Consider the following 55,642-nt stretch of genomic DNA (forward strand, 5'->3'; position numbering starts at 1 on the left):
GGGCGGCCCGGCTGGGGCGGACGGCCGCCCTGCGGAGGACGCCCGTTCGGCGGGGGAACAGGGCGGCGCGGCGGCTGGGGGCCGCGTGGTTCGCCGGGGACGGGACGGCCACCGGAGGGCGGGACGGGACGGGCGCCGGGGGGTGGGCCGGGACGGGGATTCTGGTACGGGTTGGGACTTGGACGTGAACTCTGCGGAGGACGACCGCCATGTGGCTCATCGCCGTAGGGCTCGTAGGGCGAATTCACTGACAAGATCTCCATAACTCGTAGCGGTCCAGGTGGCAATCAGCGGTAGTCGTCACCGTGGCGGGCGCATGCCGGCTCCGCGAGTCACCCGCCGGGGACGACCCAGGCATTTCATTCGGCGGCGGTGCGCCGGTTCGCGCGTGTCCCGGTGCGGCGGCGCGGCGGTGCCGGCGCGGAACCGAGGACATAGGACTGCACCAGATGATTCCAGCTGCAGGTCCGGCATACCTCGACGACATGAACCGAGAATTCTTCGCGCGTCTCGGCGAGTCGCGCAAGCTCCTCGGGTGTGCGAGCCGATCCGGCGACCGGCCCGAGGCCGTCACCGAAGACCCAGGATACGAGGGTCAGCTGTTCCTTCCGGCAGATGGGGCATGTGACCTCGCTCCCCCGGCCGTGGAACTTCGCCGCACGCAAGAGATAAGGATTCGCATCACACACCTCGGCGACATCGACCCGGCCCGCATAGACGTCAGCCAGCAGCGACTTGCGCCGCAGGGCGTAGTCGACAACTTGCCGCTGAATTCGCACGAGAACCAGAGTAGCGGTGTTGGAAACCGGCCGCCCCGGGCTGTTGCGGATTGACCGGTCCCGACCGGGCCGATCCAGCGCGTCACGCCGCCGCCCGGACTACGATCCGTCTGTGTCCACCGCAGCATCAGGGCGCACGCGAGCGCGTGATCTCGACCGCGCCGCCGCGTCCGGTCTTCTCGATGCCGCCTATGCCGAGGGCCAGCTCGGCGCCGACGAGTACCACGACCGGATCGCGCAGGCCGCGGCGGCGAAGACACTCGGCGACCTGGCCGCGCTCACCGCCGATCTGCAAACCACGGCCGCCGCGCGCGGCTTCGCCGGGCAGCGCCCGTCGGCCACGCGAAAAGTGTTGCGCCGCTCCGGATCCGGCGGAAGTTACTCCGGTCACACCAGGGCGCGCGATGCCGATCGCGCCACTACGCGCGAATTGCTCGACCTGGCCCGCGCCGACGGCCAGTTGTCGGCGGAAGAGCACGAGGCCCTGACCGAACTCGCCGCGGAAGCCAGCACCCTGGGGGATCTGGACGACCTGGTCGCCGATCTCCAGCGGCCCCCCGACATCGCCGCAGCGCCGCGACCGCCGCGTTCGCATCGGCGTGAGTGGTATCGGGCCGCGGTCGCCGTGACCGCGGTGCTGGCCGCCTGTGGCGGATTTCTCGCGGTCACCAGGGAAGCGGAACCACGATCCGCGGCACAAGCCCCGCCGGTGGCGGACCTGGGGACGGTGCAGCCCGTGGTGGTCGCGACGCCGAGTCTGGTCACCACCGAGGGAATCGCCACATTCCTGCGTAACTACCAGCGGAAATTCGGTGATCTCCAGGTCGATGAGCTGACCATGCACGACGACCTCGCCTCGCTCGCCCGCGCGGTGCCAGGTCAGCCGAACCGGAAGATCGAGTACGACTACCGCGGGGGCTTCCGGCAGTCCCGTGACATCACGACGCGCAAGGTCGACACCCCGGCGGTCGATCTGGGCGCGTTGAACGTCGAGGCGATCGGCCGCGCCCTCGCCGATGCTCCCGCCGCCACCCGGGTCCCTGGTGGCGCCGTGTCGCATTTCCAGGTCAGCGTGAACGACGTCAGTTCGTACGCGGCGTACGGCATTCCCGCAGGTCAGCCGATCATCGAGGTCCACGTGAGCAACTCCGTCCAAGAGAGCGGCCATTTCGTGATGACCTCGGCGGGCGAGGTGCGCCACGTGTGGCCGTTCAAGGGATGAGGCGATGGTGACAACCCGATACAGCGACATCCGCGCCCGCGACACCGACCGCGCCGACGTCTGCGGGTTGCTCGATGCCGCGCTGGCAGACGGACAGCTGACCGCCGACGAGCACGCCGCGCGGACCGCCGACGCGATGCGCGCGAAGTCCTTCGGCCAACTCGATGCGTTGATCGGTGACCTGCAGATTCCGGATGAGCTGGCGAACGCCCCCGTTGTCCGGGTGGACCGGCGGCGTCCGCGCCGCTGGCTGGCGCCGTTGTCGGTGGTCGTCACCGCCTTGGTGGCCGGTGCCATGGTCGGGGGCATCAGCCGTTGCGGCGTCGATCTACCCGGGTTCGCGGAGGACATCCCGGACTTGACCACCGGCGCGGGGCTGGCCTATTTCCTCGCCGAGTACCGGGCCGAATTCGGTGATATGAGCGCCGACCAGGTCACATTGCACCCGCGGCACGCCGGTGTGGACAGGCAGAAGCCCGGCAGCGCGTCCGAGACCGCCGACTACTACTACAACGGTGACTTCCGAACCTCGCGGACATCGGAACGTCAAGCACGGGCGCGCAGCTTCGATCTCGGCGCGATCGACGTGCCTGCCATCGCCGGCCTGTTGGCCGGTGCGCCACAGACGATGCGCGCCCCGGACGGTGCGGTCACCCACATCATCGTGAATTTCGGCTCCAACGGTCCGGTCGACCTGGGGCCGGTACTGCAGATCTACGTCAAGGGCAAAGGTGGCTCGTCCGGATACCTGACGGCCACTTTCGCGGGCGAGCCGCTCGCGGTCTTCCCACCCTCCTGACCCCGCCCGTCGCCCGAACAAGGCCGACGACTGTGCACAGATGTATCGCTCCGATATAGTGGATAGTCGCATCCATCGGTTAGGTCTGAACACAGTCAGGGGGTGAAGCCCGGTGCTCGAGTTGGCAATCCTCGGGCTGCTCCTGGAAGCGCCCATGCACGGGTACGAGCTGCGCAAGCGGTTGACCGGCCTGCTCGGGGCGTTTCGTGCCTTCTCCTACGGATCGCTCTACCCGACGCTGCGCCGCATGCAGGCGGACGGGTTGATCGCCGAGGAGCTTCCCGCGGGCGCGACGACACGCCGTGCTCGGCGGGTCTACCAACTGACACCGGCCGGGCGGGAGCGGTTCAGCGAGCTGCTCGCCGACACCGGACCGCAGAACTACACCGACGACGGCTTCGGCGTTCATCTGGCCTTCTTCAGCCGCACCCCCGCGGAAGCGCGGATGCGGATCCTGGAGGGCAGGCGGCGTCAGGTCGAGGAGCGCCGAGAGGGGCTCCGGGAGGCGATCAAGAGGGCCAGCGGGTCGCTGGATCGCTACACCCGGCAGCTCCATCAACTCGGACTCGAATCAAGCGAGCGCGAAGTGCGCTGGCTCAACGAGTTGATTGCGGCGGAGCAATCGACGAAGGCGGCACCACAGAAAGAGGGAAATATCGGCCATGAGTGACGTCAAGAAGGCTGACAACGCCACAGAGGTTCGCGTCGCCATCGTGGGTGTGGGCAACTGCGCCTCCTCGCTGGTCCAGGGCGTGCAGTACTACAAGGACGCGGACGAGTCCTCGACCGTTCCCGGCCTGATGCATGTGCGGTTCGGCCCGTACCACGTTCGCGACGTCAAGTTCGTCGCCGCGTTCGACGTGGACGCGAAGAAGGTCGGCTTCGACCTGGCCGAGGCGATCTTCGCCAGCGAGAACAACACGATCAAGATCTCCGACGTGCCGCCGAGCGACGTCGTCGTGCAGCGCGGACCGACCCTCGACGGCATCGGCAAGTACTACGCGCAGACCATCGAGCTGTCCGAGGCCGAGCCGGTCGACGTGGTGCGGGTGCTGAAGGACAACAAGGTCGACGTGCTGGTGTCCTACCTGCCGGTGGGCTCGGAGGAGGCCGACAAGTTCTACGCGCAGTGCGCGATCGACGCGGGTGTCGCGTTCGTCAACGCGTTGCCGGTGTTCATCGCCTCCGACCCGGTCTGGGCGGAGAAGTTCACCAAGGCCGGTGTCCCGATCGTCGGTGACGACATCAAGAGCCAGGTCGGCGCCACCATCACCCACCGCGTGATGGCCAAGCTGTTCGAGGATCGCGGCGTGCAGCTCGACCGCACCATGCAGCTCAACGTCGGCGGCAACATGGACTTCAAGAACATGCTCGAGCGCGAGCGCCTGGAGTCGAAGAAGATCTCCAAGACCCAGGCCGTCACCAGCAACCTGAAGAAGGAGCTCGGCGCCAACGACGTGCACATCGGCCCGTCCGACCACGTGGGCTGGCTCGACGACCGCAAGTGGGCCTACGTCCGCCTGGAGGGCCGCGCCTTCGGCGACGTGCCGCTGAACCTGGAGTACAAGCTCGAGGTGTGGGACTCGCCGAACTCCGCGGGCATCATCATCGACGCGGTGCGCGCGGCGAAGATCGCCAAGGACCGCGGCATCGGCGGACCGGTCATCCCGGCCTCGGCCTACCTGATGAAGTCCCCGCCGCAGCAGCTCGCCGACGACATCGCGCGCGCCCAGCTGGAAGCCTTCATCATCGGCGCCGAGTGATTCGGTGACACCGACGCAAGCCGGCCGGAGGCGGAAGCCTCCGGCCGGCTGCGTTGTACGCCGTCCGCGTCAGTCCAGCGAGACGTAGACCTCCACCGACGCCGGGCCGGTGTAGCGCTCCACCTCGGCGGTGTGGGAGCGGGTGATGGTTCCCGCGTTCTCGGCCTTCGCCACCTGCGCCCAAGCGGTGCGCAGCAGGTCGTAGGGCTTGTCGGCGACGACGAACTTGGCGTAGCGGCCCTGCGGGATGATGGTGAGCACGTCGCCGGGGTCCAGCTGGTCCATCCCGCCGATCTCGTAGCCGAGCACGGCGACGGCGTGATCGTTCTGGCCGATGTAGGCCGCCACGCGCGGCACGTTCTTCTCCCTGGCCAGATAGCGATCCCAGGTGAAGTTCACCAGGTCGAGGTCACGCGCGGTCACCTCGCGGCCGGCCAGCGGGACGGTCAGGCCGGCGACCATGCTCTGGGGCAGAGTGACGATCTCGAAGTCCACTGTCTCGTTCCTACCCGTTGCCCTGATCGTCTGCCACCGCCACGAAAACTTCCACCGTCCGTGCGTCCGGATAGTGCTCCCAGTCGCCGGTATACGCGCGTACGAGCCGCCCCGCGGCCTCCGCGTCCCACACCGCTCGCCAGATGCTCACGATGGTGTCGCCGAGATCGTCCCCGCTGGCGATGAACCGAGCGAAACGCCCGGCGGGCACCCGGGCCAGCACGTCTCCTGGTTCCAGGTCGGCCAAGCTGTGGCAGCGGTAGCCGACGATGTGGGTCAGGTACGAATTGATCTCCGGCGCGTGGTCGACATATGCCGTGGTCGGCGGCCCGGGCAGCTTGCGGGCCAGGTTGCGCTTCCACGCCTCTTCGACTTTCGCGCGGCGCGGTCCTTCGACCGCGAGCGCGGGGCTGCGAAGCACTGTTCCCGCCACCAGCGTCTCAGGTTGGTCAACGACATTGAAATCCACCGGCGTAGCCCCTATGTCTCGTCTGTCCTCAATCGGCGTCGGTCCCGGTGCCCTCCGTGGTGACGCAGGCTACCGCCTCCGGGCCCGTCGCTCGCGCCGCGCTGTCGTCGCTCGGGCGCATATCCTTCCGCATCGTTTTCGCGGTTTCGGCGTCGGCCCGTTCCGACGCACTCGCTGTTCGCTCTCACTCTGGCAAACGATGCTGCCATGTCATGCGTTCCGCCGGGCCACGGAAGGTCACAGCATCATCGCTATCCAGGAACCGGAATGCTCAGGCCCGGGAAAATCTCGACCTCCCTGGGCGGTTGCGGGCTGGGCGGGATGATGACGACCGGTTCGCGCTGTGATGACGGCTGCGGTGGATTCAGGATGTCATAGGGACCACCGGAGGGCGGCTTGCCCGGATTCGGCCGGGCCGGGGCTCGCGTTCCGGGGAACTGCTCGATGGGTGTGCCGTCGAGTGCGTCGTCCATGACCTGTTTCCAGATGTCGGCGGGCAGGCCGGAGCCGTAGATGTCGGCTCCGCGCGCGGTGCGGATCGGTTGGGGCTGATCGGTGCCGATCCACACCGCCGTCGACAGCGACGGGGTGAAACCGATCATCCACGCGTCCTTGTTCCGGTCGCTGCCGAACTGGGTGGTGCCGGTCTTGGCGGCCGAGGGACGGTTGTCCTTCAGCGCGTGCCCGTTGGAGTAGGCCGCGATCGGCAGCATCGCCTCGATGGTGTTCTCCGCGATCGTCTTGGCGATGCGCTGCTGACCCGATGGCTGCTGCTTGCCTGCCTTCCGCTCGCCGCGGTCGAGCAGCACCCGCCCGTCGCCGGTCACCACTCGCTGCACGAAATACGGCTGGTGGTAGACGCCCGACGCACCGATCGTGGCATACGCCGAGGCCATATCGATCGGCCGAACCGAATACTGCCCCAAGACGATCCCGTTCAGCGGTTTCCCGCCGTCCTCGGTGAGGGTCTTGCCCGCCACGCCGGGAAGCTCCTCCGGGATGCCCGCCGCGTGCGCCGCGTCCGCGATGGCCTGAGGACCGTCGGACATCGTCATGGTCAGCCGGTAGAAGCTGGTGTTCAGCGAGCGTTTGAGCGCCTCGGCGATGGTGCACTTGCCGCACGACTCGCCGTCCACGTTGGTGATAAGGGTGCCGCGGTCGGCCACCGGGGAACTGTCCAGCACCCGGGTCAGCGGGATGGCCTGCTGTTGCGCGGCGATCGCCGCGAAGACCTTGAACGCCGAGCCGGTCTGCAACGGCGCCTGGGCGAAATCGAAGCCGAGACCGTCGTAACCGCCGAAGTACGCGCGCACCGCGCCGGAGCGCGGGTCGATCGACACCACTGCGGCGCGCAGTTCCGGGGGCTGCCCGCCGAGCCGGTCCCGCACCGCGCCCAGCACCGCCTGCTGCGCTCTGGCGTCGATGGTGGTGGTGATCTGTAGCGCGCCCTTGTTCAGATCGCGTTCGCTGATGCCGGAGTCACGCAGCTCGCGCACCACCTGGTTGCGGATCAGGCCCTCCGGGCCGCGAGCCACGTTCTCGTCCGGGATCTGGGTGAGCGGGACGATCGGCGGAAAGACGGTCGCGTCCCGATCGCCCGGCGCGAGCGCGCCCATCTCCACCATTCCGTCGAGCACGTATCGCCAGCGCGCCTTCAGGTCGGCCAGGTGGGTCTCCGGGTCCAGGATCGATGGCGTCCGGATCAGCGCCGCGAGCACCGCGCCTTCGGCGAGGGTCAGCTGATTCACCTGCTTGTCGAAGTAGACCTTGGCCGCGGCGCCGATGCCGTACGAGCCGCGGCCGTAGTAGATGGTGTTGAGGTAGGCGGCGAGGATGTCGTCCTTGCTCCACTGCCGCGCCATCTTCGCCGCGATGATCAGCTCGCGCATCTTGCGGGTGACCGTGCGCTCGGAGCCGAGGAAGGCGTTCTTGACGTACTGCTGGGTGATCGTGGAGCCGCCGCCCGCGTTGTCCTTTCCGAGCAGGTTGTCCCGCGCGGCGCGCAGGAAGCCGGACGTCGAATAGCCGGGATTGGTGTAGAAATTGCGGTCCTCCGCGGAGAGCACCGCGTCGCGCACCGGCCGCGGCACGTCGGACAGCGGCACCGGCGTCCGATTGCCGTCCGGCGGGACGATTTTCGCGAGCACCGTGGTGCCGTCGGCGGCGAGCACGGTCGCGATCTGATTCGTCTGCACCGCATTCGGATCCGGGATCTCGGCGCTCCAGTACGCCAGAACGGACAGCAGCGCGGGCACCACGCCGAAGAGGATGAACAAAGCCAGCAGCAGGCGGCGGATACGCTCGGCCCGGCTGCGCGGCGGACGATCCGGCTCCGCAGGGCGAGGAGCGGGCGGTCGCGATTTCCGGCGGGCCGCCTCGCGTTCGCGTCGGGTCCGGGTGTTCGGCCGCTCCCGCCAGCCCGCGATCGAGGCGTACGGCGCGGTCGGAGGAGCCCCCTTGGCGCCACGCCTGCGTTCACGCGGTCTGCGGAACGAGCTCACGATCATCTCCTCCCGGAGCGTCGGACGAACTCACCTGCACGAACGTACGGAAAAGAGCGTCGAACGCAGAGTTTACCGCCTCCATCCCCAAGCGGCTTTCCACTTCCCGAGACAGTTGACACCCACACGGGTAGCTCGGGAACAGCCGAGAACGGGTCCGGGACGTGGTCGGGCAAAGGCCCGCTGGCCCACGCGTCGCAACCACTGGGGGCAGACGACAGAGCTGTCTATCCCCTAGCTATCCCCGCGACGCCACCACACCACCTCGACAACGTCTTTCGAGCGAAGCGAGACCGAGCCTGTTCCGTTCGCGGCCCGGCTCGCGTTTGCGTGGCCGCCGCGCAGGCGACGAAGGAGCAAGCGGCGGTCGCGCAAACGCGAGCCATAAAGGGGCCGCGAACACGCAGCGACGAAGTCGCTGCCAAAGACTCAGCTCTTGACGCCGCCCGCGGTGAGGCCGGAGATGATTCGGCGCTGGAAGATCAGGACCATGACGACCAGCGGGATGGTGACGATCGTGCCCGCCGCCATGATCGCCGCGTACGGCTGCACCAGCGGGTTGTTGCCGGAGAAGCGGGCGATGGCGACGGTGACCGGTTCGGTCTTGTCGCTGGAAAGCAAACGGGCGAGCAGATATTCGTTGACCGCCGCGATGAACGCGAGGATCGCGGTGGTGAACACGGCGGGAGCGGCCAGCGGCAGCATCACCAAGCGGAAGGCTTGCAACTTGGTGGCGCCGTCGATCCGCGCGGCTTCTTCGAGTTCCCACGGCAGTTCGGCGAAGAAGGACGCGAGAATGTATACCGTCATCGGCAGCACGAACGAGATGTTCGGAATGATCATCGCCTGGTACTCGCCGATCCAGCCGAGGTTGGTGAACAGCTGGAACAGCGGGGTCACCAGCACGACCACCGGGAACATCGACGCGCTGAGAATCAATCCGGACACCACGTACTTGCCGTGGAAGGTCAGCCGGGCGAGCGCGTACGCGGCCAGTACGCCGATCACCAACGCGATCGCGGTCGTGATGGAGCCGATGACGATGCTGTTGATCAGGGCCTTGCCGAAGTCGTTGCCGCGGCTGGTGTCGAACGCGTTGCGGAAGTTCTCGAGCGTGACGTGGGTAGGCCACGGGGTGTTGTCGAAGGTGTAGTCGGGGTCGCGGAACGCGGTGACCGCCATCCAGTAGAACGGCGCGAGACCCCAGACCAGCACGATCAGCGCGCCAAGGTACAGCCGCACCGAGCCGAGGCGCTTGGTCCACGGCACCTGCGCCACTGCGGGCTTCTCGGTCACGGCCTTCTCGACTGTCCGCACGGACATCAGTGCGCCTCCCGCTGCTCTTCCTGAGTGCGAACGGCGTTCGCGCCCAGAATCTTCACCAGCACGAACGCCACGGCGAAGATCAAAAGGAAGGTGATCGTCGACAACGCGGCCGCGCTGTTGGGGCCTTGCCTGACCTGATCGACCACCAGGATGGACACCGTGCGGGTGGACGGATTGCCCAGCGTCATGATCGCGGGCAGGTCGTACATCCGCAGCGCGTCCATGGTCCGGAACAGCACCGCGACCAGCAGGGCCGGTTTCAGCAGCGGCAACGTGATCTGGGTGAACCGCTGCCAGGCCGACGCGCCGTCGACCCGCGCCGCCTCGTACACGTCGGCCGGGATCACTTGCAGACCGGCCAGCAGCAGCAGCGCCATGAACGGCGTGGTCTTCCAGACGTCGGCCGCGATCACCGCGATCCGCGCGGGCCACGGGTCGGAGGTCCACAGGATGTGGGTGCCGAGCACGCGGTTGACCACGCCGTCGTACTGGAACATGAACTCCCACAACCGCGCGGTGACGGCGGTCGGGATGGCCCACGGAATCAGCACGGCGGCGCGCAGCAGCGCCCGGCCGCGGAAGGTCTTGCCCATCACCATGGCCATGCCGAGGCCGAGGGTGGCTTCCAGCGCGACGGTGACGACGGTGAAGAACAGGGTGACCCCGATGGCCAGCCAGAATTGCGAGCCGAGGTTGCCGGTCGGGCACGGCACCGTCTCGCCGGTCGCGACCTGGCACTGTTGCAGCAGCCAGTGCGTGTAGTTGGCGAACCCGGCGTTGCCGCCTTCGACGAACATGCCGGTCGCCGGGTCGAGCCCGGAGTCCTTCTGGAAGGACATCCACAGCGCCCGGATCACGGGATAGCCGATGACGACCGCGAGAGCGATCAGCACCGGGGTGACGAACAGCCAGGCTTTTCCGGAACGGCGCAGCTCCAGGGTCAGCCTGGCGGCCAAGCCGCGCTCGGCCGGAACGAAATCGTCTTTCGGCACGCTAGTCGCCGTTCCCGAAGGATCCGACACCGTTTCTCTCCTGCGGGTTCGTCGGGTCCGTTGCGTTCAACCGCTCACGATCCCGCGGTCTCGATGCCCTTTTGCATGCCGGTGATCGCGTCGTCGACGGACTTGGTTCCGTTCAACGCAGCATAGGCGTTGTCCTGGATGGCCTTGCTCACGGCGGGGTAGAACGGCGTCACCGGGCGCGGCACCGCGCTGGCGATGGAGTCCTTGAGCGCGGGCAGGTAAGGCATCTTCGCGATCAGCGCCGGGTCGTCGTACATGGACGCGCGCACCGACGGCAGCGCGCCCGCGGCGACGATGTGCTGCGCGTCCTCGCTGATCAGGAAGCGCAGGAAGTCCAGCGCGGTGGCCTTGTTCTTGGAGAACGCGCTGATCGCCGCGTTGTAACCGCCGAGGGTGGAGGCGCCGACGCCGTTCTCGCCCGGCAGCGGGGCGACCGCGAACTTGTCCTTCACCGCGGAGGCCTCGCCGCCGACGTCACCGAAGGTGGACGGCCACGAGCGCAGGAACATCAGCTTGCCCTGCGCGAAGGCGTTGCTGGACTCGGGCTCCTTGAAGGTGATGGCCTCTTTGGGGATGTCGCCGTTGTTGTAGGCGTCGACCAGGACCTTCAGTCCGGCGCGGGACTGCGGGCTGTTCACCGTCGGTGTCTTGCCGTCGGCGCCGACGAAGCTGCCGCCGTAGGCGTTGATCACCTCGGCCGCGTTCACGGTCAGTCCCTCGTAGGGCGCGAACTGACCCGCGTAGCAACCGATGTTCTGCTGGCGCGCGATCGGGCACTGGGCCAGCAGTTCGTTCCAGGTCTTGGGCGGGTTCGGCACCAGGTCCTTGCGGTAGAACAGCAGGCCGCCGTTGGTGTTGCGGGGCGCGGCGTAGAGCGTGTTGTTGTAGGTCGCGCTGGCGACCGGCGGGGACAGCAGCGCGCTGGTGTCGATGGCGAAGGAGTCCTTCAGCGGCTGGATCCAGCCCTTGGCGGCGAACTCGGCGGTCCAGGGCACGTCCAGGGCGACCACGTCGTAGTTGGACTGCTTGGAGCGCATGTGCTCGACCAGGTCGTCGTACTGCTGGGAGGCGTCGTTCGACTGCTCCTTGAACGTCACCGGCTCGTCCGGGTGCGCGGCGTTCCAGCGCTCGATGAGCTGCTTGACCGCGCCGGTCTCGGTGGTGTCCTTGCCCTCGACGTAGGTGATCGGGCCGCGTCCGGTGAGGTTCTGGCTGATCGGGCTGCCACCGCTGTCGCTGGAGCAGGCGCTGGTGAACGTCGCGGTCAGCAGCCCGACCGAGGCGAGGGCCACCGCGGCCCGCGGTACGAGCGACGAACGTAGGAACGTCACCTTCTTCACAGCCATCGCAAACACTCCAGGATCGTTCGTGAGCGGCAGCACACCCTGCCGGTGCACAAGGCAAGATACATGGTGTCGATCCGGTGTGCGGGACAGTGGCCGCAAGTCGCCCACTAGGCTGGGGCGCGATGTCTTCGCCGAACGCGGTTCCCGATCGGATGCTCACGCGCATCGGTGGGCTGCTGCGCAAGGCCGAGTCGACCGACAACGAGCACGAGGCCGAAGCGTTTCTCGCCGCGGCCCAGCGGCTGGCCACGAAGTCGTCCATCGATCTCACGGTGGCGCGGGCGCATATCGCGGGACGCGAGCGCAGGCCGACGCCGGTGCAGCGGATCATTCCGATCGGCGAGCCGGGCAAGCGCGGGTTGCGCACCTATGTCCAGCTGTTCGTCGCGATCGCGGCGGCGAACGACGTGCGCTGCGACGTCGCCCGCACTTCGACGCAGGTCTACGCCTACGGGTTCGACTCCGATATCGATACCTGCGAAGCGCTCTACGCCAGTCTGCTCGTGCAGATGGTGCGCGCGTCCGATCAGTACATCAAGTCGGGCGCTTACCGATCGGCCACCGTCGAGAAGATCGTGGTGGAGAAGCGGTGGGGTCGCCAGGTGCGGCGCAGGGTGCAGGCGCCGGTCGCGGGTGTGACGGCGCGGTTGAATTTCCAGATGGCCTTCGCCGCGCGGATCGGCAGGCGGCTGTCCGAGGTGAAGGCGGAGGTCGAAGCCGAGGTGTTGCCGGGCGACGCCGATGCGGCCGGGACGGCGCTGGCGCTGCGGAACAAAGAGATCGAGCTCACGGACTTCTACTCGAAGACGTCGGAGGCGCGCGGGACCTGGCGCGGGCCGCAGGCGTCGACCGGGCATTCGGCGGCGGCGCGGGCGGCCGGGGATCGCGCGGGTCGGGCCGCACGGATCGGCACCGCTCCCGAACTGCCCGCCGCCCGTAGGAAGCTGACCTCCTCAGAGGGTAGTTGACCAGCGTGAACGGTACGGGCTGCGCTGGGCGAGCGGCTGCGGCTGCCACGGTTCGGTCGGCCCGGCCCGGCGACAGGGCGAGGCGCACCGCGAGATCGGCCGCGCGGCGATGACCGTGCGCGACAGCCAGCGCGCCAAGGTCTACGACGCGGAGCAGTTGGTGCGCGGTGTGTTCGATCGCGCCGACGAGCACGGTGTGCGCACCGTCGAACTCTATGGTTCGCAGCTCACGCTGCCCATCGAGCGCCGCTTCGCCTCGGTGGAATCCGTGCGGAGTTATACGGACAAGGTGCTTGCGCTCAATTGGGTTCGCGCACGCTGGGAACGGGCCGCCGTGGCGGTGCGCGTCCGTGCGCGCGCCGGGACGACTGCCGCGCACTACGAGGCGGCCGATGCGGTCCTCGCGGTTCCGCTGCACACCGGCGGCACCGCCTGGGCGCTGCGGGAATTGGTGATCCTGCACGAACTGGCGCATCACCTGGAGTCCGCGCCGGGCTCCGTGGCCGCGCACGGCCCGGAATTCTGCGACCGCTATGTGGAATTGGTCGATGGCATCGTCGGACCCGAGGCGGCGTTGCTCTTGCGCACCACGATGCTCGGCTGCGGCGTCCGAATCGGGTGAGCTTGCCCCGGCGCTGTCAACAGCTGCGAGGCGCCGTCGGCCGGATCGGTCGCGTTCCGTGTGCGGCGATTGCGCTCGCGCGCGAGGTCTGATCGTATGCCTGACACTCATCGTGGGAGGGACAAAAAGCTGGGCACGCTACACCGACGGCAGCTGGGTCGGCTCGGTCGGCCCTCTTGGTCGCACGGTCACTCCGACCGCCACGGCAGGAGCCGACGAACCGCCTTTCGTCCCGAGGCGACGTGCGGAGGTTGCGACATCAGGAGATCCTTGCCCCGAATACACCACCCGAACGCCACCCACCGGTCGTCATCATCGGTGATCACATACTCTTCGGCGCCTCCGAGAATGATCGCTTCCACCGCCGCGGCCGCCTGGGACGGCTTGTCCTCGGATTGGATTTCGTAGTCGGCTATGGCGCGGATGCACCAGCCCGTTTCGATGCGCACCGCGGCGTCACCCATATTGACCAGTTTGATGTGTGGATTGACGCCGCGCGCTTCGGCTTCTGTAGACGAGGATCCGCTGGAGAGCACTAGGGTGCCGGGATTCGAAAACGTCTGGATGGCGTAACGCTCGGCGATGACCAACACCTCCGAGCAGAACATCTCCCATTCCGTCCCACTCACCCCGGCCTCCCAGCCCACTCGCAATCTTGCCCCGCCTGGCACTACTTACCGCACGGATTCACCACCGTCGAACGGAGGGAGGTAACCGCGTCGTCCGCGAGCGGACGGCGGCGAACTCTGGTGGGGCTCGCGCCGTTACGTGGGCGGGAGCAAAGCGGTGACGCGGGCCAAGCGGTCCTCCCACCATGCGGTGCGATCGGCGTCGGGGTGGCGATGGCTTTCCAGTAGTTCCGGTTCCGGCTCCGGCGGGGTGCGTAGGACAGGGAGGTAGCCGTCGACCGCCCGGAGCGAGCCGCGGGTCACGTCACCGGTGAGCAGGCTCAAAGTGCCGAGGCCGCAGGCGAAATCGAGTTCGGGCAGCGCACCCGCCAAGGCGAGTTGCGCGGACAGGCCGACGCTGGTTTCCAGAGCGGAGGAAACCACGCAGGGCAGCCCGGCCGCCTCGGCCACTTGCAGGGCGCGGTGGACTCCGCCGAGCGGAGTGCATTTGAGGACGGCGATGTCGGCGGCCCCGGCGACCGCGACGCGCATCGGGTCCTCGGCGCGGCGGATGGATTCGTCGGCGGCGATGCGCACGTCGACGCGGCGGCGCACCGCGGCGAGTTCCTCGATGGTCCGGCACGGCTGTTCGACGTACTCGAGTCCGCCCGCCGCCTTGTCGATCTGCTGGATGTGGCCCACCGCGGTGTCGACGTCCCAAACCGCATTGGCGTCTACCCGGATCGCGCCGTTGGGTCCGAGCGCGTCGCGCACCGCCTCCACCCTGGCCAGATCCTCGGCGAGCGAGGCCGGATGGTCGGCGACCTTCACCTTGGCGGTGCGGCAGCCGGAGCGGGCCACGATCGCGTGCGCCTGCTGCGGGTCGACGGCGGGCACCGTGCAATTGATCGGTATTCGGTCGCGTACCGGCTCCGGCCAACCTGTCGTCACCTGCTCCACGGCGGTGGCCAGCCAAGCGGCGGCCTCCCGGTCGTCGTACTCGGGGAACGGGCAGAATTCGCCCCAGCCGAGCGGCCCGTGGATCAGCATGCCCTCGCGCACCGTGATGCCACGGAAACGGGTGCGCATCGGAATGGCGTAGACGACGTTCTGCGCTGCGGAGTCGCTCATCGCCGATCAGCTTATGCGGCCGTCACGGCGGACCGGGGGATTGCGCATGCGGACTCGAGTAGTTTTCCGGAGCCTGCGCGGCGCACGAGACAGGATCGTTGACGTCATGATCCACACCGGAACCGCGCAACCTTGGCCACACGGCACGACGGCCACCGGACAGCGGCCGGTGCGGACCTGGGACGTCGTGCTCGCCGTCGTGCTGTACTGCGTCGCGGCGGTCCTCGGCCTGGCCGCCGCCTATTTCACCGTCTTCTTCGCCTTCGCCGCCGACCCGTGCGGTCAGGACAACTGCCGCACCGAATACCTCGGCTGGGCCTTCGCCGTGTCGTGGGGCGGGACGGCGATCGCGATCGCCGGCGTGACCGGGATGCTCATCCTGGCCGCGGTCAAGCGCTGGTACATGTGGTACTGGCCGGTGCTGGCGATGGTGCTGATCGTGCTGTCGTTCGCCGGTGGTCTCGCGCTGGCTTCCCAGGTCTACACCGGCGTTTGAGATGCCCCGAGCCCGTGGACCGGTCATGCTGAAGCAATGGCGTTGCACCTTCGGCGGCGAACGGCCGATGCCATGCGCGTCGTGCTGGGTTCGGTGATCGTCCTCGGATTCGGCTGGGTGATGGCCGCTTTCGTCCCGCTCTACGAAGTGCTGTTGCGTGACGGACCCGAGGGCCGTGGCGCGGGTTACCTGCCGTGGGCGCAGGTCGTCGCCTGGGCGGGCATCGCGGCGTCGGTGCTCGCGGCGGTCGTCTCGGCGCTGGAGAAGGTGCGCGACCGGAGGCCGATCGCCTGGACTCCGCTGATCGCTGTGCCGCTGATCCTCGAATCCTGGCTGGTCGGCTTCCTGATCGCGGTGGTGCTCGTCTCGTTCTAGTTCCGGGGGACGGGCCGCGCCACCGGCCTGCGTGCTCGCGTCGGAACCGTCACGAACACGCAGCGCCGGTGGCGAACCGGATCAACCCAGTCGCTCCACGATGGTCGCGTTCGCCAGACCGCCTGCCTCACACATGGTTTGCAGGCCGTAGCGGGCGCCGCGGTCCTGCATGGCGTGGACCAGCGTGGTCATCAACCGGGCGCCGGACGCGCCGAGCGGGTGACCGATCGCGATCGCCCCGCCGTTAACGTTGACCTTCGCCAGATCCGCGCCGGTGTCGTGCGCCCAGGCCAGCACCACCGGCGAGAACGCCTCGTTGATCTCGATCAGATCGATGTCGGACAGCTGTAAACCGGCCCGCCGCAACACCTTCCTGGTCGCCGGGATCACCGCGGTGAGCATCAGCAGCGGGTCGTCACCGGCCACCGCGAAGCTGTGCAACCGGGCCAGCGGCTTCAACCCGAGTTCCTTCGCGCGCTCGCTGGTCATGATGAGCACCGCCGCGCTGCCGTCGCTGACCTGGCTGGCGGTCGCCGCGGTGATCTCCCAGCCGATCTGCGGGAAGCGGGCGGCCATGGCCGGGTCGTAGTAGGCCGGGCGGAGGGCGGCCAGCGTCTCCAGCGTGCTGCCGACCCGGATGCCCTCGTCGGTGGCGAGGCCGTTGATCGGCGCGAGTTCCCGCGTGAACAGGCCGTTCTTGGTGGCGAGCGCGGCCTTCTCATGGCTGCCGAGCGCGAACTCGTCGAGCTGGGTGCGGGTGAGTCCCCACTTCGCCGCGATCAGCTCCGCGCTGATGCCCTGCGGGACGAGTCCTTCCGGGTACCGCTCGGCGAAGCCGACACCGGAGATGTCATCCGAGCCGACCAAGTTGGCGCCCATGGGAATCCGGCCCATCGACTCCACGCCCGCGGCGACCACGATGTCGTAGGCGCCCGCGATCACGCCTTGCGCGGCGAAGTGGATCGCCTGCTGGCTGCTGCCGCACTGCCGGTCGACGGTGGTGGCCGGGACGGATTCGGGGTATCCGGCGGCCAGCGCGGCCCGCCGGGTCATGTTCGCGCCCTGCTCGCCGACCTGGGTGACGATGCCGCCGATGACGTCATCGATCAGGGCGGGATCGATGACGCTGCGGTTCACCACCTCCCGCAGGCTGTGGGCCAGCAGATCAACCGCATTGACGTCGTGCAGTGCGCCGTTCGGCTTCCCTTTGCCGATCGGCGTGCGTACCGCTTCGACGATCACCGCGTCTCTCATGGTGCTTCCCTTCGGACCGAGAGCCGGGCCGCCATGCCTGGCTCTATCAACACATAGTCAGATTACACCTGGCAATAGTTGGCACAAGTCAGCTTGGGTATGATGTCGGTCATGGCAGCAGTGATGGAAGGACCGTTGGCCGATCTCAGCGCGTGGAAGGCCGACGAGTGCTCGATCGCGAAGGCGATGGACCTCATCGGCACGCGCTCGGCGGTGCTGATCCTGCGCGAGGCGTACTACGGGACCCGCCGGTTCGACGGGTTCGCCAGCCGGGTCGGCATCACCGACGCGGCGGCCGCGGCCCAGTTGCGCAAACTCACCGAGGCGGGCTTGCTGGCGAAACGGCCGTACCAGGAGGAAGGCAAGCGCACCAGGCACGAATACGTGCTCACCCGGATGGGCCGCGATCTGCTGCCCGCCGTGCTGGCGCTCATGCAGTGGGGCGACGCCTACTTGCAGCCAGGACCCGCTCCGCTGCTCTTGGTCGAGGAGGCGACCGGCGCTCCGGTGCGGGTGCAGGTGCGCAGCGAGTCCGGCCGCGAGATCGAGCTCGAGGAACTGGGCGTGCGGCTCAACGAGGACTACGCCAGGCAGCGGCGCGAACGCCGTCGATCGGCCGCGACGGACGGGCCGTCAACCGGCGGCGACGCGACCACGCGGTGATTTGCCTGGCCGCGCATCGAGCCGAGAGTCGCAGCCAGGCGACCCGCTCGCTCGCGAAGGGGCGACGAGCGGGCCACTCGGCGTGCTCAGTTCAGCCTGCGCCCGTCGGTGTCGAAGAAGTAGATGTGCTCCGGCGCGGTGGACAGCCGCAGCCGGGCGCCCTTCGCGGGGGGATTGCGCCAATCCGCCCGGGAGACGATGGTCTCCCCGGCTCCGTCGGTCCCGCCTTCGGCGACGGTGCGGCCGTAGATGTAGGCGTCGGAACCGAGTTCCTCCACCACGTCGACCTCCATCTCGATGCCGGAGCCGTTGCCGAGCTCGAAGTGCTCCGGGCGGATGCCGACCGTCACGGTGCCGCCCGCCTCGTCCGCCACAGTGCGCGGCAGCGCGATCGCGTGCCCGCCCAGTTCCACCCGGCCGTCGGCGACCGGAAGCGTGAACAGGTTCATGGCGGGCGAGCCCATGAACCCCGCGACGAACACGTTGGCCGGATCGCGGTAGAGGTCGCGCGGGGTCGCGCACTGCTGCAACAGGCCGTCCTTCAGCACGGCGACCCGATCGCCCATGGTCATCGCCTCGACCTGGTCGTGGGTGACGTACACCGTGGTGGTGCCGAGCCTGCGCTGCAACTGCGCGATCTGGGTGCGGGTCTGCACGCGCAGCTTGGCGTCCAGGTTCGACAGCGGCTCGTCCATCAGGAAGACCTGCGGCTGGCGCACGATCGCGCGGCCCATCGCCACCCGCTGACGCTGGCCGCCGGACAGCGCCTTCGGCTTGCGATCGAGGAATGGCTCCAGGTCCAGCAGCTTGGCCGCCTCCAGAACCCGCTTCTCCTTCTCCGCCTTGGCCACCTTGGCCAGCTTCAGCGCGAAGCCCATGTTCTCCGCCACGGTCATGTGCGGGTACAGCGCGTAGTTCTGGAACACCATGGCGATGTCGCGTTCCTTCGGCTCGGCGTTCGTGACGTCGTTGGCGCCGATCAGGATGCGTCCGCCGTCGACCTCCTCCAGCCCGGCGAGCATGCGCAACGAGGTCGACTTCCCGCAGCCGGAGGGGCCGACCAGGACGAGGAACTCGCCGTCCTCGATCTCCAGGTTCAGCCGGTCCACCGCGGGCTTGGTCGAGCCGGGGTAGAGCCGCGTCGCGTTGTCGAAGGTCACAGTGGCCATGACGAGTTCACATCCCATCCCGGCAGGAACGTGCCGGACGATCCGAGTAAGGGTCCGGCGATCCTATCGGGCGAGCCACGTCAGCGGGTGCGCGCCTCGAAGAACGCGCGCGGTACGTCGACGAGCATGGTGTCGATCTGCTCCTTGGTCACACCACGTTCGAGCACGTAGGGGAACACGTCCTCGAACAGATGGGTGTAATGCCACTGCGGCAGCGCGGCCATGGCGGCAGGCTCGATCCAGTCGATGTAGCAGCTCGCGTCCTGGGACAGCACCATCCGGTCGGTGTAGCCGCGCCGCACCATCTCGATCAGCGTGGCCGCGCGGGCTTCGAAAGTGGTGTCGAGATTGATGCCGAAACGGTCCATGCCGAGCACGAAGCCGGCGTCGGCGAGGTCGGCGAGGTGATCGCAGTCGGTGGTGTCGCCGCTGTGCCCGAGCACGATGCGGCCGGGATCGACGCCTTCCTCGTCGCACATCACGCGCTTCACGTCGAGCCCCGACCGCGTCTCCGGATGGGTGTGCACCGTGATCGGCACACCGGTCTCGAGATGGGCCTTGGCGACCGCGCGCATCACGCGTTCGACGCCCGGAGTCAGCCCTTGCTTGTCGATCGCGCACTTGAGCATGCCCGCCTTGACCCCCGTGCCCGCGATCCCGTCGCGGATGTCGCCGACGAACATGTCGACCATCGGATCGGGGACCTGCGCGCCGACGATGTCGTTCAACGCCGGGCCGCGGTAGTGGAAGAAGAAGGGGACATCGCCATAGGTGTAGATACCGGTGGCGACCACCAGGTTCAGCGGCACCTGCTCGGCGATCCGCTGAATCCTCGGGATGTAGCGGCCCAGCCCGACCACCGTCGGGTCGACGATCGTGCGTACTCCCGCGTCGTAGGCGACTCGCAACCGCCGGACGGCATCGGCGATGCGTTCGTCCTCGGAGCCCCATTCGGCCGGGTAGTTCTGCTGGACGTCTCCGGTGAGCACGAAGACGTGCTCGTGCATCAGCGTCACTCCGAGATCGGCGGCATCGATCGGTCCGCGCACGGTTTCCAGCGTTGACACAGCGGCTTCTCCTCATCTGAACTGCGCATTCGCGGAAATCGTACGAACCGGCATGTGATGTGGACCATATTCGCGGGTGCTGAAACTTCGTACAACTTTCGTGCCCACCGCACAAAGGGAAGCGTCAGGCCGGGCACGGTCGCAGCACCGCCGGTCCGAACCAGCGGGCAGCCTGCAACGCCAGGTGCAGGTGCAGCGTGCGGTCGTGATCATCGAAGGTGTGGCCGGTCAAGTCGAGCGCCTGCCGCACCCGGTATTGGACGGTGTTGCGGTGCACGGCCAGTTCCTCGGCGGCCGCGGCGTAGCTGCGGTTGTTGGCGAGGAAGACGCGCAGGGTTTCGCGCAGCCAGAGATTGCGCTGGTTGTCGGTGGCGAGCTCACCCAGGCAGTCGGCCACGTACTGGCGCAGTTCCTCGATGTCGGCGCCGAGCAGCGCGACGGCTGCCACCTGCTCGTGCGCCACCGCACGGGGCGCGCCGGGACCCGCCAGCAGCACGAGTTCGCGCACCCGGTCGGCTTGGCGCAGGCTGCGCCGGAATCCCGCGACACCGCTGCCGCAGCCGCCCACCGCCACGCGCACCGGCAAGGCCAGCGCCGACAAGGCCCGCTGGATGGCCTCGGCATCGATGGTCGTGTCCCGAGCGATCGAGAACCACAGCCGGACTTCGCGTTCGTCGGTCGGCACCAACAGCGCCCGGCGCGGGTGGCCGAGCAGCGGGACCAGCGCCGCGCGCACGGCATCGAGGACGTCCGCCGCGGCCCGCGCCGAAAGCTGGGGCTCGGTCCAGGCGTTCACCGCGACGTGTCGCCCCGACAAGGGATAACCCAGCACTTGCTCCGCTTGGGCGATGTCGTCGGCCGATCCGTCGAGCACCCGCGCGACCCATTCCTGGCGCAGACCGCCGCGACTGCCGACCCACCGGTCGCGTTCCTGCTCGTAGGCGATGCCGACCTGTTCGCACACCCGGTCGATGTACACCGAGGAGCGATGGACCATCCGGATGATGGCCGCCGCGCTGTCGGGGCCACCCAGCTCCACGGCGTAGCGCATCGCGATGTCGAGGAATCCGGCGTGCCCCACCCGGTACGCCCGGATCAGCGCCGACAGCGGGACGTCGCGCTGAGCGAGCGTGCGCGCGTACACCAGCGCCCGCGCCGGGGCATGCACATCGTGCTCGGCGGCGTCGTTCTGCACGAAGTCGAGGACGGACATCAAATTGTCGGTGGTGCCCGCCTCGAACAGCCCCCGCAGCCGGGTGTCCAAGTCGAGCGCCGCGACTTGCGCGCGCATCACTGCCGACAGCTCGGCGATCAACTGGTCGCGACCGCGCAGCATCGTCGAGACGACCGCGCGAACCACCTCGTTCTCGCCGTCGGCCACTGACGACACCTCCCTCCGCCGGGCTCGGCATCGCGTCCCAACCTAATGGTGCGGACGTAGTCCGTCTCCAGCTCGCGCATGGCTGGAGCGAAGGCGGAGGTACGCATAGTGGGCACAGCCGGACGTAGTCCGTCCTCGGCCGCGCATGGCCGGAGCGAAGGCGGAGGTGCGCCTGACGCGCGCGGGACGAGCCGGAAGCATCATGCGGCGGCTGCGGGAACCCCCACCGCGCCGGTAGCCTCGGGGCGGGGACGGGACCGATCGACGAGGAGAATGCCATGAGTCGTCCAGTTCGTATCGGAGTTCAGCTACAGCCGCAGCACGCGCCGGAGTACCGGCTCATTCGTGACGCGGTGTTGCGATGCGAGGACGCGGGCGTCGACATCGTGTTCAACTGGGACCACTTCTATCCGCTCACCGGCGATCCCGACGGCGCGCACTTCGAGTGCTGGACGATGCTCGGCGCGTTCGCCGAGCAGACGGAGCGGGTGGAGATCGGCGCGCTGGTCACCGGCGGCGGCTACCGCAATCCGGATCTGCTGGCCGACATGGCGCGCACCGTCGACCACATCAGCGGCGGGCGGCTCATCCTCGGTCTCGGCGCGGGCTGGTTCGAGAAGGACTACGACGAGTACGGCTACGACTTCGGCACCCCTGGCAGCAGGCTGGAACTGCTGAAGGAGACCCTCGCCAGGATCAGCGCCCGGCTGCCGAAGCTCAATCCGCGCCCGACCCGCGACCTGCCGATCCTGATCGGCGGCGGTGGCGAGAAGAAGACCTTGCGGCTCGTCGCGCAGTACGCCGACATGTGGCACACCTTCGCCGATCTGGACGTGATCGCGCACAAGAACAAGGTGCTCGCCGAGCACTGCGCCGCCGTCGGCACCGACCAGGCGCGCATCGAGCGTTCGGTGCAGTGGCCGGGGCTGGAGAAGGCTTCCGCTTTCGTCGAGGCGGGCGTGACCACCTTCACCATCGGGACGAGCGGTCCGGACTACGACCTGAGCGAGGTCGCGAAGGCCGTGCGCTGGCGCGACGAGGTCAACCCGGAACCGGTGAGCGGACTGGCCTGAGCGCCGACTGTTGCGCGGCGGCGGGGTGGAGTTCGAATCAGCGTGATCGAAACTCTCGACCGGTCACGGCGGCATGGCTTCCCGCGCTCCCGGTCTCGGGGTAGCTGCTGATTAGCAGATTTCCGTGGTTAAGGTTGTCCGTCATGGCTGTTCTGCCCGCTGTGCGGTCTCGTGCGTTGATCGCCGTGCTATTGCTTGCCGTCGGTCTCAGCGCGACGGCGTGCGGTTCCGGCTCCGACGACGCGGCCACCGAGCGCAACCTCTGCGCACCGCCGGGCCCGGCCGCCGCCTCCGCCGCGCCGACCAACCTGGCCTCATCGGCCGCAGCGGGTAGCGACCGCTACACCACCGCGACCACCGCGCCGCTGAGTTCGATCGATGTCTCGAAACTCGGCCTGATCACGCCGGGCAAGCTGAGCGTCGGCACGCTGTCGGACGCGCCGCCGAGCATCTGCGTCGACCGGCAGGGCACGTTCACCGGCTTCGACAACGAGCTGCTGAAGGCGATCGGCGCCAAGCTCGGCCTGCAGGTGGAGTTCTCCGGCACCGAGTTCGCCGGGCTGCTCGCCCAGGTGTCCGGCGGCCGTTTCGACGTGGGCTCGTCCAACATCACCACCACCGACGCGCGCCGCCAGCTGGTCGGCTTCACCAACGGATACGACTTCGGATACTTCTCGCTGGTGGTGCCGAGCGGCAGCGCGATCAAGGGGTTCGCCGACCTGAACCGTGGCACGCGGATCGCGGTGGTGCAGGGCACCGTGCAGGACGAGTTCGTGGTGAACCAGCTGCATCTGGACCCGGTGAAGTTCCCCGACTACAACACCGCCTACGCCAACCTGAAGTCCGGCCAGGTGGACGCCTGGGTGGCCCCGTCGGCCCAAGCCGAAGGAGCGATCAAGCCGGGTGACGGCACCTCGGTGTCGCAGAACACCTTCAGCCTGGACAATTTCGTCGGCTACGCGGTCGCCAAGAGCAATCAGCCGCTGATCGACGCGCTCAACAGCGGCTTGGACGCGGTGATCGCGGACGGCACCTACGCCAAGCTCTACACCGACTGGGTACCACGGGAGCTGCCGCCGGGGTGGAAGCCGGGGTCGCGGGCCGCGCCCGCGCCGCAGCTGCCGGATTTCGCCGCGCTCGCCGCGGGCAAGCAGAAGGACGAGACGGAACAGAACGCGCCGAAATCCACTGTGCGGCAGCTGAAGGACACGTTCTTCGACTGGTCGCTGTACCGCAAGGCGTTCCCCGACCTGTTCAAGACCGGGCTGCTCAATACGCTGATCCTGGCGGTGGTCTCCGGCGCGCTCGGCACCGTCATCGGCATGCTGCTCGCGGTCGCGGGGATTTCGCGGACCCGCTGGTTGCGCTGGCCCGCGCGGGTGTACACCGACATCTTCCGCGGCCTGCCCGCCGTGGTGATCATCCTGCTGATCGGTCTCGGCGTCGGTCCGGTGGTGCGTAACCTCACCGGCAACAACCCGTACTGGCTCGGTGCGGTCGCGCTGGCGTTGCTCGCCTCGGCCTACATCGGCGAGATCTTCCGCTCCGGCATCCAATCGGTCGAGGCCGGACAGTTGGAGGCGGCGCGCGCGATCGGCTTCGGTTACCGCCAGGCGATGACGCTGGTGGTGATCCCGCAGGGTGTGCGCCGGGTTCTGCCAGCTCTGATGAACCAGTTCATCGCCTTGATCAAGGATTCCTCGCTGATCTACTTCCTCGGCCTGCTCGCCACCCAGCGCGAGCTGTTCGCCGTCGGACGCGATCTCAACGCGCAGACCGGCAATCTGTCGCCGCTGGTGGCCGCCGGACTGGTCTATCTGCTGCTCACCATCCCGCTCACCCACCTGGTGAACTACATCGACCGCCGGATGCGGACCGGACGACCCGACCGGCCGATCGACCAGGTCGAGGCGGCCACGATCACGGAAGGGCGCGGATAGATGAGTGCCTCCCTCACCGGTACCGGACTGCATCTGACGCTGGGGCACAACCACGTGCTGCGCGGCATCGATATCCACGTCGACGCGGGCAAGACCGTCACCGTCATCGGGCCGTCCGGGTCGGGCAAGTCGACGCTGTTGCGGGTGCTGAACCGGTTGTACGAGCCGGACCAGGGCGACGTGCTGCTGGACGGCAAGTCCGTGCTCACCGAGAATCCGGACCGGTTGCGTCAGCGCATCGGCATGGTGTTCCAGCATTTCAACCTCTTTCCGCACAAGACCGTCGCGGACAACGTCGCGCTCGGCCCGCGCAAGCTGCGCGGCCTGTCCAAGGACGAGGCGCGCGCGGTGGCCGTAGAGCAGTTGGAGATCGTCGGTCTGGCCGACAAGGCCGATTCGCGTCCGGCGAACCTGTCCGGTGGGCAGCAGCAGCGCGTCGCGATCGCGCGGGCGCTGGCCATGCGGCCGGAGATCATGTTTTTCGACGAGGCCACCTCGGCGCTGGACCCCGAGCTGGTGAAGGGCGTGCTCGGCCTGATGGCCGACCTGGCCTCCGGCGGTATGTCGATGGTCGTGGTGACCCACGAGATGGGTTTCGCGCGCACGGTGTCCGACAGCGTGGTGTTCATGGATCAGGGGCAGGTGGTGGAGACCGGCACGCCCGACGCGCTGTTCGACGACGCGCAGACTCCGCGCCTGCGCAGGTTCCTTTCCCAGGTGCTCTGAGCCGAGCCAGCACGCGCAGGGCAATTTCATTGATGCGCATCTGCTAATGTATTTGTCATCACGATTCCAGCTATCCGCGCCAGGAAAGAGGGAAGTTCGATGACCACAGCACACGCTCAGCACACCGGCCACGATCATGTGCACGGCCCCGGCTGCGGGCACACGGCGTTCCAGCACGGCGATCACATCGACTACGCCCATGATGGTCATCTGCACCGCGAACACGAAGGTCACTACGACGAGTGCGAGCGGTCCGAGCACACCGAGTGCCGCGATCACCCGCACCAGCACGGCCCCAACTGCGGCCACGAGGCCGTCCAGCACGGCGACCATGTCGACTATGTGCACGAGGGCCACCGCCACGCCGCTCACGACGGACACTTCGACGAGCACTGACGCGCGTCGGTGCCCGGTTCTAGAGTCGGGCGGGTGATCGAAGAACACGAGATTCGCACTGAGGCCGGCACCTTCGACGTACTTGCCGCAGGCGATCCCGCCGGCCGGGAAGTGCTGTTGCTGCACGAATTCCCCGAAGGCGCGCGCGAGTGGGAGTCTCAGCTCCGCGTGCTCGGCGGCGGTGGGTGCCGCGTCGTCGCGCCCGACCAACGCGGTTACTCGCCGGGGGTGCGGCCCGAGCGAGCCGCCGACTATCGACTGGAGGAACTGGTCGGCGACGTGGTCGCGATAGCCGACGCGCTGGGCTGGGAGCGCTTCGACCTGATCGGCCACGGCTGCGGCGCGCGGGTCGGATGGACAATGGCGGCGGAACTGCCCGAGCGGGTCCGCACGTTCAGCGCGGTGTCGCATCCCCATCCCGCCGCACTCCAGCAGGCGATAGCCGAGGACGAGGATCAAGCGCAGCGGTCACATCATGTGATCGCCCTCCGGCAGCCGCGCACCGCGGAGCGGACTCTGCTCGCCGACGACGCCGCCGCGCTGCGCCGGATCTTCGAGTGGAAGATCCCGGAGGAAAACGTCGAGTATTACGTGCGCCGGTTGTCGCGGCCCGGCGCGCTCACCGCCGCGTTGAACTGGTATCGCGCCATGGACCTCGCCGGTCCGACCGGCCCGGCGTGCGTTCCCACCCTGTACGTCTGGGGCACCGAGGATGCGGCCTTCGGCTCCACCGCGGCGCTGGCCACCGAGAAATACGTCTCCGGCCCGTACCGATTCGAGATGCTCGAGGACGTCTCGCACTGGGTCCCGGAAGAGGCGCCGGAGGCGCTGACCCGGCTGCTGCTCCAGCACCTGCTCGCCCATCGCGGATGAATGCGCCGGTGCCGCCACCGATCCCGGCGTTTCCCGGACACGGTATGCGGCCGGAGGGAAAGCTGAGCCTCGTCCCCACAGGCAAGGGAGGTGAACCGTGGACGTCAAGGAAGTCAATCGGCGAGCCATCGCTCAGTTCCGAGCGGGCGGCGAGATCGATGGCATGCGGCGCGACCGTCTGATCCTGCTCACCACGATCGGCCGCAGAACCGGCGCCCCCTACACCACCCCGCTGATGTTCCATCGCGACGGCGACCGCCTGCTCATCGTCGCTTCCAACATCGGAGCGCCGAAACATCCCGACTGGTATGCGAACCTGCGGGCTGACTCGCGGGTCACCGTCGAGGCGGACGAGGAGAGCTTTCCGGCGCTGGCCACCCCGTTGACCGGTGACGATCGCGCCCGCACCTGGGCGATGCTCAAGCGGACCTATCCGTTCTTCGCCGAACACGAGATGAAGACGTCCCGGGTGATCCCGGTGGTCGCCCTCACGCGCGTGTGAAGCTAGCGGCGCGCGCCCGTGTCGGCGCGGGCGGCCGTCGCCTCGACTCGCCGCTCGGCGAACAGGTCGAGCAGAGCGGTCAGGCTGTCCGGGTCGGCGGGGTCTACTGCCCCGTCCGGTAGGGCCAGTTCGGTGAGCCGTTGCCCCCGATGGAAGGCGGTGGGGCGCAGCGGGGGTGCGTCGTCGGGTTGTCCGAGGATGGTGGCGAGGTTTCCGTCGTTGTCGTAGACGGCGTAGTAACGCATTGGTGGGCTCCTCAGCGGCCGGTCGAGGCGGTCATCCGACTGGTGTAACTGCTTCTCCTGATCGCGAATCGTGGTGGGTGACGGCGTTCGAGCTTATCCACACGTTCGATGCTGAGTGTCGGTTTGCGCAGTAGTTGCGTTACCCATTTTTCAGCCACCCACGCGGAATAACCGCACGTAGACCGGTATATGGAGACCGCGCGGCATGGTTTGCCCGAGTCAGGCGCACACGGTGGCGAAGGCCGCCCAGAGCACCGGGGAATGCTCGATCCGGCCGGTCTCGCGCCACGCGGTGAGGCGGTCGCGCTGCCATGCGGCGATGGCGGTCACCGGGTCGGGCCGCTCGTGTGCCGCGTCGATGGCACAGACGGCCTCCTGGAGCGGCTGGGCCCGCGCCGGTGCGCCCGCGATGCGCTGGAAGGCGAAATCGGTGGGCAGGGGCCACCGGCTGGCGGTGACCAGTTCCGCGCCGCCGGTGATCATCGCGGCGGTCAGGCCGAGCGCCTCGCTGAACCGCAGATCGCCGCCGCTCTCACAGGCGATCAGCGCGACCCGGCTCGGCATCGGCCACAGCCGCGCTCCGGCAACCGGTTCCGTGGCGATGGTGTGCGTGCCGAGCAGCAGGTCTTTGGCCGAGAGCGGCCGGTGGGTGCGGGATGGTTCGGCGAAGCCGACGGCATCGGCGGCGCAGGCGAGGTGCAGTTCGGCGTCCTCGCTGCGGCCGGATTCGGGCGCGGCGGCCGTGACGTGCCCGACGTAGAGCAAGCGGCTCGCGCCCGCGCGCAGGACGGAGCCGAGCCAGTCGCGATCGACATCCGTGCGCCGGAACGCCTCGACCGGGTTCGATACCGCGGGCCGCAAGCGGTCGTTCGCGGCGTAACTCGCGATTCGTCGCGCTAGCGGGGCTTCGGCGGTCATCCGGCCCAGCACCGAGCCGAGCGTCGAATCGGCGCGGAAACCGGGAATGCGCGGGTCGAGCACCGCGACGACCGGATGCCCTTCGGTCTCGGTCCAGGTGCGCGCGACCCGTCCTGGCGCTTGCCCGACGCTCGCCGGGGCCAGCAGGCTCACGTCGGCGATGTCGATCAGCCGGACATCGCGATCCGGCGCGATGAGTTCCCACGGAACCTGGGCGACGCGTGGTGACGGTTGCAGCCGGATATGCGGGCGCACACCGCGCTGCCACAGGTCGTAGAGTTGCGCGGCCAACCCGTAGGGCAACAGCGCTCGGGAAAGTTCCTGTGCCACGTCGTATTCCCGCTCGTAATCGGCGAACGCGCCGGTGGTGAGCGCCCGCTCGAGACCGCCCGGCTCGGCGGGACGCGGCAGCGCGCCGGTGAGCAGTTCCACCGCCCGCATCGCCGCGTCCTGCGGAAGCATGCCCGCGCCGCGCGGGGAGCTTTCCTCGACCCATCGCCACGACACGTAGATGTCGCCCGCGTCCGCCATGCGGACCAGCACCGTCGGTCGCGTCATACCGTCAGCACCCGCTCGTCGCGGATCACCCGGCCGTAGCGCTGCTCGGCGGCGGCGATGAACGGCGCGAGCGCGATCCGCCCTTCCGCGGCCAGTGCCAGGCGCGGCGGCGGCGCGACCGGCAGACCCGCACCGGCCGCGACCTCGGCCAGGGCGGCGCCCAGTTGCAGAGCGGCGCTGCCGGGATGATCGGCGAAGTCCTCCGGTGGGTCCAACAGATCGAGTGGGAGCCGAGCTGGAGTTTCCGGTTCGGTGCGATCGAGAGCGAGGGTGGTTCCAGCGCATTGTGTTTCGATCAGATCGGTCACGAGCACGCCGTTGCCGGAAAGGTAGGCGAAGCGGAACGCCAACCGCATCGCGGGGGCGGCGATCTGCCGGTTCCACTGCTCTCGCTGCGTGCCGTTCGGCAAGGTGTGGCGCACCGCGTCGATGGCAAGGGCAGCGGGCACGGCGATGCCGACGGCGCGCGCGAGCAGCTCCGCCTGCGGCGGCTCGGTCGCGTCGATCGCGGCTTCCAGCAGCGTCGCGTGCCAGAAATCCAGCTGGGCGCAGTGCAGGCCGAGGCCGCGTTCGGCATAGATCGCGAACGCCGCGGCCAGCAATTGCTCGCCCTGCGCGGCCTGTCCGGACTTGAACGCCACGGTGGCGGAGCGAATGCGCAGGTCGGCCGCATCGAGGACGGCTCCGGACGCGCCGAAATACGTCAGGCTCCGCTGATAGAGGTCCTGCGCGCCCGCCAGATCGCCGCGGCCCTCGGCGAGAAAGCCCATGGTCTTGAGGCCGACTCCGGCCCGGTGGCCCAATCCGGCCTGCTCGAAATACGCCTGACTGGAGCGCAGCGGGGCCTCGGCCTCGTCATACCGCTCGAGGCGGACGAGCATGATGGCGAGATTCTGTTCGGTCTCGGCGACCGCGTTGCGATCCCCCGCGGACTCGAACGCGGCCAGCGCCTGCCGCGCGAAATCCACGGCCAGATCGCGGCGTCCGGTCTCGAAGTACGCGGCGGCGAGATTCATCAGCGGATGGCCGGCCAGTTGCGGTGCGAATCGCCGTGCTGCGTCCAGTGATTCGGTGGCCAGTTCGACGGCGTAGGCCCAGTTCTGCCGGTGCAACGCGACGGCGGTGAGCGAGAGCAGGCAGGCCACGCGCAGCACGCCGAGATCGGTGTCGGTGTTGTCGGCGAGCAAGGCTCGCGCCTGCTCCAGCGCCGCCTGCGCCGCGTCGAGGTCGCCGAGATGCTGAAGCGCCTGCGACATGTTGACCAGGGCGTTCGGGCGCAATCGCGGTGCGTGCTCCGGCATCTCGGCCAGCGCGGAACGGTAGAGGGCGAGTGCGGCGGCGTGGTCGCCGAGTTCGTCGGCCATGCTCGCGGCGTTGATGAGCGCGCCGAGTCTGATGTCGCCGGTGGTTCGTTCGGCGGCGTCCTCGAACCGGCGCTTCGCCTCGGCTGGGTCCCCGCTGGTGTAGGCGGCGGCGCCCGCTGCGAGCAGTTCCCGGCCGTCGTCCGGAGTCTCCTCGGCCATGTCAGAAATCCGAATCCATCGCGGCAGCGGCGATTTCCGCCAGCAGGAGCGAGTCGGCGGGGTTGCCGGACGCGTCGTCGGCGCGGTGCAGCCGTGCCGTGACCAGGTCGCGAATCCGCGCGCGCCTGCTCGCCGCGTCCGGCTCCGGTTCGTCCACGCCGACGCCGGGAACGTAGACGCGCACGGTCACGCCCGCTTCCGCACCGGCCGGGGCCGCGGTCTCCGCCCGCCAGAGTTCGCCGTCGCGGATCAGCGGCACGTCGGCGGCGTCGGCGGGGGTGCGAATTCCGGCGCGGGGATGCAGGTGCGCCGGGATGTCCGCCGGAGAGAGCGGGGCGGCGACAGCGCTCACCCGCACGATCGTCGACCCGTCCTCGCGCACCACTTCCCAGGACACGGCGCTTTCCGAGGCGTCGAGCAAGCCCGGTGGACAGCGCTGCCAGTCCCAGCCCGCGGTGCCTCTGGCCAAAACGAGAGCGCCGGGGGCGACGATGGTGGCCGGGCCTGCGGCCAGCGCGTAGTCCTCCGCCCGGCCGAGTGTCGCTGCGGCCGTGCGCTGCTCGGGGACCGCGTCGGCGCCGTCGACGATCAGCTCGCATTCCTCGCTCAGGGCGGCTATCTCGTCTTCCAGCAGGCCTTCGTCCAGCGGGGCGATGCCGTCCAGGGTCGAGGCGGGCCACCAGCGTGCCGCCCAGCGGGCGTAGCCGAGCCGCCGGGCGCGCGCGGCGAGGTCGGGCAGGGCGGGCTCGGCCGGGTATTCGCCTTCGCCGCCGGTGGATTCGTCGAGGGCGATGGCTACCTCCTCGCCGTATACCGCCCAGATCCACTCCTGGGCGAGGGCTACGTCGTCGAGCACCGCCGCCGGTGTCACCTGCTCGCTGAGCAGGCTCCAGGTCAAGTGCCCGCCCGCCACCTCGAGCACCAGCACGTCCACCCCGGCCGCGTCGTCCACGACGGTCGGAGCGTCGTCCGGTGCGATGATCCACAGGGCGTCGCGGCGGCGGATGCGTACGGTGCTCATCAGCTCGCCTTCGATTCCGCCGCGTCCGGCTCACCCGCGCTGGCCCGCACGCTCAGCGCCCGCTTGACCCGCGTGCGATGGTCCAGGATGACCGAACGCGCCACGCCGTCGAGCAGATCCCACAGCTCGTCCGGATCGTGGATCGCGTACTCCCTGACATCACGTCCGTGCAGCCGAACCCACAATCGCCGCAGGTAGGGCTGCCACGGCGTGATCAGCTCCCTGGCGATGGCGGCCAGCGGACCGGTCGGCGGCTCGGCCGAGACCACCAGCCGCCGCGCCTGCAACACATAGGCTTCCCGCTGCCAGCGGCTGTTGACCACCTGGTGCGCCGTGGATGGCGTTGTGCCTGTTCCGGCCGGACGCAGACGCGTTCGGCCCGTCGACGGGCCGCGGCGGTGCTCGATGGGCGCCAAGCCGGTCGCCAGCGCGGTCCCCGCCGTCGCTGTCACGCGCAGCGATTCGTCCAGCAGCGCCCAGGGTGCGCAACTGCGGGCGATCTCGGCGTCGACCAGCTCCGGTATCGGTGGCAGCTCCGCGCGTTCGGTGGACGCCTGCAACACGGTGAACACCCGCTCGTACACGGTGCGATCGAACGGGAGCCCGAGGGTCGATTTCGAGGCGGAGGAGCCGATCTCGGGGCGCAGCGGCACCGAATGCGTGGTCAGCCCCAATTCCTGAGCGGACGCCTCCCCCCACAGCCGGATTCCCGTGTGCGTACCGGCGTTGGCCGCGACCAGCCGGTCCAGGGCCCGTTGTCCGTCGGCGTCCGCGCCGAGCCGTGCCGCCGCGCAGGCTTCCAGCAGCTCGTCCACCTCCGCGTCGTGGTCGGCGCTCGCCGGGCCGGTGAGCGGACGCCGTCGCCAGGCCAGATCGAGCAACCCGGCCAGCTCGCGTTCCCTGGTGTGGTCGGTGAGGTACTCCTTCAGCGCCTGCGTGGTGCGCCCCGCCGTGTACTCGTGGATCTCGCGCAACGCCTCCTCCGCGACCGCGCGCGCCCGCGCCGGATCCGGTATGCCCGAGGTGGTCGCCAGCTCGAAACAGCGCTGGAAGTAAAGATCCTGCGGGTGCCCCTCGGTGATCCGCAATGTTCGCCGCACCTGCTTGAGCACCGTGAACCAAGCCGCCGTCGCGCGCAGCACATCGGCCGCCGCCTGGATGCGCGCCTCCAGCAACACCGCGCCGTCGGCCGTCAGGATCGGCCCCGCGCACGACGGATGCTGCACGGGCCGGATCACCAACGGGTCGAGCACGAGCTTCACCGTCCGGCGCAGCGGACCCCCGTGCGGGCCGCTGAGCGGTTCGACACCCTCGAGCTTGCGCCACACCTCATCGAGCACCATGGCGCGCGGTCGTCGCATGCGTGCAGTGTATTGGCCGCAGTACCTAAGCGCCTCTGCCGGTTTCAGAGCCGGCAGCCGTAACATCCGGCCGTCGACGGTCGAAGAGCACCGTGGAACAGGAGGCATTTTCATGAGGAATGTTATTACTGCCGCCGTACGCGTCGCGGCCGCTGGTATTTCGGGCCTGGCTTTCGTCGCTGTTGTCGGTTCCGGGACCGCCCAAGCGGCGCCGCAGGATTGCGTCGTCGGGCGCGATCTTTTCGGTGCGTCGGCGACTTGCCAACCCGACGGTGGAAGCAACTACGTCTTGCATGTCGACTGCTTCGGCCTCTACGCCAGCGGGCCGTTCCCCCAGTACGGCATCGGCTCCTACCAAGCGCTCAGCTACCCCTTCACGCCGACCGGTCAGCGCATCACCACGGGATGCACCGGAATGGGCCCCGGTGTTGTCGCGGTGGCGACCAACGCTTACGTCGAGATTTATCGCGGCTAGGGCCGGTGCCCAACTGCGGGCCCGGTGACTTCGAACTGCGTGTGGCTTACCCACACTTTTGACTTCGACGCCTAAGGTCTGATTCGGTCCGCCCATCCGGGGCAGCTGAGTGGAGGGATTCGAAGATGAAGCTCGAGAAGATCACCGCTGCCGTTTTCCTGGCCATCTCGGCCGTGGGTATAGCCGCGGCCACCGCCCATGCGGAACCGGTCGTCACGGAACAGTCGACCGCGGTGATTGCGGTGGACGCGACTGTCGTTTCGGACCATGGCATCGACTACCAGCCCGTCGGCGCGGACGATCGCACACTGACCTCGACACCGGCGGATATCGCGCAACCGCAGGACATCAGCTCCTACGACCGGCTCAAGGAGCAGGTCAACAAGAACCTGCCCGGCGTGGTCGGCGGCGCCATCGTGGGCGGCCTCCTCGGCGCGTGCATGCCCCTGATCTGGGGCGTCAGCGTCCCCGTTGGCGCGCTGATCGGCGCAACCGTCGGCGGCTACATCGCGGGCGGCCCGGAGTTCCTCGACGCCGTCCAGGCGTTCATCGCCACCCAGGGCCGGTGAGATAGCGACAATCGGGTTCCTGGCCACTGCCGCGTCGAGTTCATCGAAGAATTAGCGGAATGCTGTATCTGCACGACGACGAACACCAGGTGTGGGAGTTCGCGGTAGAACTCGGGTTGCCGGACGCGACCGGGCCAGGCGCCCTCGACGGTGAGGGAATCCACCCCGTCGCGCTGGCGCTCGAGAAGAGCACCCACCGGATCCGCCGGGCGAACCGTATCCCGTGCTTCACCAGCTTCGGGCCGGTCACGGCGGTCGACGAGTTCGCTCAGCGCGCGTGGGGCGACGCGTACGACCTGGCGCGCGTACCGGTTGAATGCCGTCTTGGCGTCTATGCGACTGACGAGGAGTTGGACGAACTGGTATCAGCGGTCGTAGCGGATCTCGGCATCGATGAAGACGGATACTCGACAGTAGTCGGCCGGAAGGTCACGGTCCGCCTGCGAGCCATCTCATTGGAAGCGCCGGAGAACAGCTTTTACCAGCACCTCGTAGACCAGTATCGGGATCAATCCCCCACGGATTGACTCCGTTCGCCAGAGCTAGGCCGGTCATCGGTCGAGGCGCAGCTCCAGCAGGCAGCGCTGTTCGGTCAGGTCGGTCACGGTGTCGAGGGTCAGGCCGTGAGCCGAGGCGAGCGTGCGGAATTCCTCGACGCGCCGTTCGCGGCCGCCGAAGATCACGAGCATGGCCAGGTCGAATTCGGTGCCGGCGTGGCGGCCTCCGACCGGTTCGATGATCAGGATCCGACCGTCGGGGTGGACTGCTTCGGCGCAGCGGGCGAGGATGCGGTGCGCATGGTCGTCGTCCCAGTCGTGCAGGATGTCACACAACAGGTAGGCGTGTGCTCCTTGTGGCAAGGGCTCGAAGAAGCTGCTTGCGCTGACCCGAGCCCGGTCGCCGAATCCATGGGCGGCGAAGGCGCGTGCCGCTGCGGTGGCAGTGGGTTCGAGCTCGATCAAATGTCCGCGGATGCCGGGATGGGCGGCCAGGATCGCGGCGAGCAGGGCGCCCCGACCGCCGCCCACGTCGATGATGGTCGGGAATCGAGTCCAGTCGACTCCGGTGACGATACGAGGGATTTGGTCGGTGAACCGGTCGATCATCTGCTGGTCGAACGAATCCCGCAGGTGTGGGTGTTGGTGGAGGTCGGCCCAGAAGTCCTGTCCGTAGCGGCGGGTGTAACCGGCTCGCCCCGTGGTGATGCTGTGCAGCAGCTCGGCGAACGCGAGTTCGGCCCGGCCGCCGGCCTTGTCCAGGTGCAGCAGGTTGATCAAGCCATTGCCCGCGTCTGCGCACAAGGCTTGGCCGTAGTCGGTGGTGCGGTACCCGGTGGGCGAGTGCTCGACGATGCCCAAGGCCACGAGATGGTTCAGCAGCAGCTCCAGCGCGACCTGGGGGACGCCGAGTTCGGCCGCCAAAAGCTCGGCGCTGGTGCCGCCACCACGCAGCCGGTCCGGTAGCTCCAGGGTCACCGCGACACGCAGCGTCATCGGTGTTGCCAGGGAAGCCTGGCTCCGGATCGCGGCGACATCGTGGTGGTCCACAAGGTGCAACTGTGGCACACAACCGCTCGTAGCTCCTATCGGTCCGACTCGAGGTCCGCTGGCCTTACCTCCGCATGGGCTGATGAAAGGACAAGGCCACTGTGACCCCAGGCTCGAGCGATGTCCCCGGCGGCTCGACCCCCACGTTTCGGGCGGCTGGAAGGAATTTACGACACCCCAGCTCGGGACGCTGGTCACGATCGTGTCACCAGGTACATGGACGTGTACGACCGGGACCTCCTCAGTGCTCACAAGCTTCATGAAGTAGGAGGCGCGAAAGACACTTACTTGTAACAAAATTTGGACTTTCGACCGATAGGGGACTCGGGTGCGGTGAGCGCGCTCGTTTCGCGTTGGAGGTCAACAATGTCGCAGTGGAGGAGAAGTTGGCGCACCGTTAGGCAGTCGGTCCTGCTGGCGGCAGTCGCCGGGACGGTCGCGCTTGTTCCGGCCGCGCTTGTCATACCGGCATTCGCAACCCCTGATCAAAGCCCGGTTACTACCGCACCGGTCACCACCGTGCCCGTGACGACCGCGCCGCCGGTGACCACTGCTCCGCCGGTAACGACCGCTCCGCCGGTGACCACTACTCCGCCGGTGACCACTACTCCGCCGGTCACCACCACTCCGCCGGTCACCACCACTCCGCCGGTCACCACCGAACCGCCCGTGACGACCCCATCATTTCCGAAACCCGCTGAGCCAGAGGATCCTTACGGCCCCGACGGCTTCGATATCTGGGGTTACGACCGTTGGGGTTATGACCATTACGGTTATGACCGTTGGGGTTATGACCGACAGGGCTACACCTCGCAGGGCTGCGCCCGCTCCGGCGAGGACCGACCCGATGCCGACCAACTGGCCTGTGAACTGCGCAGGGCGCGACCATCCACCGGCAGCGCGGGCATTTGAACCCCGCACCCTCCTGCTGAACACCTCCCACATCGACTCGTAGCGCAGAAAACTGCGCCGCGGGTCGATGCGCGTGGCCGGTCCGCCTTCCGGGGCACGCACGTTCGTCGTCCAGCCGTGCGAAGCAAAACCCTGGACCGCTAGAGCTTCCTTGTGTCCGAGAGAAATGTGGGGTCAGAGGTTCGCGATGACTTGCTGACACGGTGAACTAGGGTGGGTGGAGCCGGTCGAGGACCGAGTTGAAGCGGGGGTTGTTGTGTTCGACGTCAATCCGGAGCGCCTACGGACGGCAGGGCAAGCATTGGCCGGGTTACCAGCACAGATGGATGAAGTCGCGTCCTTGGACGCCGATCAGGTCGATGGGATGTTGGATGGATCCGCAGTCGGGCACAGCCTAGGGCAGACGACATCGTAGGCGTCTCAGGCGCGAGAAACGTTGCTGTTGGAATTCGATATGTCGAACCTGAGCCCCGCGGAACGCGATTTCGTGGACGGGGCTCTTGCCAGTTGGGTGGGAGTCTCGGCGAACGCGCCGATCCCAGTGCGTGCACTGGGGTTCGCCGATCGAGATCGGTTTGATGACGAAACCGCCAGGCTCCGCCGCGCTGTCCGCGACGGAACCGTGTTGACCGAGGTCGAGACGGCCAGAGTGCTTTTTCTGAGTGAACTGGCTTTCGGCAGTGACTTATTCGGCGCCGGCGTCGAATTCCAACTCGTCAACGGAATACGTGACGCTGAAGCGATCTCGATTCTGCGTTCCTTACAGCGGAAGCTCTATACCCGCGCTGGGGCAAAAGCGCTGTTCGAGCCCGGACTCTACGCGCCCGAATAACGGAGCCTCATGGCCCGTCGGCAGTCTCTCGTTCGGCAACCGGCGTAAGCCTGTTGAGCCGACCTACGCGAGACGCACCTCCGCCGTGGCGAGGCCGAAGATCTTGCGTCCTGAGGACTTCGCCACGATGACGACAACAGCGGTCCGGGTCCCGGGGTCGAGCGACTTGATACGCCCGGCGAACTCGACGCTCCCGGCAGCGACGGATTCGACGACCGTGTAGTTCGACAGCCGCACCCCGTACCTGGTGAGCGCGCCCGGATCACCGAGCCACCCGGTGACGAACCCTGCGCCGAGGCCCATGGTGAGCATGCCGTGCGCGATCACATCAGGAAGACCCGCCAGCGCGGCGACACCGTCGTGCCAGTGGATCGGGTTCGCGTCACCAGAGACCCCTGCGTAATTCACCAGATCACCCCGCGTCAGCGAAACGATCCGGGCAGGAAGCTCGGAGCCGACAGCGACGTCCTCGAATCGGATGGCGGTGCGCGGAATACGCGTGCGCGAGATCGTGGAGAGGCGTGGGCTGGTCTCCGGAACCGGGTCCGTCACACTCTGCTCGGCCGAGGCCGCGGTTCGCGAGGGCACATCGATACCGTGCATGATCACGCGTTCGATCGCGGAACCGATGCCCGCGTCGACTTCCTCACCGGTGATGCCGACCACGGTCGTATGCATGATCTGCACCACCTCACCGGTCTGATCGGCGAAAGTGTTGGTGACGGTGAGCAGGTCTTTGCCCGCTATGCGGCGAACCGAGGTGAGTTCGACATCGCTGATCAACCGGTCGCCGGTGACCACCGGCTTGTACGCCTCGAAGACTTGATCGGTTTGTACGAAAACGTCGTAGCCGCTGATGACTGTTTCGAAGAGCCTGCGGTTGGCCAGCATGGCGGCTGTCGAAATGAACGTGGTCGGCGCGACCAAACCGGCGTACCCGAGTTCACCTGCGGCGTCTTCACTCCAGTGCGCCGGATGAAAATCCTGAACAGCTCGCGCGTACTCGCGGATCTTCTCCCGGCCCACGTCGTAGTAGTCACCCACCCGATAGCGATGCCCCACCGAATCAGCCACATCGAACGTTGCTTCCACCAGGTCGCTCCTCGCTCCATCAGAACGCGAATCAGATATCAACGGAATCGAATTCGTAAGTGCACCCACCCTTCCACATCCGCATCGGAATGGCTGCTGCCAGCGTGGTGTCATGCCGGAGCGTGTCGGCGCCGCATCCCGCGAAGCCCCAAGCAAGCCGGGAATCTATCGGTCTGTTTCGATGTCCGAGAGGTTGGTGTGGCGCAGGCTCGAGCGCGATGTCTCCGGCGGCTTGACCCTCACGTCGCGTGAGGCTGGAAGGTGGGGTGCATGAGTGACTACTACAACGCGTTCGAGATGAGCCCCCACGCCCGGTCAGGATGCGGTTGCGCCGAAGCCGTTTCGGGGCATCTACGGGATGCCCGCGTTCGCGACGATCCCCACGAGCGATCTGGCGGCTTCGGTGGATTTCTGGACTCGTGGGCTCGGGTTCTTCGAACTGTTCAGTATTCCCGGCAGGGTTGTGCATCTGCGCAGGTGGGCTTTCCAGGACGTACTTCTCGTTCCTGTGGAGAGCGTTCCGGAGCAGCCACCGGCGGTGAGCTTCAGTTTCGCGTGCGTGCTCAACCAGGTCGATTCTCTTGTCGAGGCCTGTCGCGCGTTGCGTCCGGACTCCGTCGACGGTCCACGGGATACTCCCTGGAACACCCGTGACGTCGCGGTGATCACCCCCGAGAACGCACGGATCGTTTTCACCGCGGCGAAGCCTTTCGATCCGGACAGTCAGGAGGCGCGGGACCTCGAGGCCGTCGGGATCAGGGCACCGGGCGCCGGTCGCGGCGACAATGGTGAGCATGCCTGATGCCGCTGACACCGATGGCCTGACCGTCGGTCAGGTCTCGGCCCGTCTGGGCGTGACGATCCGCGCGCTGCACCACTGGGATGAGATCGGTCTGGCCCGACCGTCGCTGCGCACGGTTGCCGGATACCGGCTCTACACCGCTGGTGATCTGGAACGACTGCACCGCATCGTCGTCTACCGCGAGCTCGGACTCGGCTTGGACCGGATTCGGGCCATCCTGGACGATTCGGCCGCAGACGTGCCCGCCGCATTGCGCACGCAGCGTGCTCAGGTCGCCGAACGGATCGACCGCCTCCAGCGACTCAGCGCCGGACTGGACCGGATGATCGACGCCCACGAGCGCGGCCTGCTGCTGACCGTCGAGCAGCAGGCCGCGATCTTCGGCCCCCGGTGGGACCCCGATTGGCCCGCCCGTGCTCGTGAGCGTTACGGAGACACGACGCAATGGCAGCAGTACGCCGAACGCGCGGCATCTCGCGGGCCGGAGGAATGGCAGGCCATCGCCGATGCCGTGGCCGAGTTCGACCGCGCCCTCGGGGACGCGATGGACGCCGGCGTCGAGCCTGGAAGCCCGGAAGCGAATCGACTCGTCGAGCGGCACCGTGAAGTTTTCGCTTCGTACTTTCCCCTCACCAGGCAGATGCAGGTCTGTCTCGGCCGCAGGTACGAGGCCGATCCGGGATTCGCCGCCCACTATGACGGCATCCGCGCAGGCCTTGCCGCGTGGTTCCGTCGAATCATCGACGCCAGCGCGCGCGCCCACGGCATCGACCGCGATACCGCGACCTGGCAGTAGAGCGCGGTGCGCCTGTGCGTGCAGCCTGACTTCGCGACCACATAGCTTCGACCAAAGCGGTGTGAGACATGCAGACCGAACACGATCCCAAGTTCCTCGGCCCGCATGAGCACTCTCTCGGTGACGTCATCAACCGGTAGGCCCGCTGACGGCGCTGTGCCGCCGGGACCAGCGCGGACGGTCGGTCTGCCTTCACTCCACATGAGGCGGATGGGCACCCCAACCTGCTCTCCGCAGCGTCTCCAGGGAGTTTCAAGCGGGAGGGTAATATAATGCAGCTGTTGTACAATGCTGCTGTTATATTCGGCACGTGTGGACTGTGATATTGACGGACGAGGTGGAAGAGTGGTTCGTCACCTTGGCCCGAACCGATGCCGAGCAGGCGGCTCGGGTCGAAGCGGCTATCGACACGCTTGCCGACGAGGGGCCGTTGCTCGGTCGCCCGCTGGCGGACCGGATCAAAGGGTCGGAACTGCACCACCTGAAAGAGCTTCGACCGTTGGCGACCCACATCCGCATTCTCTTTGCCTTCGATCCCGACCGTCAGGCGATCCTGCTGGTCGCGGGAGACAAGGCCGGGCAGTGGAAACAGTGGTACATCGACAATATTCCACTAGCCGAAAAGCGCTATCAACGATGGCTCGACGCGAAGGACAGTGAGGACGATGGCACGTAGTTGGAAGGACGTGAAGGCTGACGTGCATGCGCAGGGACTCATCGATCCGGCGCATGTCACCAAGGCGAAGCGAGAGATCGAAGGCGCGCAGCGGGCTTACCGACTGGCGCAGGTCCGTAAGGCTCAGGCACGCACACAGACTGAGATCGCCGAGGCGATGGGTGTCACGCAGGCGCGGGTGTCCAATATCGAGCGGGGCGATATGTCACATACCGAACTCGGCACGTTGGCAGCCTATGTTCGTGCGCTCGGAGGAAAGCTGCGTGTGGTGGCTGAATTCGGCAACGGTGACACTTTGGCTTTGGAATAGCTGCCCCTGCGCCGGGGTCGACAAAGGGCCGTACAGGGCGAGAAGTGAACAGGACGTAGAAGGCCTCCGGGACCTCACACGCGGGGATACTCGGCGTGGACGTCGCCGTCGAACAGTCTCCAGAAGAAGGCGTTCATCTTCGCGGCGGTAGGTGCGTGGCGGGTCAGGATCGCGGCCACGGCTGGTGGCACGTCGTCCGGGATGTGGCCGGTGGCGCACTGGCGGACGTATTCGTTGCGGGCGACGGGGCCGCCGCTGGACGGCATCGGGACTTCGCAGACGTCGGCCACCAGCCAATTGACCAGGCGCATGGAGGAGTAGCTGGCGTCATGGGTGGCGTGGCGTTCTACGAAGTCGCGCTCGGCGGCTGACAGGTCGAATCGTGGCGAGGTCGCCAGCCCGAAGTCGCTGAGATAGATGCGCTCCATGTCGGTGCGCAAGTTGCCGAAGTGCCAGTCCATGTGCAGCAACTCTCGATCGCGCAGGAACGCCACGATTTCCGAGAACTGCCGCTCGACTGTGGCGGCCTTACCGGCCGGGTCCTCGCGCAGCCAGTCGGCTATCGGGTGTGGGATGTATTCGCAGAACAGCACGAGGCTGCACGGCGCGGCGGCCAGCGCTTCGAGACGGGTCCGGACGGCGGGGTAGCCGCCCTGGGCGGCGACCACCGCGTCGATGTCGGCGTGTTCAGCTGGGACCGGCGATCGGCCGGGTAGTACCCGCCAGTGGTAGAGCACCGGGAACCCCTGCGTCTCACCGGCCAGAACGCCGTCGGTGACGATGACGTTCGCGGCCAGCTCTCGCCATGCGCTGAAACTTGGGCCGCCGATGCCGTACTGGCAGAACAGCGGCACGTCGAACAGGTTCGCTGTGGAGCCCGGCTCGGCGAGTTCCCGTTCGGTCAAGGGGATGCGCTTGGTGAACACCGGCACGCCCTCGACGTCGATGCGCGCCGTACCGCCGCCCACACCCAGGCTCGTAACTCGACCGCTGTCTACCAGCTCAGCGAGCTCGGCATCGCTGCGCGAAGCCAGGGACGCCGAGAGCCGTTGGTAGAGCGCCAACCTGGCGGCTGTCATCACACCATTGTGGCACTGGCCCGGCTTTTACCTGGGTAGCCGTTGGCCCTGAGGTACCGGCCGACCAGCCGCACAAGCTGATCACGGAAACTCCACCCTTCTCGAAAGCCCCTCGGTCGCCGCAACCTCCCGATCGGGAGGATTGCGACGATCGCGGGAACTCGCCAATATCCAGGCCGTAGAGCCTCGTTCTGACTGGTCGGGCGCTCTCGTCGTCGGCGGCAAACCGACCGCACACTGGGCTACGGTTGTGCCGGCCGGACTTCGCTCGCTTTGCGGTACTTTCCGTGCCCGCCTTCGCCGACGACCCATGTCACCGGCATGCCCGGCGTGATGAGTTGTTCGTCGCCCTGGTACTGCCAGAAGGAGAACCATACGTCGCCGGAGTGGCTGGCGATGAGTCCGTCGTAGGTGTCGGGCAGCCACCACCGGACCACGCCGTCGAGGCTGGGATCAGGATCTTTCGCTGTCTTGACCTGACCGAACGGTATCAAGCCACCTCGCCCACGCCATCCGTCGAGAGTGGGAAGCAACGGCTGGTCCCCACCCGCGGGGTCGGCGGGCCAGATCTTGCCACTGCGGGACAGGACGTCGTCGTGGACTTCCCGGGCCAATCTGCACGCCACGCCGTTAGGGGTGAGCTCGCCGGGGGTAGTGCCCATCAATACGTTCAAGGCCGGGACGGTGAATTCGATAAACCACGCCGGTGGATCGGCCAGCCGGCGAAGACGCTCGGGGATCGTTTCATCGATGCGAACCTCGAAGCCGAAAGCCGACTCGATGTCGGCCGCCAGCAGGTCGGCGCCTCGCCGTGCTGTCTCCTGGTTCATTGGGTGTCCTGCCGATCAAGGGATGGTGCAACGGTTGATGAGTTTCACCGCTGGTTTCACGGACCGTCATACAGTCTTTCGTTCGGCAAGCGGCGTAAGCCGGTTGTGTCGCCGAGGATCACCTCTACGGAGTCGACGAACCGTCGTCGGTGTTGCTCTTGGAGGAACCATAGGGCGGATGTGAGGCACGCGGCGAAGTCCAGGCGGTGGCCGTCGATTACCACCGCCAGGCGTACGTCCGGCTGCTCCGGGTGCGGTGATACCTGGTCTCGGGTGTGCTCGAGGGGCGGTTGGTGCTTGCGCCGCACGGCGGATTGTGTACGCGTGACTTGCATGATCACTCTGTGACGAAGGAGATCGCAATCATGCTCGGCCTCCGTGGATTTCCTGATTTTGTAGAGCGCCGCGATGTAGGTGGCGCACGTCATGGGTGGGCAGTCTTGGTGATGGTGGTAGGCCGTACGCGCGGCCTCGTAGCTCTGCATCGGCCAGTGCGGGTTGTTGTGGTCCAACCAGGAAAGAGTCCGGGCGAGGACGTTGGTGTCGTAGCACGGCCCGTTCGACTCGGCGTCGATGTCGGCATCGCCCTCGGCGGCCATTGGTGAACACCTCCCACGAGACGGCGGCGTAGAGCCGCGACGGAAATTTCGGTGTTTGCTGCGATTTGCTCTGGATCGACCGCTGTTTACGCCGGAACCAGATCCGGGCGCACCCACGGATCGCGGCGCGGTTCGGTCAGGTCACACAGGCGCTCGATATCGGCATCGCATGGAACTGATCGATTCGCTGCGAGTTCCAGATAGAGCTTCTCCGTACGGGTGACGCGGTACTCGAGGATCGCCGTGCTCACGAAAAAGCAGATGGCGAGCCAAGAGACGACCCCGAAGGCGATGAGCACCGGCAGCATTGCGCTACCGGCCATAGCGTGGAGTCTGGGAAACCACTCCGGACCAGGCCCGTACGGCCTCGACGACAGCAAGACCGGACGGAAGGAAAGCATTGCGAGCCGGGACAACCCATTGCCGGATGGAGCCGTTCGGGCTAGGGGAGGGGAGCGCGATGACGGCTCCCTCTCGCGCGATGCTCACGTCCCTGCGGAACATCTCGGCGAACAGCTTGACGTCGTTGTCTTCGATGTCGGGACGGACCAGGAACGTCCAGCGACCCGAACGCGGATGTCCGACAATCGGTCCGATCGCGACGCCGCCGCTTTGCATATGCGCTTTCACCGCTCGGCCCAACCTGCTGGGCATCGTCACCGCCCACACCGACCCGGCGCGCATCACGATCCGTCCGAGTTCCGGCGGGTCGATCACGGCGTTGAAGCCGCAATTCCTGCGATAGAACATGCAGCGGGACAACGGTGTGTCCCCGAACGCTCCTTCATCCATCGGCAGACCTCAACTCACATCGAAGGCGGGTAAGGTGCGCCCGGCCCGGCCACCCAGGCTGGGAAGTGACCGGCGTCGGGAACGTGAGCGGACGATCGCCATCACTCGCTCATGCCGCCGGGCGCGCTACCAAGGAGACACCCACAACACGCCTTGCTGCGACGATTTCAACGCGAACGTTTCCAAAAATCCGGTGCCGTTTTAGTTGTTGTTGCATCCTTGTTCGAGTTGCAACGCACTCCGAAAGGTCGAGATGGCAACAGATTCCACAATCGCGCGGCGCATGCTCGGCATGCAGCTGGAGACGCTGCGCGAGCGGGCCGACATCACCAGAGAGGCCGCAGCGGCCGCGATCGCCTCGGCTCGGTCAACGATCTGGAAGATGGAGACGGGTCAACCCGTCCGCTTCAACCCGGTCCTGATCGAGCGGCTGTGTCAGCTCTACAACGCCACGGAGAAGGAGACCCAGGTCGTCCTGGAACTGGTCAAGGAAACTAAGGGCGCGAAGGGTTGGTGGCAGGCATTTACCGACGACACGATTCCGAAAGACTTCAACCTGTTCGTCGGCCTAGAAGATGCAGCCAACCGGATCACCTCGTACCAGACGACGTTCTTGCCGGGCCTGCTGCACACTGAGGAGTACAAGCGGGCGCTGATCTGGACGGAGTTTCCGAACAAGCCTGCCGAGGATGCCGAACGCATGTTGCAGGTCGGACTCAAACGCCGATCACGGCTCACCGACGAACGCAATCCGCTCACCTTGAACGTGTTTGTCGATGAATCTGTGCTTCGACGCACGACAGGCAACACCGAGATCATGACTGCCCAGCTCCGACACTTGTTGGAGGTCGGACAGTTGCCGAACGTATCGATTCGTGTTGTGCCGACGACAGTGGGTGCCTACCGCGCTCTGCTGGTCGGCATATTCGTGCTGTTGGAGTTTCCGCGCCACCCGACCGCAGATTTGACGGTGCCACCTGTGGTCTATGTGCAAGGTTTCCTGGGCGACTTGTACCTTGAGAGCGCAGACGAGGTCCGGCAGTACCGTCAAGCCTGCGCCGAACTGGACCGTCTGGCGCTGGATGAGGCAGGCAGTCGAGCCCTCATCTCCAAGATCGAAAAGGAGTATGACAGTGCACGTTGACCTATCCGGTGCCAAGTGGTTCAAGAGTCGCCGCAGCAGCGGGTCGAAGGATTGCGTCGAGGTGGCGTTTCTTGACGGCGGTCAGGTCGGCGTCCGTGACTCGAAGAATCCGACCGGCCCGGCGCTGGTGTTCACCCCCGGCGAGTGGGACGCGTTCACCGCTGGCGTGAACGACGGCGAGTTCAAGCGCCCGTAGCACTAGCGATCACCACGGCCCGGCCCGCTGTCCTGATGGACAGTGACCGGGCCGTTTTCGTTGTATCTGTTGAGCGAAGAGTCGCGACGCAGACAGCCGCCAAGCGCAAAGGCGGCACGTATCAAGATCAGCGGCACACGGTGGAGACCCCTTCTCGCGAAATGCCACAGCCATGTGCCACTCGACGGCAGGGCCGGGTGGCCTGGTGCCGTCGCGTTCGAGGGCGACTGGGCCGGGGTTGCGTGGGGGTGCGAGTCTTCTACCAGCGGTAATGCTGAAAACCTGGGATCGGTAGGGGGCGAATCGTTCGTACCTTTTTCTCAACGGCCCAACAGGAGGGCCGGAGAACAGGACCAGGGGCGCCGCCCCTCGAACGACAAGGACACAGACCATGAACGCCACTTCGCTCCGCATCGCCGCCGCCGCTTTCGCCGCCACCGCCGCGGTCGCCGTGCTCACCGGATGCGGTGACAGCAAGGGCAGCTCGCCCGCCGCGCCCGCGCCGTCCTCGGCGCAGCCGGCCGCTCCGGCGGGGAAGTCGGTCGCTTCGGTCGACGGCAAGACCTTCGACGCGAAGTTCGACACCACCTGCGCCAAGCAGGGCGGCACCCTGGCGCTCGCGCTGACCGACACGGCGAACTCCGCCTACGGCAACCTCTCGGTGAGCGCGACCATCACCGACTCGAACACCGTGCAGGCGGTCGCGATCGCGGGCAGCAAGGGCGGCGACAACGGCCTGCCCTACGCGGTGGGCTTCGGCAACGGCATGCCGGGCGGCTCCGCGAAGGTCGTCAAGGACGGCAACACCTTCAAGGTCACCGGCGAGGGCGTCGGCGCCCCCGACCTGACCAACCCGCTGGCCGGGCCGAAGACGTCGAAGTTCGACATCACCTTCGCCTGCTCGTCCATCGTCGGCGCCTGATCGCCGCATGCACCCCGATCCGCCCCCGTCATCCCGGACCCACACCGGGATGACGGGGTGCGGCGAATCCCGAAACCTCGCAAACCAAAAGGAAACGCCATGAACAAGTTTCGTCTGATCGCCCTCGCCCTCGGCGCCGCCGCGATCGGCTACTACGTCTACCACGCCGTCACCTACGTCCCCACCAGCGAATGGGAGCCCGCCGGAATGGGTTGGCTCGGCTTCGAAATGGCGCTGCCGATCATCGCGCTCACCTTGGTCCCCATGGTCTTCGCGTTCACCGGCGAAGGCATCATGAGCGCGCTGACCGGTCGCAACAGCGCGGAGTTCCGCGAGGGCATGACCGGCCTCGGCACCGTCCGATCGGTGCGGCAGACCGGCGTCACGGTCAACGACCAGCCGCAGGTTCGAATCGAGTTCAGCGTCGAAGGCGCGGACGGCAAGATCTTCCACTCCTCCGCGAAGATGATCGTGCCGTTCACCGAGCTGGCCCTGCTGCGCGCCGGGGTGGTGCTGCCCGTGCGCTACCTGCCCGGCCGGACCGACCGGGTGGAGGTCGACCTGTCCGGCGACGCCTCCGCCGCGCAGAACGCGATGAACGAGTCCCTGATCCGCAAGGGCATCACCACGCGGCACAAGCTCGACATCGCCGAGCGCGGCATCGCCACCCAGGCGGTGGTGCAGTCGCTGTCGGTCACCGGAAACATCCGCGACGGGCACTCCGAGGTCGAGCTCGGCCTGGTGGTCACCCGGCCGGACGGGTCGAGCTTCTCGACCCGGGTGACGAAGTTCCTCGCCCCGGCCAGCGTCGGCCAGGTGCAGGTGGGGCGCGTCGTGCGGGCGCACTACCTGCCCGAGAACGAGAGCGGGGTCGTCATCGCCCTTCCGGTGAACGCCTGATGCGTGAGCCGGGCCGGTTCCACCGAGCACGAGGCAGCCGCCATTCGACACCGCGTCGATTCGAGATCATCGAATCGGCGCGGCTTTCGTCTGTTCCCAGGCCTGGCGGTCGGGCAATTCGAGGGTTACCTAGTTGGGCGGTTGTTCACTTTGTCGTCCCTTCCGGATGGTCCGGATGGTTTACCGTGCGGCCATCGGCCCAACCCAGGAGTCACCGTGAGTCTTCAGCCACTCGCCCTTTTCGTGAAGCACGACGGACAGTCGTCGCGCGCCGCCGTGACATGTGAGTACAAGTGCGCGAACGCGTGCTTCCACGCGGCGCCGAACACCTCTTCCGGCGCCTACTTCGGTGACATCGTCAGCTCGCTGAACCGGCGCGGACTGATCAAGGGCGGCGCGGCCGCCGTGCTCGCGGTCGGCGCGGGCAGCGTCCTCGCGGCCTGCGGTGACGACAGCGAGCCGACCACCGTGGGCTCCACCTCGCCCGCGGGGCCGCCCGGAACCGGCACCGACTTCGCCGCCGTCGCGCCGAACAAGGAGGACGCTGTGGTGATCCCGGACGGCTACGAGCAGTGCGTCGTGATCCGCTGGGGCGATCCGCTGTTCCCGGACGCGCCCGCCTTCGACTTCGACAAGCAGACCGCCGCCGCGCAGGCGAAGCAGTTCGGCTACAACAACGACTTCGCCGCTCTGCTGCCGATCGAGGGCCAGGCCAACGGCTATCTGCTGGTGGTCAATCACGAATACACCACCAGCCCGCACATGTTCCGCGGCTACAACAAGGACGCGCCGACCGACGAGCAGATCGCGGTCACCATGGCCGCGCACGGCTTGAGCGTGGTGGAGGTCCGAGGCGAATCCGGCTCCGGCAAGCTGGTTCCCGCCTTCGGCAAGTACAACCGCAGAATCACGGCGAGCACCGAGTTCAAGCTGACCGGTCCGGCCGCGGGCAGCGACTTCGTGAAGACCTCGGCCGATCCGACCGGCACCAAGGTGCTCGGCACCTTCGCCAACTGCTCCGGCGGCCTGACGCCCTGGGGCACCGTGCTGTCGGGTGAGGAGAATTTCCACGGCTACTTCGCCAACGCCGACAAGGTGACCGAGTCGGCCGCCGCCGCGCGGCTGAAGCGCTACGGTTTCGCCGCGGGCAAGACCACCAACCTGTGGGAGCGCGCGGACAAGCGTTTCGACCTGGCGCAGGAACCCAACGAGGCCAATCGCTTCGGGTACGTCGTCGAGGTCGATCCGTGGGATCCGAACTCGACGCCGATCAAGCACACCGCGATGGGCCGGGTGAAGCACGAGGCCGCCACCATCTACGTCACGAAGAACGGCGACGTCGTCTCCTACACCGGTGACGACGAGAAGTTCGAATACATGTACAAGTTCGTGTCCTCGCGCAAGATCCAGCCGGGCACCGGCGCGGCGAGCATGCGGCACAACCTGACCATCCTGGACGCGGGCACGCTGTATGTCGCGAAGCTCTCCGGCGATCACGCGGACAAGATCGACGGTACCGGCGCCAAGCCGTCCGAGAAGGGCTTCACCGGCACCGGCCAGTGGATTCCACTGCTGGAGACCGGCGCGGACGGCAAGGGCAAGTCGCTGGTCGACGGTATGAGCGCGGAAGAGGTGGCGGTGTTCACCCGCCTGGCCGCCGACAAGGTGGGCGCCACCAAGATGGACCGCCCGGAGGACTTCGAGGCCAGCCCCTACACCGGCAAGGTGTACGTGGCGCTGACCAACAACGACAACCGCGGCGCGGAAGGCAAGCAGGGGCCGGACGAGGCGAACCCGCGCAAGCTGAACAAGAACGGCCAGATCCTGGAGATCGACGACACCCACACCGGCACCACGTTCACCTGGTCGCTGCTGCTGGTCTGCGGCGATCCCGCGGCGGCGGACACCTATTTCGCCGGTTACGAGAAGTCGAAGGTCAGCCCGATCTCCTGCCCGGACAACCTGGCCTTCGATCCGTACGGCAACTTGTGGATCGCCACCGACGGCAACGCGCTGAAGTCGAACGACGGATTGTTCTCGGTGGTGCTCGACGGCCCGAATCGCGGACAGACCAAGCAGTTCCTCACCGTTCCGCGCGGTGCGGAGACCTGCGGTCCGGTGGTGAGCGAGGCGCGGGTCATGGTGTGCGTGCAGCATCCCGGCGAGGCCGACGACGCGACCCCGGACAACCCGTTGTCGCACTGGCCCGACGGCGGCACGGCCCAGCCGCGCCCCTCGGTCGTGGCGGTCTGGAAGAAGGCAGGCGGCCGCATCGGGGTCTGATACCGCAGCCGCGGCGCTCCGGCCCCCTGCAACCACGGCCTCCCTCCGCGGCTCTCCCCACGAGTGGGGCCGCTACCCGACTGGGCGGGTAGCGGCCCCGCTCCCTATCCGCTGCCGGTGCCGCCCATGTTGGCGTAGCCGGCGAAGGCGCCTTGGGCGCCGCTGTAGACGTTGAGGTCGACGCGGCCCTCGATGCCCGGGATGGCGCCGCTGTCGGTGGTCTGCCAGAACGTCCAAGTGGACCAGCCGCCGGGGACCTCGGGTTGGGCGTTGCCGCGGTAGTCGGCGATCCACAGGGGGTACTGGGCGAACTCGTGGGTGTCGGCCATCGCGGTGCGCCAGAAGACGGGATAGGTGTAGACGATCGGGACGCGGCCGGTGAGCGTTTCCACGGTGTTCAAGTAGCGGCGGGTCCAGTCGATCAGGGCGGCCGGGGCGAGACCGCCGGTGACCTCGAGATCCAGCACCGGCGGCAGATCGAGCGGCCCGTTCTGGCCGAGCGCCACCGCCGCGTACAGCGCGGCTTGCGGTTCGGGTGGCAGGTTGGGCCGGGCGTAGTGGTAGGTGCCGCGAGCCATTCCGGCCGCGCGCATCAGCAGGCTGTCGGGCACGAAGTACGGGTTGATGTAGTTGAGGCCCTCGGTGGCCTTGACCATCGCGAAGTCGTGGCCGGAACGTTTGACCGCGAACCAGTCGATCAGGGCGCCGTCGGTGTGCTGCCAGGAAGAGACGTCCGGACCGGTCGGCGTCGCGGTCGCCGGTAGCGTGGCGACGAGAACGCCGGACAGCGTGATCAGTGACAGCGCCGCGCCGCGGCGGGTGGTCGACCTCCAGATGCCCATGCCGGAGGACGATAGCCATTCGCTCTGGCCGTTACCAGTGTGACAGCTGGGGTGTCAGAACTCTTCTGAGCTCTCACCCCAGCCAATCCAGCACCGACGCCGCCGTCCACGACTGCTGCATGCTGCCGAGCGGTTCGCCGGTGAACGGCTCGTAGTACTCGGCGAAGCTGCCGTCACTGGCCTGGCGCAGGCCCTCGGCGCGCAGCATGAACGAGCGCTCGGCCCAGCCGCGCCGGGCGAAGACCCACGAGAACAGCCAGCTCATCACCGGCCACACCGGCCCGCGCCAATACTCGCGGGAACGGAAATCCTTGGACACCGGCGAGGTGGAGGGCGGCAGCGCGTAGCGCAGATCCGGGTGACCGCAGAAGCGCGGACCCTCGAAAAGGCGCAGCAGAGCGCGCTCGGTGTCGCGGGGGAGGCCGCCGCACAGCAGCGGCGCGAACATCGAGAGCGTCTCGGTGTTGATCCACCGCTGCAACCGCACGTCGAAGTCGCGGGCCGCGCCGGTGCGCGCGTCGGTCGTGGCGACGACGCCGGCGCGGAACCGGTCGGCCCACGCGTAGAGGTCGCGCACGTCGGCGCGCGGTTGCTTGTACTCCTCGCCGATATTGGCCAAGACCTCGCAGGCCAGCGCGAAGATCCCGGTGACGAACACGTCCTCGACGGCGAAGCTCATGGTCGAGGCCAGCTGATAGTCGTCGTAACCCGCTCGGCGCATCTGCTCGACCAGCCACAGGTAGCGGTCGTACTCCCGGTCGGTGGGGCGCTGGGTCGGATCGGAGACCACCAGCACGTCCTCGCGGCGATAGGGCGGCAGGTCACCGGGGACCACGTGCTCGTAGGCGCGATCCCAGCGCGGCGAGTTGTCCATCCCGGACTCCCAGCCGTGGTACAGCGTGATGCGGCCGGTCTCCTTGGGATCGCGGGCGTGCGCCAGCCACCGGTGCCAGCGCACCAGATCCGGCCAGCGCCGGTTGAGGAACTCCTCGGCCACCGACCTGGTGCTGCGGCCGTGCCTGCGCGAATGATCCAGAATCCGCTGCACCGCGATGGCGTGCACGGGCGGCTGCGTGATCCCCGAGGTGTCCGGGCCGTCCGGCGCGTTGGCCGCCAGCTTGCGGCACTCCCAGCGGGCCGGGCCGGGGAAATAGCCGTCCACGCCGTTGGCGAAGACGATGTGCGGGATCATGCCGTTCTTCCACTGCGCGGACAGCAGGGTGTCCAGCTCGACCACGGCGCGTTCCACGCTCAGCGGCGCGAGCCCGACCGCGACGAACGCCGCGTCCCAGCTCCACATGTGCGGGTACAGCCGGGGCGCCGCGCTGGTCATGGTGCCCAGGTCGTTGCCGCGCAGCAGGTAGGCAGCGCGGGCCGCGAGCTGGGTGGGGGTGAAGCCCGGATGCGCCATCCCCCTATTCTGCGATGTCACCCGCAGATATGCCCGCTCAGCGGTGTTCGTTTCGTCTCCATCCGATCGGCCTGTGGCCGCTTCGTCTTCGGCGGTTCTCACTTTCGCACGCCCCGTCCGTGATTCGCTGCCCGAGATTCTCGCCCCGATTCGGCCCGCAGCGCTAGTCGTTCGTCCAGTGCTACGGGTTTTTACGCCTTCTTCGCCCAGCCGGTTACGGTGGGGCCCATGAGTTCCGTCGCGTCCTCGAAACCGACCGCGTTGATCACCGGCGCCAGTCGCGGCCTCGGCGCCGCGATCGCCAGGGAACTCGCGCCGACCCACGATCTGCTGCTCGGCGCGCGATCGGCGCAGTCGCTGCGCGGCATCCTCGCCGAGTTGCCCGGCGCGCGGGGCTGGCCGGTCGAGTTGACCGACTACGCCGCCCTCGCCGACGCGGTCGCGCCGATCCGGAACCTGAATGTGCTGGTGCACAACGCGGGCATCGCCGACCTCGGCACGATCGCGGAATCCACCGTCGAGCAGTGGCGAAACACATTGGAAGCCAATGTTATCGCGGTCGCCGAACTCACCCGGCTGCTGCTGCCCGCGCTGCGGGAAGGCCAGGGGCACGTGGTGCTGATCAACTCCGGTGCGGGGCTGCGCGCCAACGCGGGCTGGGCCTCCTACGCCGCGAGCAAGTTCGGACTGCGCGCCTTCGGCGACGCGTTGCGCCTGGAGGAGCCGGAGTTGCGAGTCACCTCGATCCATCCCGGCCGCATCGACACCGATATGCAGCGGGCGATCATCGCGGGCGAGGGGCGCGAGTACCGGCCCGAGGACTTCCTCACACCGGAGACTGTGGCGTACACGGTGCGCACTGCCATCGACACCCCCCGCGACGCGCACCCCACCGAGGTCGTCCTCCGGCCGTACTGACGTCGCATCGCGCTACGAGGCGCTCGCGCCTGCGGCGGCAATCCTTCGGCAGGCACAACGCCACAGTCGACCGGGTGGCCGCCGACCTCGGCTACACCGTGCCCACCATGTGGTACGGCTCACTGTCCGACTCCGGCGTGATCACCGAGGAATACCTGATCGAATGCGCGCGGCAGTACTTCCAGCCGCAGACGATCGTCATCGGGCACGCCAACGCGCCCGCCGTCACCCACTGCTACGGACAGCTGGTCGACATCGTCGAGGAGCGCAACCTGTCCATGGTCACGCTCGACGACGTGCTGCTCCCGCCGCGCTGACCCGCCGTCAGGCGACGATGTTCACCAGGCGCCCCGGCACCACGATCAGCTTGCGCGGCGGCTTTCCGTCGAGCAGCGCCGCGATCTTCTCGTCGGCCAGCGCGGCCGCCTCGATCGCCGCGTTGTCCGCGTCGGCCGCCACCTGAATCCGGCTGCGCACCTTGCCGTTCACCTGGATCGGGTACTCCACCGACTCCTCCACCAGGAGCGCGGGATCGGCGACGGGGAAGGGGCCGTGCGCCAGCGAACCGGTGTGGCCCAGGCGTTCCCACAGCTCCTCGGCGATGTGCGGGGCCAGCGGCGCCAGCATCAGCACCAGCGGCTCCACCACCGAGCGCGGCGCGCCGTCGGGGTAGCTCTTGGTCAGGTGGTTGGTCAACTCGATCAGCTTGGCGCCCGCCGTGTTGTCGCGCAGCGCGGCGAAATCCTCGTCGACGCCCGCGATCGTCTTGTGCAGCAGGCGCAGCGTCTCCTCGCTCGCGGACGCGTCGGTGACCCGCACCGCACCGGTCTCCTCGTTCACCACCAGACGCCACACACGCTGGAGGAACCGGTGCGCGCCGACGACGTCCTTGGTCGCCCACGGACGCGAGGTGTCCAGCGGACCCATCGCCATCTCGTAGAAGCGGAAGGTGTCGGCGCCGTACAGATCGCACATCTCGTCCGGGGAGATGGCGTTCTTCAGCGACTTGCCGATCTTGCCGTACTCCTGGCGCACCTGGATCTCGGCGCCGGTGGCGTCGGTCCAGAAGAACTTGCCATCGCGCTCGACCACCTCGGCCGCGGGCACGTACGCGCCGCGCTCGTCGGTGTAGGCGTGCGCCTGGATGTAGCCCTGGTTGAACAGCCGCCGATAGGGCTCGCTCGCGGACACGTCACCCAGGTCGAACAGCACCTTCTGCCAGAACCGGGCGTAGAGCAGGTGCAGCACCGCGTGCTCGACACCGCCGACGTACAGGTCGACGCCGCCCGGGTCGTTCGGTCCGCCGACATCGGTGCGCGGGCCGAGCCAGTACGCCTCGTTCTCCTTGGCGCAGAACGCCTCGGTGTTCGTCGGGTCGGCGTAGCGGAGCTCGTACCAGGAGCTGCCCGCCCACTGCGGCATGACATTGGTGTCGCGGCGGTAGCGCTTGAGCCCGTCGCCGAGATCCAGTTCGACTTCCACCCAGTCGGCGGCCTTGGCCAGCGGCGGGGAGGGTTCGGAATTCGCGTCGTCCGGGTCGAAGGTCACCGGGGCGAAATCGTCCAGCTCCGGCAGCAGCACCGGCAGCATGGATTCCGGCAGCGCGTGGGGCGCGCCCTGCTCGTCGTAGACGATCGGGAACGGCTCGCCCCAATACCGCTGGCGCGCGAACAACCAGTCGCGCAGCTTGTATTGGATGGTGCCCTTGCCGTGGCCGTCGGCCTCCAGCCGGGCGATCATCGCCGCTTTGGCCTCCTCGACGGACAGGCCGTCGAGGTAATCCGAGTTCACCAGCGCGCCTTCGCCCGCGTGGGCGCCGTGCTCCAGATCGCCGCCGCTGATCACCTCGACGATCGGCAGGCCGAGCACGGACGCGAATTCCCAGTCGCGATGGTCGTGCCCGGGGACGGCCATGATGGCGCCGGTGCCGTAGCCGCTGAGCACATAGTCGGCGATGAAGATCGGCACGGCCGCGCCGTTGGCCGGGTTGATCGCGTAATTGCCCAGGAAGACGCCGGTCTTCTCCTTGTTCTCCTGGCGCTCCAGATCCGACTTGGCCGCGATCGACTTGCGGTAGGCCGCCACGGCCTCGGCCGGCGTCGCGGCGCCCTCGTTGGTCCACCTGGGGTCGGTTCCGGCCGGCCACGCGGCGGCGGTCAGCTTGTCGACCAGCTCGTGCTCCGGCGCGAGCACCACGTAGGTGGCGCCGAACAGGGTGTCGGGCCGAGTGGTGAAGACCTCGATCTGCTCGCCGTCGGCGTCGAACTTCACCTGCGCGCCGCGGGATCGTCCGATCCAGTTGCGCTGCATGGCCTTGACGTTCTCCGGCCAATCCAGCCGCTCCAGGTCGTCGACCAGGCGATCGGAGTAGGCGGTGATGCGCATCATCCACTGCCGCAACCGCTTGCGGAACACCGGGAAGTTGCCGCGCTCGCTGCGGCCGTCGGCGGTGACTTCCTCGTTGGCCAGCACCGTACCCAGGCCGGGGCACCAGTTGACCATCGAATCGGTCTGATAGACCAGGCGATACGAGTCCAGCAGCGTGGCACGCTCGGCGGCCTGCATCGCGTCCCAGGACTTGCCGTCGGGCACGGCCCGCGCACCCGACGCGAACTCGGCTTCCAGCTCGGCGATCGGGCGGGCCCGGTTCAGCTCCGTGTCGTACCAGGCGTTGTAGATCCGCAGGAAGATCCACTGCGTCCAGCGGTAGTACTCCGGATCGGTGGTCGCGAACGACCGGCGCCGGTCGTGGCCGAGACCGAGGCGGTCCAGCTGGCGCTGCATCGTGGCGATGTTCGACTCGGTGGTGTCGCGCGGGTGCGCGCCGGTCTGCACCGCGTACTGCTCGGCGGGCAGGCCGAAGGCGTCGTAGCCCAGGGCGTGCAGCACGTTGCGTCCGTGCATGCGGTGGTAGCGGGCGAAGACGTCCGTGGCGATGTAACCGAGCGGATGCCCGACGTGCAGGCCCGCGCCGGAGGGGTACGGGAACATGTCCTGGATGAACAGCTTGTCGGGCGGCGTGCGACCGGCTAGCGGTCCCACCGGGTTCGGCGCATGGAAGGTTCCGCGTTCGTCCCACGTCCGCTGCCACCGGCGCTCGATGCGGCCGGCAAGCTCCGCGTT

General features: G+C 67.7%; 58 protein-coding genes and 1 pseudogene (1 of these 59 cut by a window edge). 30 read left to right on the plus strand and 29 right to left on the minus strand.

The features are described 5' to 3' along the window. Positions 1-359 precede the first annotated feature (359 nt). Complete coding sequence (locus NB3_RS02935) at positions 360-779, minus strand: DUF5318 domain-containing protein (RefSeq protein ID WP_039803164.1); 420 nt, start codon at positions 777-779, stop codon at positions 360-362. A 112-nt stretch (positions 780-891) separates the two neighbouring features. Here NB3_RS02935 and NB3_RS35475 point away from each other — a divergent pair, with 112 nt between their 5' ends. From NB3_RS35475 to NB3_RS02955, 4 genes are all read left to right on the plus strand, one after another. Further along, positions 892-2,001: a DUF1707 SHOCT-like domain-containing protein gene (locus NB3_RS35475; protein WP_169810638.1), complete on the plus strand. Its 1,110-nt coding sequence runs from the start codon at positions 892-894 to the stop codon at positions 1,999-2,001. A 4-nt stretch (positions 2,002-2,005) separates the two neighbouring features. After that, positions 2,006-2,800, plus strand: coding sequence for a DUF1707 SHOCT-like domain-containing protein (locus NB3_RS02945; RefSeq protein ID WP_067796067.1), 795 nt, complete (start codon positions 2,006-2,008; stop codon positions 2,798-2,800). Positions 2,801-2,912: 112 nt separating this feature from the next. Beyond that, complete coding sequence (locus NB3_RS02950) at positions 2,913-3,470, plus strand: PadR family transcriptional regulator (RefSeq protein ID WP_067796070.1); 558 nt, start codon at positions 2,913-2,915, stop codon at positions 3,468-3,470. Then, a complete protein-coding gene (locus NB3_RS02955; RefSeq protein ID WP_067796073.1) occupies positions 3,463-4,563 on the plus strand; it encodes an inositol-3-phosphate synthase in 1,101 nt (366 codons plus the stop codon). Before NB3_RS02950 ends, NB3_RS02955 begins: the two co-directional genes overlap by 8 nt. A gap of 69 nt (positions 4,564-4,632) precedes the next feature. Here the strand turns inward: NB3_RS02955 and NB3_RS02960 are convergent, their stop codons facing one another. The 6 genes from NB3_RS02960 to NB3_RS02985 form a co-directional block, all read right to left on the minus strand. Then, positions 4,633-5,058, minus strand: a complete 426-nt coding sequence (locus tag NB3_RS02960; RefSeq protein ID WP_067796076.1) for a GyrI-like domain-containing protein — start codon at positions 5,056-5,058, stop codon at positions 4,633-4,635. Between the two features lie 10 nt (positions 5,059-5,068). Further along, the gene (locus NB3_RS02965; RefSeq protein WP_067796079.1) at positions 5,069-5,527 is read right to left on the minus strand and encodes a GyrI-like domain-containing protein; all 459 of its coding nucleotides are present in this window, start codon (positions 5,525-5,527) and stop codon (positions 5,069-5,071) included. A 251-nt stretch (positions 5,528-5,778) separates the two neighbouring features. Continuing rightward, positions 5,779-8,034, minus strand: coding sequence for a transglycosylase domain-containing protein (locus NB3_RS02970; RefSeq protein WP_084485689.1), 2,256 nt, complete (start codon positions 8,032-8,034; stop codon positions 5,779-5,781). A 423-nt stretch (positions 8,035-8,457) separates the two neighbouring features. Further along, positions 8,458-9,351 (minus strand): carbohydrate ABC transporter permease, encoded by an 894-nt coding sequence (locus NB3_RS02975; protein WP_174553160.1) that lies wholly within the window; start codon positions 9,349-9,351, stop codon positions 8,458-8,460. Further along, positions 9,351-10,376: a carbohydrate ABC transporter permease gene (locus tag NB3_RS02980; RefSeq protein WP_084485691.1), complete on the minus strand. Its 1,026-nt coding sequence runs from the start codon at positions 10,374-10,376 to the stop codon at positions 9,351-9,353. Before NB3_RS02980 ends, NB3_RS02975 begins: the two co-directional genes overlap by 1 nt. 44 nt (positions 10,377-10,420) lie before the next feature. Then, on the minus strand, positions 10,421-11,722 hold the full coding sequence (locus tag NB3_RS02985) for an ABC transporter substrate-binding protein (protein WP_067796547.1): 1,302 nt from the start codon (positions 11,720-11,722) through the stop codon (positions 10,421-10,423). A gap of 122 nt (positions 11,723-11,844) precedes the next feature. Here NB3_RS02985 and NB3_RS02990 point away from each other — a divergent pair, with 122 nt between their 5' ends. Further along, positions 11,845-12,690, plus strand: coding sequence for a DUF2786 domain-containing protein (locus NB3_RS02990; RefSeq protein ID WP_067796088.1), 846 nt, complete (start codon positions 11,845-11,847; stop codon positions 12,688-12,690). A 109-nt stretch (positions 12,691-12,799) separates the two neighbouring features. Next, positions 12,800-13,312, plus strand: a complete 513-nt coding sequence (locus tag NB3_RS02995; RefSeq protein ID WP_067796091.1) for a TIGR04338 family metallohydrolase — start codon at positions 12,800-12,802, stop codon at positions 13,310-13,312. A gap of 188 nt (positions 13,313-13,500) precedes the next feature. Here the strand turns inward: NB3_RS02995 and NB3_RS03000 are convergent, their stop codons facing one another. Next, positions 13,501-13,920 carry a hypothetical protein gene (locus tag NB3_RS03000; RefSeq protein ID WP_067796094.1) on the minus strand — a complete coding sequence of 140 codons (420 nt, stop codon included), beginning with the start codon at positions 13,918-13,920 and terminating at the stop codon, positions 13,501-13,503. Between the two features lie 156 nt (positions 13,921-14,076). After that, positions 14,077-15,051 (minus strand): o-succinylbenzoate synthase, encoded by a 975-nt coding sequence (locus NB3_RS03005; RefSeq protein WP_067796097.1) that lies wholly within the window; start codon positions 15,049-15,051, stop codon positions 14,077-14,079. Between the two features lie 106 nt (positions 15,052-15,157). On the opposite strand from NB3_RS03005, the gene NB3_RS03010 reads away from it, so the two are divergent. Continuing rightward, positions 15,158-15,547: a hypothetical protein gene (locus NB3_RS03010; protein WP_067796100.1), complete on the plus strand. Its 390-nt coding sequence runs from the start codon at positions 15,158-15,160 to the stop codon at positions 15,545-15,547. A gap of 36 nt (positions 15,548-15,583) precedes the next feature. After that, entirely contained in the window at positions 15,584-15,922 is a 339-nt protein-coding gene (locus NB3_RS03015; protein ID WP_157111464.1) for a hypothetical protein, read from the plus strand. An 81-nt stretch (positions 15,923-16,003) separates the two neighbouring features. On the opposite strand, the gene NB3_RS03020 is transcribed toward NB3_RS03015, so the two are convergent. Beyond that, a complete protein-coding gene (locus NB3_RS03020; protein ID WP_067796106.1) occupies positions 16,004-17,176 on the minus strand; it encodes a thiolase family protein in 1,173 nt (390 codons plus the stop codon). 99 nt (positions 17,177-17,275) lie between these two features. On the opposite strand from NB3_RS03020, the gene NB3_RS03025 reads away from it, so the two are divergent. After that, complete coding sequence (locus NB3_RS03025) at positions 17,276-17,839, plus strand: winged helix-turn-helix transcriptional regulator (RefSeq protein WP_067796109.1); 564 nt, start codon at positions 17,276-17,278, stop codon at positions 17,837-17,839. An 86-nt stretch (positions 17,840-17,925) separates the two neighbouring features. On the opposite strand, the gene NB3_RS03030 is transcribed toward NB3_RS03025, so the two are convergent. The 3 genes from NB3_RS03030 to NB3_RS03040 form a co-directional block, all read right to left on the minus strand. Continuing rightward, positions 17,926-19,008 (minus strand): ABC transporter ATP-binding protein, encoded by a 1,083-nt coding sequence (locus NB3_RS03030; protein WP_067796550.1) that lies wholly within the window; start codon positions 19,006-19,008, stop codon positions 17,926-17,928. Positions 19,009-19,088: 80 nt separating this feature from the next. Then, positions 19,089-20,075 (minus strand): phosphotriesterase family protein, encoded by a 987-nt coding sequence (locus NB3_RS03035; protein ID WP_067796112.1) that lies wholly within the window; start codon positions 20,073-20,075, stop codon positions 19,089-19,091. 124 nt (positions 20,076-20,199) lie between these two features. After that, entirely contained in the window at positions 20,200-21,456 is a 1,257-nt protein-coding gene (locus NB3_RS03040; RefSeq protein WP_084485695.1) for a PucR family transcriptional regulator, read from the minus strand. Between the two features lie 278 nt (positions 21,457-21,734). Between NB3_RS03040 and NB3_RS03045 the strand changes: the two genes are divergently transcribed. The 6 genes from NB3_RS03045 to NB3_RS03070 all read left to right on the plus strand — a co-directional run bounded on the left by NB3_RS03045 (position 21,735) and on the right by NB3_RS03070 (position 26,966). After that, positions 21,735-22,529: an LLM class F420-dependent oxidoreductase gene (locus tag NB3_RS03045; RefSeq protein ID WP_067796114.1), complete on the plus strand. Its 795-nt coding sequence runs from the start codon at positions 21,735-21,737 to the stop codon at positions 22,527-22,529. A 143-nt stretch (positions 22,530-22,672) separates the two neighbouring features. Next, complete coding sequence (locus NB3_RS03050; RefSeq protein ID WP_067796116.1) at positions 22,673-24,469, plus strand: ABC transporter substrate-binding protein/permease; 1,797 nt, start codon at positions 22,673-22,675, stop codon at positions 24,467-24,469. Continuing rightward, positions 24,470-25,195 (plus strand): amino acid ABC transporter ATP-binding protein, encoded by a 726-nt coding sequence (locus tag NB3_RS03055; protein ID WP_067796118.1) that lies wholly within the window; start codon positions 24,470-24,472, stop codon positions 25,193-25,195. A gap of 99 nt (positions 25,196-25,294) precedes the next feature. Next, the gene (locus tag NB3_RS03060) at positions 25,295-25,591 is read left to right on the plus strand and encodes a hypothetical protein (protein WP_067796121.1); all 297 of its coding nucleotides are present in this window, start codon (positions 25,295-25,297) and stop codon (positions 25,589-25,591) included. A 33-nt stretch (positions 25,592-25,624) separates the two neighbouring features. Beyond that, complete coding sequence (locus NB3_RS03065; RefSeq protein WP_067796124.1) at positions 25,625-26,464, plus strand: alpha/beta fold hydrolase; 840 nt, start codon at positions 25,625-25,627, stop codon at positions 26,462-26,464. Between the two features lie 97 nt (positions 26,465-26,561). Then, positions 26,562-26,966 (plus strand): nitroreductase family deazaflavin-dependent oxidoreductase, encoded by a 405-nt coding sequence (locus NB3_RS03070; RefSeq protein ID WP_067796127.1) that lies wholly within the window; start codon positions 26,562-26,564, stop codon positions 26,964-26,966. 2 nt (positions 26,967-26,968) lie between these two features. On the opposite strand, the gene NB3_RS03075 is transcribed toward NB3_RS03070, so the two are convergent. The 5 genes from NB3_RS03075 to NB3_RS03095 all read right to left on the minus strand — a co-directional run bounded on the left by NB3_RS03075 (position 26,969) and on the right by NB3_RS03095 (position 32,574). Then, positions 26,969-27,211 (minus strand): hypothetical protein, encoded by a 243-nt coding sequence (locus NB3_RS03075; protein WP_067796130.1) that lies wholly within the window; start codon positions 27,209-27,211, stop codon positions 26,969-26,971. Between the two features lie 219 nt (positions 27,212-27,430). Beyond that, positions 27,431-28,687, minus strand: a complete 1,257-nt coding sequence (locus NB3_RS03080) for a CHAT domain-containing protein (RefSeq protein ID WP_067796134.1) — start codon at positions 28,685-28,687, stop codon at positions 27,431-27,433. Then, positions 28,684-30,210 carry a tetratricopeptide repeat protein gene (locus NB3_RS03085; protein ID WP_067796137.1) on the minus strand — a complete coding sequence of 509 codons (1,527 nt, stop codon included), beginning with the start codon at positions 30,208-30,210 and terminating at the stop codon, positions 28,684-28,686. The genes NB3_RS03080 and NB3_RS03085 overlap by 4 nt, the downstream gene beginning before the upstream one ends. 1 nt (position 30,211) lies before the next feature. Next, positions 30,212-31,231 carry a hypothetical protein gene (locus NB3_RS03090; RefSeq protein WP_067796140.1) on the minus strand — a complete coding sequence of 340 codons (1,020 nt, stop codon included), beginning with the start codon at positions 31,229-31,231 and terminating at the stop codon, positions 30,212-30,214. After that, on the minus strand, positions 31,231-32,574 hold the full coding sequence (locus NB3_RS03095) for a hypothetical protein (RefSeq protein WP_067796144.1): 1,344 nt from the start codon (positions 32,572-32,574) through the stop codon (positions 31,231-31,233). Before NB3_RS03095 ends, NB3_RS03090 begins: the two co-directional genes overlap by 1 nt. A gap of 130 nt (positions 32,575-32,704) precedes the next feature. On the opposite strand from NB3_RS03095, the gene NB3_RS03100 reads away from it, so the two are divergent. From NB3_RS03100 to NB3_RS03110, 3 genes are all read left to right on the plus strand, one after another. After that, positions 32,705-33,067, plus strand: coding sequence for a hypothetical protein (locus NB3_RS03100; RefSeq protein WP_067796147.1), 363 nt, complete (start codon positions 32,705-32,707; stop codon positions 33,065-33,067). Positions 33,068-33,192: 125 nt separating this feature from the next. After that, positions 33,193-33,636, plus strand: a complete 444-nt coding sequence (locus NB3_RS03105; RefSeq protein WP_067796150.1) for a hypothetical protein — start codon at positions 33,193-33,195, stop codon at positions 33,634-33,636. 59 nt (positions 33,637-33,695) lie between these two features. Continuing rightward, the gene (locus NB3_RS03110; RefSeq protein ID WP_067796152.1) at positions 33,696-34,163 is read left to right on the plus strand and encodes a hypothetical protein; all 468 of its coding nucleotides are present in this window, start codon (positions 33,696-33,698) and stop codon (positions 34,161-34,163) included. A 24-nt stretch (positions 34,164-34,187) separates the two neighbouring features. Here NB3_RS03110 and NB3_RS03115 read toward each other — a convergent pair whose 3' ends face one another. Together NB3_RS03115 and NB3_RS34765 are read right to left on the minus strand one after the other, a co-directional pair. Beyond that, positions 34,188-35,129 (minus strand): methyltransferase, encoded by a 942-nt coding sequence (locus tag NB3_RS03115; RefSeq protein ID WP_067796156.1) that lies wholly within the window; start codon positions 35,127-35,129, stop codon positions 34,188-34,190. 539 nt (positions 35,130-35,668) lie between these two features. After that, a complete protein-coding gene (locus tag NB3_RS34765) occupies positions 35,669-35,839 on the minus strand; it encodes a hypothetical protein (RefSeq protein ID WP_157111466.1) in 171 nt (56 codons plus the stop codon). A gap of 692 nt (positions 35,840-36,531) precedes the next feature. On the opposite strand from NB3_RS34765, the gene NB3_RS03120 reads away from it, so the two are divergent. After that, the gene (locus NB3_RS03120) at positions 36,532-36,927 is read left to right on the plus strand and encodes a hypothetical protein (RefSeq protein WP_067796159.1); all 396 of its coding nucleotides are present in this window, start codon (positions 36,532-36,534) and stop codon (positions 36,925-36,927) included. A 63-nt stretch (positions 36,928-36,990) separates the two neighbouring features. On the opposite strand, the gene NB3_RS03125 is transcribed toward NB3_RS03120, so the two are convergent. Beyond that, entirely contained in the window at positions 36,991-38,022 is a 1,032-nt protein-coding gene (locus NB3_RS03125) for a fused (3R)-hydroxyacyl-ACP dehydratase subunits HadA/HadB (protein WP_067796556.1), read from the minus strand. A 355-nt stretch (positions 38,023-38,377) separates the two neighbouring features. Between NB3_RS03125 and NB3_RS03130 the strand changes: the two genes are divergently transcribed. The 4 genes from NB3_RS03130 (at position 38,378) to NB3_RS03145 (ending at position 40,603) form a co-directional block, all read left to right on the plus strand. Next, positions 38,378-38,821, plus strand: coding sequence for a VOC family protein (locus NB3_RS03130; protein ID WP_244891747.1), 444 nt, complete (start codon positions 38,378-38,380; stop codon positions 38,819-38,821). After that, positions 38,814-39,617, plus strand: a complete 804-nt coding sequence (locus tag NB3_RS03135) for a MerR family transcriptional regulator (RefSeq protein ID WP_157111468.1) — start codon at positions 38,814-38,816, stop codon at positions 39,615-39,617. The genes NB3_RS03130 and NB3_RS03135 overlap by 8 nt, the downstream gene beginning before the upstream one ends. Before the next feature lie 319 nt (positions 39,618-39,936). Further along, positions 39,937-40,293 carry a type II toxin-antitoxin system RelE/ParE family toxin gene (locus NB3_RS03140; protein ID WP_157111495.1) on the plus strand — a complete coding sequence of 119 codons (357 nt, stop codon included), beginning with the start codon at positions 39,937-39,939 and terminating at the stop codon, positions 40,291-40,293. Further along, positions 40,283-40,603: a helix-turn-helix domain-containing protein gene (locus NB3_RS03145; protein ID WP_067796167.1), complete on the plus strand. Its 321-nt coding sequence runs from the start codon at positions 40,283-40,285 to the stop codon at positions 40,601-40,603. The genes NB3_RS03140 and NB3_RS03145 overlap by 11 nt, the downstream gene beginning before the upstream one ends. Positions 40,604-40,677: 74 nt before the next feature. Here the strand turns inward: NB3_RS03145 and NB3_RS03150 are convergent, their stop codons facing one another. The 5 genes from NB3_RS03150 to NB3_RS03170 all read right to left on the minus strand — a co-directional run bounded on the left by NB3_RS03150 (position 40,678) and on the right by NB3_RS03170 (position 43,903). Further along, entirely contained in the window at positions 40,678-41,682 is a 1,005-nt protein-coding gene (locus NB3_RS03150) for a serine/threonine protein phosphatase (protein ID WP_067796170.1), read from the minus strand. A gap of 242 nt (positions 41,683-41,924) precedes the next feature. Further along, complete coding sequence (locus tag NB3_RS03155) at positions 41,925-42,512, minus strand: hypothetical protein (protein ID WP_067796172.1); 588 nt, start codon at positions 42,510-42,512, stop codon at positions 41,925-41,927. Positions 42,513-42,568: 56 nt separating this feature from the next. Beyond that, a complete protein-coding gene (locus NB3_RS03160) occupies positions 42,569-43,111 on the minus strand; it encodes a hypothetical protein (RefSeq protein ID WP_067796175.1) in 543 nt (180 codons plus the stop codon). An 86-nt stretch (positions 43,112-43,197) separates the two neighbouring features. Continuing rightward, on the minus strand, positions 43,198-43,419 hold the full coding sequence (locus NB3_RS03165) for a hypothetical protein (protein ID WP_067796177.1): 222 nt from the start codon (positions 43,417-43,419) through the stop codon (positions 43,198-43,200). A 4-nt stretch (positions 43,420-43,423) separates the two neighbouring features. Further along, positions 43,424-43,903: a DNA-directed RNA polymerase subunit beta gene (locus NB3_RS03170; protein WP_067796179.1), complete on the minus strand. Its 480-nt coding sequence runs from the start codon at positions 43,901-43,903 to the stop codon at positions 43,424-43,426. 253 nt (positions 43,904-44,156) lie between these two features. On the opposite strand from NB3_RS03170, the gene NB3_RS03175 reads away from it, so the two are divergent. The 5 genes from NB3_RS03175 to NB3_RS03195 all read left to right on the plus strand — a co-directional run bounded on the left by NB3_RS03175 (position 44,157) and on the right by NB3_RS03195 (position 49,348). Next, complete coding sequence (locus NB3_RS03175) at positions 44,157-45,047, plus strand: DUF5753 domain-containing protein (RefSeq protein WP_067796182.1); 891 nt, start codon at positions 44,157-44,159, stop codon at positions 45,045-45,047. Further along, entirely contained in the window at positions 45,037-45,243 is a 207-nt protein-coding gene (locus tag NB3_RS03180; RefSeq protein ID WP_067796187.1) for a DUF397 domain-containing protein, read from the plus strand. Before NB3_RS03175 ends, NB3_RS03180 begins: the two co-directional genes overlap by 11 nt. 391 nt (positions 45,244-45,634) lie before the next feature. Beyond that, entirely contained in the window at positions 45,635-46,165 is a 531-nt protein-coding gene (locus NB3_RS03185; protein WP_067796190.1) for a lipoprotein LpqH, read from the plus strand. 99 nt (positions 46,166-46,264) lie between these two features. Then, a complete protein-coding gene (locus NB3_RS03190; protein ID WP_067796192.1) occupies positions 46,265-47,065 on the plus strand; it encodes a hypothetical protein in 801 nt (266 codons plus the stop codon). 216 nt (positions 47,066-47,281) lie between these two features. After that, the gene (locus tag NB3_RS03195) at positions 47,282-49,348 is read left to right on the plus strand and encodes a PhoX family protein (RefSeq protein ID WP_067796196.1); all 2,067 of its coding nucleotides are present in this window, start codon (positions 47,282-47,284) and stop codon (positions 49,346-49,348) included. A gap of 104 nt (positions 49,349-49,452) precedes the next feature. Here NB3_RS03195 and NB3_RS03200 read toward each other — a convergent pair whose 3' ends face one another. Both NB3_RS03200 and ggh read right to left on the minus strand, forming a co-directional pair. Then, positions 49,453-50,190 carry a glycoside hydrolase family 25 protein gene (locus NB3_RS03200; protein WP_067796199.1) on the minus strand — a complete coding sequence of 246 codons (738 nt, stop codon included), beginning with the start codon at positions 50,188-50,190 and terminating at the stop codon, positions 49,453-49,455. Positions 50,191-50,263: 73 nt separating this feature from the next. Further along, positions 50,264-51,601, minus strand: coding sequence for a glucosylglycerate hydrolase (gene ggh / locus NB3_RS03205; protein ID WP_067796202.1), 1,338 nt, complete (start codon positions 51,599-51,601; stop codon positions 50,264-50,266). Positions 51,602-51,829: 228 nt separating this feature from the next. Here ggh and NB3_RS03210 point away from each other — a divergent pair, with 228 nt between their 5' ends. Together NB3_RS03210 and NB3_RS03215 are read left to right on the plus strand one after the other, a co-directional pair. Beyond that, the gene (locus NB3_RS03210; protein WP_067796205.1) at positions 51,830-52,519 is read left to right on the plus strand and encodes an SDR family oxidoreductase; all 690 of its coding nucleotides are present in this window, start codon (positions 51,830-51,832) and stop codon (positions 52,517-52,519) included. Between the two features lie 35 nt (positions 52,520-52,554). Continuing rightward, a pseudogene (locus tag NB3_RS03215) lies at positions 52,555-52,836 on the plus strand (polysaccharide deacetylase family protein); the annotation flags it as partial. 7 nt (positions 52,837-52,843) lie between these two features. Here the strand turns inward: NB3_RS03215 and leuS are convergent. After that, on the minus strand, positions 52,844-55,642 hold the 3' portion of the coding sequence (gene leuS, locus NB3_RS03220; protein ID WP_067796207.1) for a leucine--tRNA ligase. Its footprint extends 48 nt past the window's final position; 2,799 of the gene's 2,847 nt are visible here — the last part of the coding sequence; its start codon lies off the right edge, out of view; it ends in the stop codon at positions 52,844-52,846.

Origin of the sequence: Nocardia beijingensis NBRC 16342, assembly GCF_001612785.1 — a bacterium.
Lineage (GTDB): Bacteria > Actinomycetota > Actinomycetes > Mycobacteriales > Mycobacteriaceae > Nocardia > Nocardia beijingensis.

What these genes read in the sequence shown, in the direction of transcription:
- NB3_RS03045 (WP_067796114.1), top strand. Translation starts at nt 21,735, where the DNA reads ATGAGTCGTCCAGTTCGTATCGGAGTTCAGCTACAGCCGCAGCACGCG.
- NB3_RS02955 (WP_067796073.1), top strand. Translation starts at nt 3,463, where the DNA reads ATGAGTGACGTCAAGAAGGCTGACAACGCCACAGAGGTTCGCGTCGCC.
- NB3_RS03175 (WP_067796182.1), top strand. Translation starts at nt 44,157, where the DNA reads ATGGCAACAGATTCCACAATCGCGCGGCGCATGCTCGGCATGCAGCTG.
- NB3_RS03155 (WP_067796172.1), bottom strand. Translation starts at nt 42,512, where the DNA reads ATGAACCAGGAGACAGCACGGCGAGGCGCCGACCTGCTGGCGGCCGAC.
- NB3_RS03100 (WP_067796147.1), top strand. Translation starts at nt 32,705, where the DNA reads ATGAGGAATGTTATTACTGCCGCCGTACGCGTCGCGGCCGCTGGTATT.
- NB3_RS03200 (WP_067796199.1), bottom strand. Translation starts at nt 50,190, where the DNA reads ATGGGCATCTGGAGGTCGACCACCCGCCGCGGCGCGGCGCTGTCACTG.
- NB3_RS03050 (WP_067796116.1), top strand. Translation starts at nt 22,673, where the DNA reads ATGGCTGTTCTGCCCGCTGTGCGGTCTCGTGCGTTGATCGCCGTGCTA.
- NB3_RS03080 (WP_067796134.1), bottom strand. Translation starts at nt 28,687, where the DNA reads ATGACGCGACCGACGGTGCTGGTCCGCATGGCGGACGCGGGCGACATC.
- NB3_RS03165 (WP_067796177.1), bottom strand. Translation starts at nt 43,419, where the DNA reads ATGCTGCCGGTGCTCATCGCCTTCGGGGTCGTCTCTTGGCTCGCCATC.
- NB3_RS03130 (WP_244891747.1), top strand. Translation starts at nt 38,378, where the DNA reads ATGCCCGCGTTCGCGACGATCCCCACGAGCGATCTGGCGGCTTCGGTG.
- NB3_RS02945 (WP_067796067.1), top strand. Translation starts at nt 2,006, where the DNA reads ATGGTGACAACCCGATACAGCGACATCCGCGCCCGCGACACCGACCGC.
- NB3_RS03185 (WP_067796190.1), top strand. Translation starts at nt 45,635, where the DNA reads ATGAACGCCACTTCGCTCCGCATCGCCGCCGCCGCTTTCGCCGCCACC.
- NB3_RS03020 (WP_067796106.1), bottom strand. Translation starts at nt 17,176, where the DNA reads ATGAGAGACGCGGTGATCGTCGAAGCGGTACGCACGCCGATCGGCAAA.
- NB3_RS02990 (WP_067796088.1), top strand. Translation starts at nt 11,845, where the DNA reads ATGTCTTCGCCGAACGCGGTTCCCGATCGGATGCTCACGCGCATCGGT.
- NB3_RS03110 (WP_067796152.1), top strand. Translation starts at nt 33,696, where the DNA reads ATGCTGTATCTGCACGACGACGAACACCAGGTGTGGGAGTTCGCGGTA.
- NB3_RS03030 (WP_067796550.1), bottom strand. Translation starts at nt 19,008, where the DNA reads ATGGCCACTGTGACCTTCGACAACGCGACGCGGCTCTACCCCGGCTCG.
- NB3_RS03005 (WP_067796097.1), bottom strand. Translation starts at nt 15,051, where the DNA reads ATGAGCGACTCCGCAGCGCAGAACGTCGTCTACGCCATTCCGATGCGC.
- NB3_RS03055 (WP_067796118.1), top strand. Translation starts at nt 24,470, where the DNA reads ATGAGTGCCTCCCTCACCGGTACCGGACTGCATCTGACGCTGGGGCAC.
- NB3_RS03135 (WP_157111468.1), top strand. Translation starts at nt 38,814, where the DNA reads ATGCCTGATGCCGCTGACACCGATGGCCTGACCGTCGGTCAGGTCTCG.
- NB3_RS03105 (WP_067796150.1), top strand. Translation starts at nt 33,193, where the DNA reads ATGAAGCTCGAGAAGATCACCGCTGCCGTTTTCCTGGCCATCTCGGCC.
- NB3_RS03010 (WP_067796100.1), top strand. Translation starts at nt 15,158, where the DNA reads ATGATCCACACCGGAACCGCGCAACCTTGGCCACACGGCACGACGGCC.
- NB3_RS02985 (WP_067796547.1), bottom strand. Translation starts at nt 11,722, where the DNA reads ATGGCTGTGAAGAAGGTGACGTTCCTACGTTCGTCGCTCGTACCGCGG.
- NB3_RS03145 (WP_067796167.1), top strand. Translation starts at nt 40,283, where the DNA reads ATGGCACGTAGTTGGAAGGACGTGAAGGCTGACGTGCATGCGCAGGGA.
- NB3_RS03060 (WP_067796121.1), top strand. Translation starts at nt 25,295, where the DNA reads ATGACCACAGCACACGCTCAGCACACCGGCCACGATCATGTGCACGGC.
- NB3_RS03015 (WP_157111464.1), top strand. Translation starts at nt 15,584, where the DNA reads ATGGCGTTGCACCTTCGGCGGCGAACGGCCGATGCCATGCGCGTCGTG.
- NB3_RS02970 (WP_084485689.1), bottom strand. Translation starts at nt 8,034, where the DNA reads ATGATCGTGAGCTCGTTCCGCAGACCGCGTGAACGCAGGCGTGGCGCC.
- NB3_RS03210 (WP_067796205.1), top strand. Translation starts at nt 51,830, where the DNA reads ATGAGTTCCGTCGCGTCCTCGAAACCGACCGCGTTGATCACCGGCGCC.
- NB3_RS03160 (WP_067796175.1), bottom strand. Translation starts at nt 43,111, where the DNA reads ATGGCCGCCGAGGGCGATGCCGACATCGACGCCGAGTCGAACGGGCCG.
- NB3_RS02975 (WP_174553160.1), bottom strand. Translation starts at nt 9,351, where the DNA reads ATGTCCGTGCGGACAGTCGAGAAGGCCGTGACCGAGAAGCCCGCAGTG.
- NB3_RS02995 (WP_067796091.1), top strand. Translation starts at nt 12,800, where the DNA reads ATGACCGTGCGCGACAGCCAGCGCGCCAAGGTCTACGACGCGGAGCAG.
- NB3_RS03075 (WP_067796130.1), bottom strand. Translation starts at nt 27,211, where the DNA reads ATGCGTTACTACGCCGTCTACGACAACGACGGAAACCTCGCCACCATC.
- NB3_RS03085 (WP_067796137.1), bottom strand. Translation starts at nt 30,210, where the DNA reads ATGGCCGAGGAGACTCCGGACGACGGCCGGGAACTGCTCGCAGCGGGC.
- NB3_RS03090 (WP_067796140.1), bottom strand. Translation starts at nt 31,231, where the DNA reads ATGAGCACCGTACGCATCCGCCGCCGCGACGCCCTGTGGATCATCGCA.
- NB3_RS03190 (WP_067796192.1), top strand. Translation starts at nt 46,265, where the DNA reads ATGAACAAGTTTCGTCTGATCGCCCTCGCCCTCGGCGCCGCCGCGATC.
- NB3_RS03095 (WP_067796144.1), bottom strand. Translation starts at nt 32,574, where the DNA reads ATGGTGCTCGATGAGGTGTGGCGCAAGCTCGAGGGTGTCGAACCGCTC.
- NB3_RS03115 (WP_067796156.1), bottom strand. Translation starts at nt 35,129, where the DNA reads ATGACGCTGCGTGTCGCGGTGACCCTGGAGCTACCGGACCGGCTGCGT.
- NB3_RS03000 (WP_067796094.1), bottom strand. Translation starts at nt 13,920, where the DNA reads ATGTTCTGCTCGGAGGTGTTGGTCATCGCCGAGCGTTACGCCATCCAG.
- ggh (WP_067796202.1), bottom strand. Translation starts at nt 51,601, where the DNA reads ATGGCGCATCCGGGCTTCACCCCCACCCAGCTCGCGGCCCGCGCTGCC.
- NB3_RS03025 (WP_067796109.1), top strand. Translation starts at nt 17,276, where the DNA reads ATGATGTCGGTCATGGCAGCAGTGATGGAAGGACCGTTGGCCGATCTC.
- NB3_RS03150 (WP_067796170.1), bottom strand. Translation starts at nt 41,682, where the DNA reads ATGACAGCCGCCAGGTTGGCGCTCTACCAACGGCTCTCGGCGTCCCTG.
- NB3_RS03170 (WP_067796179.1), bottom strand. Translation starts at nt 43,903, where the DNA reads ATGGATGAAGGAGCGTTCGGGGACACACCGTTGTCCCGCTGCATGTTC.